Source organism: Enterobacter mori, assembly GCF_025244905.1.
In the GTDB taxonomy this organism is placed as follows: domain Bacteria; phylum Pseudomonadota; class Gammaproteobacteria; order Enterobacterales; family Enterobacteriaceae; genus Enterobacter; species Enterobacter mori_A.
In genome coordinates, this window is record NZ_CP104285.1 from 4,078,346 (window position 1) to 4,134,785 (window position 56,440).

Annotated in this window: 57 protein-coding genes and 1 other RNA gene (2 of these 58 cut by a window edge); 33 read left to right on the plus strand and 25 right to left on the minus strand. The window is 55.4% G+C overall.

Going from position 1 to position 56,440, the window contains the following annotated elements; translation table 11 throughout:
• On the minus strand, nt 1-830 hold the 5' portion of the coding sequence (locus N2K86_RS19240) for a UxaA family hydrolase (RefSeq protein WP_260659653.1). The gene continues 658 nt to the left of window position 1, outside the view; the window shows 830 of its 1,488 coding nt (coding positions 1-830); the start codon lies at nt 828-830; the stop codon falls past the left edge of the window.
• Between the two features lie 17 nt (nt 831-847).
• Nucleotides 848-2,260, minus strand: coding sequence for a glucuronate isomerase (gene uxaC, locus N2K86_RS19245; protein ID WP_260659654.1), 1,413 nt, complete (start codon nt 2,258-2,260; stop codon nt 848-850).
• A 475-nt stretch (nt 2,261-2,735) separates the two neighbouring features.
• Here uxaC and N2K86_RS19250 point away from each other — a divergent pair, with 475 nt between their 5' ends.
• The 11 genes from N2K86_RS19250 (at nt 2,736) to N2K86_RS19300 (ending at nt 10,111) form a co-directional block, all read left to right on the plus strand.
• The gene (locus N2K86_RS19250) at nt 2,736-4,034 is read left to right on the plus strand and encodes an MFS transporter (protein ID WP_260659655.1); all 1,299 of its coding nucleotides are present in this window, start codon (nt 2,736-2,738) and stop codon (nt 4,032-4,034) included.
• A gap of 190 nt (nt 4,035-4,224) precedes the next feature.
• Nucleotides 4,225-5,001, plus strand: coding sequence for a transcriptional regulator ExuR (exuR, locus tag N2K86_RS19255; RefSeq protein WP_010435883.1), 777 nt, complete (start codon nt 4,225-4,227; stop codon nt 4,999-5,001).
• Nucleotides 5,002-5,345: 344 nt separating this feature from the next.
• On the plus strand, nt 5,346-6,008 hold the full coding sequence (yqjA, locus tag N2K86_RS19260) for a DedA family general envelope maintenance protein YqjA (RefSeq protein WP_010435886.1): 663 nt from the start codon (nt 5,346-5,348) through the stop codon (nt 6,006-6,008).
• Nucleotides 6,009-6,010: 2 nt separating this feature from the next.
• A complete protein-coding gene (gene mzrA / locus N2K86_RS19265) occupies nt 6,011-6,394 on the plus strand; it encodes an EnvZ/OmpR regulon moderator MzrA (protein ID WP_238458546.1) in 384 nt (127 codons plus the stop codon).
• A 143-nt stretch (nt 6,395-6,537) separates the two neighbouring features.
• Complete coding sequence (locus tag N2K86_RS19270) at nt 6,538-6,906, plus strand: DUF1090 domain-containing protein (protein WP_260659656.1); 369 nt, start codon at nt 6,538-6,540, stop codon at nt 6,904-6,906.
• Nucleotides 6,907-6,935: 29 nt separating this feature from the next.
• Complete coding sequence (locus N2K86_RS19275; RefSeq protein ID WP_010435890.1) at nt 6,936-7,241, plus strand: DUF883 family protein; 306 nt, start codon at nt 6,936-6,938, stop codon at nt 7,239-7,241.
• Nucleotides 7,242-7,243: 2 nt separating this feature from the next.
• Nucleotides 7,244-7,642 carry a phage holin family protein gene (locus N2K86_RS19280; RefSeq protein ID WP_221552841.1) on the plus strand — a complete coding sequence of 133 codons (399 nt, stop codon included), beginning with the start codon at nt 7,244-7,246 and terminating at the stop codon, nt 7,640-7,642.
• A complete protein-coding gene (locus N2K86_RS19285) occupies nt 7,639-7,935 on the plus strand; it encodes a YqjK-like family protein (RefSeq protein ID WP_260659657.1) in 297 nt (98 codons plus the stop codon). Before N2K86_RS19280 ends, N2K86_RS19285 begins: the two co-directional genes overlap by 4 nt.
• Nucleotides 7,936-8,187: 252 nt before the next feature.
• Nucleotides 8,188-8,580, plus strand: a complete 393-nt coding sequence (locus N2K86_RS19290) for a DoxX family protein (RefSeq protein ID WP_010435893.1) — start codon at nt 8,188-8,190, stop codon at nt 8,578-8,580.
• Between the two features lie 72 nt (nt 8,581-8,652).
• Nucleotides 8,653-9,639, plus strand: coding sequence for a glutathione S-transferase family protein (locus N2K86_RS19295; protein ID WP_260659658.1), 987 nt, complete (start codon nt 8,653-8,655; stop codon nt 9,637-9,639).
• A gap of 106 nt (nt 9,640-9,745) precedes the next feature.
• A complete protein-coding gene (locus N2K86_RS19300; protein ID WP_260659659.1) occupies nt 9,746-10,111 on the plus strand; it encodes a DUF805 domain-containing protein in 366 nt (121 codons plus the stop codon).
• A 41-nt stretch (nt 10,112-10,152) separates the two neighbouring features.
• On the opposite strand, the gene yhaJ is transcribed toward N2K86_RS19300, so the two are convergent.
• Nucleotides 10,153-11,055: a DNA-binding transcriptional regulator YhaJ gene (gene yhaJ / locus N2K86_RS19305; protein WP_003862655.1), complete on the minus strand. Its 903-nt coding sequence runs from the start codon at nt 11,053-11,055 to the stop codon at nt 10,153-10,155.
• Nucleotides 11,056-11,159: 104 nt separating this feature from the next.
• Between yhaJ and N2K86_RS19310 the strand changes: the two genes are divergently transcribed.
• Entirely contained in the window at nt 11,160-11,861 is a 702-nt protein-coding gene (locus tag N2K86_RS19310; protein ID WP_260659660.1) for a pirin family protein, read from the plus strand.
• A gap of 103 nt (nt 11,862-11,964) precedes the next feature.
• Here N2K86_RS19310 and N2K86_RS19315 read toward each other — a convergent pair whose 3' ends face one another.
• Nucleotides 11,965-13,266 carry an L-cysteine desulfidase family protein gene (locus N2K86_RS19315; protein ID WP_260659661.1) on the minus strand — a complete coding sequence of 434 codons (1,302 nt, stop codon included), beginning with the start codon at nt 13,264-13,266 and terminating at the stop codon, nt 11,965-11,967.
• 20 nt (nt 13,267-13,286) lie between these two features.
• Complete coding sequence (locus tag N2K86_RS19320) at nt 13,287-14,618, minus strand: amino acid permease (protein ID WP_260659662.1); 1,332 nt, start codon at nt 14,616-14,618, stop codon at nt 13,287-13,289.
• Between the two features lie 699 nt (nt 14,619-15,317).
• Between N2K86_RS19320 and N2K86_RS19325 the strand changes: the two genes are divergently transcribed.
• Nucleotides 15,318-15,785 carry a cupin domain-containing protein gene (locus tag N2K86_RS19325; RefSeq protein WP_260659663.1) on the plus strand — a complete coding sequence of 156 codons (468 nt, stop codon included), beginning with the start codon at nt 15,318-15,320 and terminating at the stop codon, nt 15,783-15,785.
• A gap of 735 nt (nt 15,786-16,520) precedes the next feature.
• Here N2K86_RS19325 and N2K86_RS19330 read toward each other — a convergent pair.
• The 12 genes from N2K86_RS19330 to N2K86_RS19385 form a co-directional block, all read right to left on the minus strand.
• A complete protein-coding gene (locus N2K86_RS19330; protein WP_260659664.1) occupies nt 16,521-16,889 on the minus strand; it encodes a FlxA-like family protein in 369 nt (122 codons plus the stop codon).
• Nucleotides 16,886-17,092, minus strand: a complete 207-nt coding sequence (locus tag N2K86_RS19335; RefSeq protein ID WP_260659665.1) for a hypothetical protein — start codon at nt 17,090-17,092, stop codon at nt 16,886-16,888. The genes N2K86_RS19330 and N2K86_RS19335 overlap by 4 nt, the downstream gene beginning before the upstream one ends.
• 178 nt (nt 17,093-17,270) lie before the next feature.
• Nucleotides 17,271-19,565 carry a formate C-acetyltransferase gene (gene pflB / locus N2K86_RS19340; RefSeq protein WP_260659666.1) on the minus strand — a complete coding sequence of 765 codons (2,295 nt, stop codon included), beginning with the start codon at nt 19,563-19,565 and terminating at the stop codon, nt 17,271-17,273.
• Between the two features lie 15 nt (nt 19,566-19,580).
• Complete coding sequence (gene tdcD / locus N2K86_RS19345; protein ID WP_260661732.1) at nt 19,581-20,789, minus strand: propionate kinase; 1,209 nt, start codon at nt 20,787-20,789, stop codon at nt 19,581-19,583.
• A 30-nt stretch (nt 20,790-20,819) separates the two neighbouring features.
• The gene (tdcC, locus tag N2K86_RS19350; RefSeq protein WP_260659667.1) at nt 20,820-22,151 is read right to left on the minus strand and encodes a threonine/serine transporter TdcC; all 1,332 of its coding nucleotides are present in this window, start codon (nt 22,149-22,151) and stop codon (nt 20,820-20,822) included.
• Nucleotides 22,152-22,160: 9 nt separating this feature from the next.
• Nucleotides 22,161-23,150 (minus strand): bifunctional threonine ammonia-lyase/L-serine ammonia-lyase TdcB, encoded by a 990-nt coding sequence (tdcB, locus tag N2K86_RS19355; protein ID WP_260659668.1) that lies wholly within the window; start codon nt 23,148-23,150, stop codon nt 22,161-22,163.
• 100 nt (nt 23,151-23,250) lie between these two features.
• Nucleotides 23,251-24,171, minus strand: a complete 921-nt coding sequence (tdcA, locus tag N2K86_RS19360; RefSeq protein ID WP_260659669.1) for a transcriptional regulator TdcA — start codon at nt 24,169-24,171, stop codon at nt 23,251-23,253.
• Nucleotides 24,172-24,834: 663 nt separating this feature from the next.
• Nucleotides 24,835-25,211, minus strand: an RNA gene (rnpB, locus tag N2K86_RS19365) — RNase P RNA component class A.
• Between the two features lie 32 nt (nt 25,212-25,243).
• Nucleotides 25,244-26,389: a glycerate 2-kinase gene (gene garK, locus N2K86_RS19370; RefSeq protein WP_260659670.1), complete on the minus strand. Its 1,146-nt coding sequence runs from the start codon at nt 26,387-26,389 to the stop codon at nt 25,244-25,246.
• Nucleotides 26,390-26,465: 76 nt separating this feature from the next.
• On the minus strand, nt 26,466-27,356 hold the full coding sequence (gene garR, locus N2K86_RS19375; RefSeq protein ID WP_260659671.1) for a 2-hydroxy-3-oxopropionate reductase: 891 nt from the start codon (nt 27,354-27,356) through the stop codon (nt 26,466-26,468).
• Between the two features lie 20 nt (nt 27,357-27,376).
• The gene (gene garL, locus N2K86_RS19380) at nt 27,377-28,147 is read right to left on the minus strand and encodes a 2-dehydro-3-deoxyglucarate aldolase (RefSeq protein ID WP_260659672.1); all 771 of its coding nucleotides are present in this window, start codon (nt 28,145-28,147) and stop codon (nt 27,377-27,379) included.
• A gap of 15 nt (nt 28,148-28,162) precedes the next feature.
• The gene (locus N2K86_RS19385) at nt 28,163-29,497 is read right to left on the minus strand and encodes an MFS transporter (RefSeq protein WP_260659673.1); all 1,335 of its coding nucleotides are present in this window, start codon (nt 29,495-29,497) and stop codon (nt 28,163-28,165) included.
• A 413-nt stretch (nt 29,498-29,910) separates the two neighbouring features.
• Here N2K86_RS19385 and garD point away from each other — a divergent pair, with 413 nt between their 5' ends.
• Nucleotides 29,911-31,482, plus strand: a complete 1,572-nt coding sequence (gene garD / locus N2K86_RS19390; RefSeq protein WP_126545292.1) for a galactarate dehydratase — start codon at nt 29,911-29,913, stop codon at nt 31,480-31,482.
• Between the two features lie 47 nt (nt 31,483-31,529).
• Here garD and N2K86_RS19395 read toward each other — a convergent pair whose 3' ends face one another.
• Complete coding sequence (locus N2K86_RS19395; protein ID WP_260659674.1) at nt 31,530-32,333, minus strand: DeoR family transcriptional regulator; 804 nt, start codon at nt 32,331-32,333, stop codon at nt 31,530-31,532.
• A gap of 239 nt (nt 32,334-32,572) precedes the next feature.
• On the opposite strand from N2K86_RS19395, the gene kbaZ reads away from it, so the two are divergent.
• The 11 genes from kbaZ to N2K86_RS19450 all read left to right on the plus strand — a co-directional run bounded on the left by kbaZ (nt 32,573) and on the right by N2K86_RS19450 (nt 44,671).
• Nucleotides 32,573-33,880, plus strand: coding sequence for a tagatose-bisphosphate aldolase subunit KbaZ (kbaZ, locus tag N2K86_RS19400; protein WP_260659675.1), 1,308 nt, complete (start codon nt 32,573-32,575; stop codon nt 33,878-33,880).
• A gap of 20 nt (nt 33,881-33,900) precedes the next feature.
• Nucleotides 33,901-34,374, plus strand: coding sequence for a PTS N-acetylgalactosamine transporter subunit IIB (gene agaV / locus N2K86_RS19405; protein ID WP_045630711.1), 474 nt, complete (start codon nt 33,901-33,903; stop codon nt 34,372-34,374).
• A gap of 10 nt (nt 34,375-34,384) precedes the next feature.
• A complete protein-coding gene (gene agaW / locus N2K86_RS19410; protein ID WP_045630712.1) occupies nt 34,385-35,164 on the plus strand; it encodes a PTS N-acetylgalactosamine transporter subunit IIC in 780 nt (259 codons plus the stop codon).
• Complete coding sequence (gene agaE / locus N2K86_RS19415; protein ID WP_024906386.1) at nt 35,154-36,032, plus strand: PTS N-acetylgalactosamine transporter subunit IID; 879 nt, start codon at nt 35,154-35,156, stop codon at nt 36,030-36,032. Before agaW ends, agaE begins: the two co-directional genes overlap by 11 nt.
• A gap of 16 nt (nt 36,033-36,048) precedes the next feature.
• A complete protein-coding gene (agaF, locus tag N2K86_RS19420; RefSeq protein WP_260659676.1) occupies nt 36,049-36,483 on the plus strand; it encodes a PTS galactosamine/N-acetylgalactosamine transporter subunit IIA in 435 nt (144 codons plus the stop codon).
• On the plus strand, nt 36,480-37,613 hold the full coding sequence (gene nagA, locus N2K86_RS19425) for an N-acetylglucosamine-6-phosphate deacetylase (RefSeq protein ID WP_260659677.1): 1,134 nt from the start codon (nt 36,480-36,482) through the stop codon (nt 37,611-37,613). Before agaF ends, nagA begins: the two co-directional genes overlap by 4 nt.
• Before the next feature lie 246 nt (nt 37,614-37,859).
• Entirely contained in the window at nt 37,860-39,008 is a 1,149-nt protein-coding gene (locus tag N2K86_RS19430) for an SIS domain-containing protein (RefSeq protein ID WP_260659678.1), read from the plus strand.
• Nucleotides 39,009-39,020: 12 nt separating this feature from the next.
• Nucleotides 39,021-39,893, plus strand: a complete 873-nt coding sequence (kbaY, locus tag N2K86_RS19435) for a tagatose-bisphosphate aldolase subunit KbaY (protein ID WP_119936870.1) — start codon at nt 39,021-39,023, stop codon at nt 39,891-39,893.
• Between the two features lie 116 nt (nt 39,894-40,009).
• On the plus strand, nt 40,010-41,581 hold the full coding sequence (gene malX / locus N2K86_RS19440; RefSeq protein WP_041907915.1) for a maltose/glucose-specific PTS transporter subunit IIBC: 1,572 nt from the start codon (nt 40,010-40,012) through the stop codon (nt 41,579-41,581).
• Nucleotides 41,582-41,593: 12 nt separating this feature from the next.
• Nucleotides 41,594-42,766: a MalY/PatB family protein gene (locus N2K86_RS19445; RefSeq protein ID WP_260659679.1), complete on the plus strand. Its 1,173-nt coding sequence runs from the start codon at nt 41,594-41,596 to the stop codon at nt 42,764-42,766.
• Nucleotides 42,767-42,781: 15 nt separating this feature from the next.
• A complete protein-coding gene (locus N2K86_RS19450; RefSeq protein ID WP_260659680.1) occupies nt 42,782-44,671 on the plus strand; it encodes an enterotoxin in 1,890 nt (629 codons plus the stop codon).
• A gap of 19 nt (nt 44,672-44,690) precedes the next feature.
• Here N2K86_RS19450 and N2K86_RS19455 read toward each other — a convergent pair whose 3' ends face one another.
• Nucleotides 44,691-45,671: a Fic family protein gene (locus N2K86_RS19455; protein ID WP_047364703.1), complete on the minus strand. Its 981-nt coding sequence runs from the start codon at nt 45,669-45,671 to the stop codon at nt 44,691-44,693.
• Between the two features lie 5 nt (nt 45,672-45,676).
• On the minus strand, nt 45,677-46,540 hold the full coding sequence (gene rsmI / locus N2K86_RS19460; RefSeq protein WP_063146524.1) for a 16S rRNA (cytidine(1402)-2'-O)-methyltransferase: 864 nt from the start codon (nt 46,538-46,540) through the stop codon (nt 45,677-45,679).
• A 62-nt stretch (nt 46,541-46,602) separates the two neighbouring features.
• Here rsmI and N2K86_RS19465 point away from each other — a divergent pair, with 62 nt between their 5' ends.
• The 4 genes from N2K86_RS19465 to dolP are packed head-to-tail and all read left to right on the plus strand — an operon-like array spanning nt 46,603 to nt 50,296.
• Nucleotides 46,603-48,747: a penicillin-binding protein activator gene (locus N2K86_RS19465; protein ID WP_260659681.1), complete on the plus strand. Its 2,145-nt coding sequence runs from the start codon at nt 46,603-46,605 to the stop codon at nt 48,745-48,747.
• A complete protein-coding gene (locus N2K86_RS19470) occupies nt 48,705-49,100 on the plus strand; it encodes a YraN family protein (protein WP_111964949.1) in 396 nt (131 codons plus the stop codon). Before N2K86_RS19465 ends, N2K86_RS19470 begins: the two co-directional genes overlap by 43 nt.
• A 20-nt stretch (nt 49,101-49,120) precedes the next feature.
• Nucleotides 49,121-49,711, plus strand: a complete 591-nt coding sequence (diaA, locus tag N2K86_RS19475) for a DnaA initiator-associating protein DiaA (protein ID WP_003861754.1) — start codon at nt 49,121-49,123, stop codon at nt 49,709-49,711.
• Nucleotides 49,712-49,720: 9 nt separating this feature from the next.
• Nucleotides 49,721-50,296: a division/outer membrane stress-associated lipid-binding lipoprotein gene (gene dolP / locus N2K86_RS19480; RefSeq protein ID WP_089599837.1), complete on the plus strand. Its 576-nt coding sequence runs from the start codon at nt 49,721-49,723 to the stop codon at nt 50,294-50,296.
• Nucleotides 50,297-50,346: 50 nt separating this feature from the next.
• Here the strand turns inward: dolP and N2K86_RS19485 are convergent, their stop codons facing one another.
• The gene (locus N2K86_RS19485) at nt 50,347-51,384 is read right to left on the minus strand and encodes a permease (protein WP_260659682.1); all 1,038 of its coding nucleotides are present in this window, start codon (nt 51,382-51,384) and stop codon (nt 50,347-50,349) included.
• Between the two features lie 40 nt (nt 51,385-51,424).
• The gene (locus tag N2K86_RS19490) at nt 51,425-52,069 is read right to left on the minus strand and encodes an NAD(P)H-binding protein (protein WP_148401084.1); all 645 of its coding nucleotides are present in this window, start codon (nt 52,067-52,069) and stop codon (nt 51,425-51,427) included.
• A 128-nt stretch (nt 52,070-52,197) separates the two neighbouring features.
• On the opposite strand from N2K86_RS19490, the gene N2K86_RS19495 reads away from it, so the two are divergent.
• Nucleotides 52,198-52,716, plus strand: a complete 519-nt coding sequence (locus N2K86_RS19495) for a type 1 glutamine amidotransferase domain-containing protein (protein WP_218308262.1) — start codon at nt 52,198-52,200, stop codon at nt 52,714-52,716.
• Here N2K86_RS19495 and N2K86_RS19500 read toward each other — a convergent pair.
• Nucleotides 52,696-53,130 (minus strand): YhbP family protein, encoded by a 435-nt coding sequence (locus tag N2K86_RS19500; protein WP_223561660.1) that lies wholly within the window; start codon nt 53,128-53,130, stop codon nt 52,696-52,698. The genes N2K86_RS19495 and N2K86_RS19500 overlap by 21 nt on opposite strands.
• A 14-nt stretch (nt 53,131-53,144) precedes the next feature.
• Between N2K86_RS19500 and N2K86_RS19505 the strand changes: the two genes are divergently transcribed.
• Entirely contained in the window at nt 53,145-53,474 is a 330-nt protein-coding gene (locus tag N2K86_RS19505; RefSeq protein ID WP_260659683.1) for a GIY-YIG nuclease family protein, read from the plus strand.
• Here N2K86_RS19505 and N2K86_RS19510 read toward each other — a convergent pair.
• The gene (locus N2K86_RS19510) at nt 53,461-53,964 is read right to left on the minus strand and encodes a GNAT family N-acetyltransferase (RefSeq protein WP_260659684.1); all 504 of its coding nucleotides are present in this window, start codon (nt 53,962-53,964) and stop codon (nt 53,461-53,463) included. The genes N2K86_RS19505 and N2K86_RS19510 overlap by 14 nt on opposite strands.
• Nucleotides 53,958-54,482 carry a ubiquinone anaerobic biosynthesis accessory factor UbiT gene (gene ubiT, locus N2K86_RS19515; RefSeq protein WP_131635327.1) on the minus strand — a complete coding sequence of 175 codons (525 nt, stop codon included), beginning with the start codon at nt 54,480-54,482 and terminating at the stop codon, nt 53,958-53,960. The genes N2K86_RS19510 and ubiT overlap by 7 nt, the downstream gene beginning before the upstream one ends.
• Nucleotides 54,483-54,702: 220 nt before the next feature.
• Here ubiT and ubiU point away from each other — a divergent pair, with 220 nt between their 5' ends.
• Complete coding sequence (gene ubiU, locus N2K86_RS19520) at nt 54,703-55,698, plus strand: ubiquinone anaerobic biosynthesis protein UbiU (protein WP_042715087.1); 996 nt, start codon at nt 54,703-54,705, stop codon at nt 55,696-55,698.
• Nucleotides 55,699-55,705: 7 nt separating this feature from the next.
• On the plus strand, nt 55,706-56,440 hold the 5' portion of the coding sequence (locus N2K86_RS19525; protein WP_042715089.1) for a U32 family peptidase. Its footprint extends 144 nt past the window's final position; the window shows 735 of its 879 coding nt (coding positions 1-735); it begins with the start codon at nt 55,706-55,708; the stop codon falls past the right edge of the window.

A 56,440-nucleotide genomic window follows, 5' to 3' on the forward strand; every position in this document is an offset into this window, starting at 1 on the left:
GGGTTAGCGGTAATGCCGGAAAGACCATCAGATCCGCCGCACTCGAGACCAAACTTCAGCTCGCTCAGCTTGCCCGGCTCGCGCTTGTCATGGCGCATGACGTCATACAACTGATGAAGCTGCTCAACGCCCGCTTCCACTTCGTCGTCCTGATGCTGACACACCATAAAATGCACACGCTCAGGGTCGAATTCCCCCAGCGTGTCGCGGAAAGCGTCAACCTGATTGTTCTCACAGCCCAGGCCAATCACCAGCACCGCGCCTGCGTTCGGGTGGCGCACCATGTTTTGCAGCATGGTGCGGGTATTGATGTGGTCGTCGCCGAGCTGGGAGCAACCGTAGGTATGGCTGAACAAATGCACGCCGTCAGTGCCTTCGGCATCGTGGGTCTCTTTCAGGAAACGCGTCTGAATTTGACGCGCAATCCCGTTCACGCAGCCGACGGTCGGGAGGATCCACAGTTCATTGCGGATCCCCACCTCGCCGCTGGCGCGACGGTAGATCTGCACTTCACGATCTGCCGCCTGCCCGGCTTCCGCCTGGAGATCAGGTTGATAGCTGTACTCGTCCAGATCGCTCAGATTGGTACGGGTATTGTGGGAGTGAATATATTCACCCGGCGCAATATCCGCCAGCGCATGGCCGATGGGCAAACCGTACTTCACCACGTTCTCCCCTTTCGCAATGGGGATCAGGGCAAACTTGTGTCCACGCCCAATGGCCTGGCGCAACGTGACCGACTGACCGTCGAACGTGACGTTCGTTCCTTCGGTCAAATCAGCCAGCGCGACGGCAACGTTATCCAGCGAATGGATTTTGATGTATTGCATATCAACCTCAGACGGCCTTAGTTCAGTTCAATGGCGAAGTAGTCACGCGCATTGTTAAAGCAGATATTTTTCACCATTTCGCCCAGCAGCTGGATATCCGCCGGCGCTTCGCCCGCGTGCACCCAGCGGCCAATCATCTGGCACAAAATGCGGCGGAAATATTCATGACGGGTATAGGACAGGAAGCTGCGGCTATCTGTCAGCATGCCGACAAAGCGGCTCAGCAGCCCAAGCTGCGCCAGCTGCGTCATTTGACGCTCCATGCCGTCTTTCTGATCGTTAAACCACCAGCCGGAGCCGAACTGCATCTTGCCCGGCATCCCTTCGCCCTGGAAGTTGCCGACCATGGTGCCCAGCACTTCGTTATCGCGCGGGTTCAGGCAGTAGAGGATGGTTTTCGGCAGCAGATTTTGCTCGTTCTGTTTGCTCAGTAGTTTGGACAGCTCTTCCGCAAGCGGACGGTCGTTGATGGAGTCGAAGCCCACGTCCGCGCCCAGCAGTTTGAACTGGCGCTGGTTGTTATTGCGCAGCGCGCCGATATGGTACTGCTGTACCCAGCCGCGACGGGCGTATTCCGCGCCGAGGAACACCAGCACCGCCGTTTTGAACTGGGCAACTTCGTGCTCGCTCAGCGTTTCGCCGGAGAGACGACGCGCCAGGATGCTGTCCAGCTCGGCTTCGTTTGATTCGGCAAACAGCACCACGTCCAGCGCGTGGTCAGAGACTTTACAGCCGTGCGCCGCGAAGTGATCCAGGCGTTTGGTCAGCGCGGTTTGCAGGTCAGCAAAACGACGAATATCGGTATCGGACACTTCCGCCAGCTTCGCCATGTAGTCAGTGAAGGTGGTCTGCTCAATGTTAAAAGCTTTATCCGGGCGCCAGCTTGGCAGCACTTTAATGTCGAAAGAGGTGTCTTTAGCAACGACGGCGTGGTGCTCGAGCGAATCGACAGGATCGTCAGTGGTGCCGACCATCTTCACGTTCATCTGCTTCATGATGCCGCGTGCGGAGAACTGTTCCTGCGCCAGCAGATCGTTGCATTGATCCCAGATTTCATCCGCAGTAGCGGGAGAAAGCAGTTTACCGGTGATGCCAAACGGACGACGCAGTTCAAGGTGCGTCCAGTGGTAAAGCGGATTACCGATGGTATGTGGAACGGTGGCGGCCCAGGCGTCAAACTTCTCGCGATCGGTCGCGTCGCCGGTACACAGACGCTCAGCGACGCCGTTGGTGCGCATGGCGCGCCATTTATAGTGGTCACCCTTCAGCCAGATATCATACAGGTTTTTGAATCGGTAATTTTCGGCAACCTGCTGCGGCGGTAAATGGCAGTGGTAGTCGAAAATCGGCTGGTCCTTTGCGTAGTCGTGGTACAGGCGGCGAGCAAATTCAGTATCTAACAGAAAATCGTCGGTCATAAACGGCGTCATTATCGTCTTCCTCATTACGGGAGCGTCAGAAAGCGTATGTTCATATGCTGCAAAGTTATCACACCAATTTCCACCAACCGAAGTTTTTTTCGTGAGTCAGATCAATAAACGTCGACAAATAAATTACCCCAAATGGAGTAAACCCTCTTACAGGCCGCGTCAATACTGGCTTTGCTCGCACCGCGGAATATCCCTACAAAGATTCACACATTTGTGATGTCACTCACCTTTTAAAGTTGTATGACAAGTTATCGTTTCGCCGTCGCAAACACTACGCCGACGGAATGCATTGCTGGTGTCAAGAACATCAGATTTAACGGTACGGAAACCGACTTATGCACGATGACTTTTGGCAAGGTTCGGGCCGTTCCGGGACATCTCCCGGTTATGCCCCTCCCGTTACTGAACAACTCCCGGCAACGGTTGAGTAGTTACCGTGTTCTGGCACGGAAATAACATAACGATGAGGTTTTACATGCGTAAAATTAAAGGGTTACGTTGGTATATGATCGCACTGGTGACGCTCGGCACCGTGCTGGGCTACCTTACGCGTAACACAGTGGCAGCAGCGGCTCCAACGTTGATGGAAGAGTTGCACATCACCACGCAGCAATACTCCTACATCATTGCGGCTTATTCCGCGGCTTATACCATCATGCAGCCTGTTGCAGGCTATGTTCTGGATATTCTGGGTACCAAAATCGGCTATGCCTTCTTCGCCGTCGCCTGGGCGATTTTCTGCGGTGCAACCGCACTGGCAGGCAGCTGGGGCGGCCTGGCGCTGGCGCGTGGTGCAGTCGGTGCGGCTGAAGCCGCCATGATCCCGGCGGGCCTGAAGGCAAGCTCCGAATGGTTCCCGGCTAAAGAGCGTTCCATCGCTGTAGGCTACTTCAACGTGGGCTCGTCGATTGGTGCAATGATTGCGCCGCCGCTGGTGGTCTGGGCCATCGTGATGCACAGCTGGCAGATGGCATTCATTATCTCTGGCGTACTGAGCTTTGCATGGGCAATGGCGTGGCTGGTGTTTTATAAACACCCGCGCGACCAGAAAAAACTCTCTGAAGAAGAGCGTGACTACATCATTGGCGGTCAGGAATCTCAACACCAGACCAACAACGGCAAAAAAATGTCCGTCTGGCAGATCCTGGGCACCCGTCAGTTCTGGGGGATCGCCCTGCCGCGCTTCCTGGCAGAACCGGCCTGGGGTACCTTCAACGCCTGGATCCCGCTGTTCATGTTTAAAGTGTACGGCTTTAACCTGAAAGAGATCGCGATGTTCGCCTGGATGCCAATGCTGTTCGCAGATCTGGGCTGTATCGTGGGCGGCTACCTGCCACCGCTGTTCCAGCGCTGGTTTGGGGTGAACCTGATTGTCTCCCGTAAAATGGTCGTCACCATGGGCGCCCTGCTGATGATCGGCCCTGGCATGATCGGCCTGTTCACCAGCCCATATGTGGCTATCGCCCTGCTGTGTATTGGCGGCTTTGCGCACCAGTCTCTGTCCGGCGCGCTGATTACGCTCTCGTCAGACGTCTTCGGTCGTAACGAAGTGGCAACGGCCAACGGCCTGACCGGTATGGCGGCATGGACAGCAAGTACCCTGTTTGCGCTGGTGGTCGGTGCGCTGGCAGATACCATTGGCTTTAGCCCGCTGTTCGCGGTGCTGGCTATCTTTGACCTGATGGGTGCGGTGGTTATCTGGACGGTGCTGAAAAGTAAATCCGCAGACGAACTGGCGAAAGAGTCCCTCGGGGGACCGGCAACGCAGAGTTAGCATCGCTGTGCCGGGTGGCGGCTTCGCCTGACCCGGCCTACAACATCCAACGAAACCGTAGGCCGGGTAAGCGCAGCGCCACCCGGCATGTAAAGGCCGCTCAGTAGCGGCTTTTTTCATGGCAAAATCTGGAGAGTGGCTCGCAAAAGTGGTATAACAAATCATCCGCCGTACCCTGCCTGGAGCGCATATGGAAATCACCGAACCACGTCGTTTATATCAACAACTTGCTGCCGAGCTGAAAGATCGCATCGAGCAAGGTGTCTATCTTGTCGGTGATAAACTTCCCGCTGAGCGCTTTATTGCGGATGAAAAGAGCGTGAGCCGCACGGTCGTGCGTGAAGCCATCATCATGCTGGAAGTGGAAGGCTACGTAGAGGTACGCAAAGGTTCCGGTATTCATGTGATCTCCAACCAGGCAAAACACTCCCCGGCACCGGACGAAAATCTGGAATTTGCCAGCTACGGTCCGTTTGAGCTGCTCCAGGCTCGCCAGCTGATCGAGAGTAATATTGCCGAATTCGCCGCTACTCAGGTCACCAAACAGGACATCATGAAGCTGATGGAGATCCAGGAAAACGCGCGTAAAGAAAAATGTTTCCGCGATTCAGAATGGGATCTTCAGTTCCACGTCCAGGTGGCGCTGGCCACGCAGAATACGGCGCTGGCCGCAATCGTGGAAAAAATGTGGACTCAGCGCGTTCATAACCCGTACTGGAAAAAACTGCACGATCATATCGATTCCCGCACCGTGGATAACTGGTGCGACGATCACGACCAAATTCTTAAGGCACTGATTCGCAAAGATCCACATGCGGCAAAACTGGCGATGTGGCAGCATCTGGAAAATACCAAACTGATGTTGTTTAACGAAACCAGCGACGACTTCGAATTTAACGCTGACCGCTATCTTTTTGCCGATAATCCCGTGGTTCATCTCGATACCGCATCCAGTCAGGCAAAATAGTCTACCTTTATGCTGGCAGGCGCTTCGCTGCGCCTGATGGCGAACAGGGGTAAGCAAAACATATATAGTGTCAGCCTTTGTAAAATCCCTCGCTCCCTTCCAGGGCTTACGCCAAAATCACTCCACCCCTGCAAATTCTGTGACGCAGAACGTTGGGCTTTGTTACAATTGGATTCACTTCGTTATTTTGTAAGTTAGTGCTTGCTAACCAGCCAATTAACAGGGAACAGTGTTGGCCACACACCAATGTGTCCGCGAGCGACCATAATGAAATCACAACAATGTCGCCGTGCTGTTTTTCCCGGATTACAGGCGTGACGTTAACCGATTTCCAGGAACACTGAATGGAACTTTTGACCCAACTACTGAATGCCCTGTGGGCTCAGGATTTCGAAACGCTGGCCAACCCTTCCATGATTGGCATGCTTTATTTTGTCCTATTTATGATTCTGTTCCTTGAGAACGGACTGCTTCCTGCTGCCTTTTTACCGGGCGACAGTCTGCTGGTCCTGGTAGGCGTACTCTGTGCGAAAGGGGCGATGGCCTTCCCGCAAACCGTATTGCTGTTAACTATTGCGGCCAGCCTGGGCTGCTGGGTGAGCTACATTCAGGGGCGGTGGCTGGGCAACACGCGGATCGTACAAAACTGGCTTTCGCACCTTCCGGCGCATTACCACCAGCGCGCACACCATCTTTTCCATAAGCACGGGCTTTCGGCGCTGCTGATGGGCCGTTTTATCGCGTTTGTCCGTACTCTGCTGCCCACCATCGCCGGGCTGTCCGGTCTGAGCAGTACCCGCTTCCAGTTCTTTAACTGGATGAGCGGCCTGTTATGGGTACTGATCCTCACCACGCTGGGCTACGCGCTGGGCAAAACCCCGGTCTTCATGAAGTATGAAGATCAGTTGATGTCCTGCCTGATGCTGTTACCGGTGGTCCTGCTGGTCTTTGGCCTGGTGGGTTCACTGGTTGTCCTGTGGAAAAAGAAATACGGCGCCAGGGGTTAACCATGGTTATCTCTCCGCTCGCTCTGCGTCGCGTCTCTTACGCCATGATCGCGCTGATGATGTTCAGCATCCTGATCCTGGCATGGGCTGCGCTGCAGCATCAGGAATCGACGCTGGCAATACGTCCGGTGAATCAGGGGGCCAGCGTGCCGGATGGTTTTTCCATCTGGCATCATCTGGACGCCAACGGGATCCGCTTTAAAAGCATCACGCCGCAAGACGACGTGCTGCTGATAAAATTTGACTCCAGCGCGCAAAGTGCAGCGGCAAAAGCCGTGCTCGACAGAACGCTGCCGCAGGGTTATATCATTGCTCAGCAGGAAGACGACAGCCATGTTGCCTCCTGGATGTCGCTGCTACGCGATACGTCGCATCGGTTTGGTTAATTACCAGGATTCCGAATCTTTTCACTCACTTTGGTGATTACGCCGTTTACTTACTATGCTTAAGTACGCGGAGCACCCCTCAGATGTTCTCCGCATCGTTCTGGATCACGGCTCACGCCGTAACACAATGGAAGGTTTCGATAATGAAATTCCGCATTACCCTGGCTCTGGCCCTTTTTTCTTTAAGCACAGCGTCATACGCCACCTCTCTCTGTCAGGAGAAAGAACAGGATATTCAGCGCGAGATCGGTTATGCCGAAAAGCATAACAATCAGCACCGCGTTGATGGCCTGAAGAAAGCGTTAAGCGAAGTGAAAGACAACTGTTCCGACAGCAAGCTGCGTGCCGATCACCAGAAAAAAATCGCTGAACAGAAGGACGAGATAGCCGAGCGCCGTCAAGACCTGCAGGAAGCGAAAGAGAAAGGGGATGCGGAAAAAATTGCCAAGCGCGAGAAGAAGTTGAAAGAAGCGCAGGATGACCTGAAAGCGCTGGAAGCTCGCGATTATTGAGTTAACGGAAATCTCAACAGGAGAGAATCATGTCAAAAGATACTACGTCAGAAAATCTGCGCGCTGAACTGAAGTCACTGGCGGACACTCTGGAAGAGGTACTTAGCTCTTCTGCCGATAAGTCGAAAGAAGAGGTCAGTAAACTTCGCAGCAAAGCGGAGCAGGCGCTGAAAGAGAGCCGTTATCGCCTCGGTGAAACCGGCGATGCATTAGCCAAACAGACCCGTGAAGCTGCCGCGCGCGCTGACGAATATGTTCGCGACAATCCGTGGACGGGTGTGGGTATTGGCGCTGCCGTTGGTGTAGTGCTGGGTGTCCTGCTGACGCGTCGTTGATTATGGAAGATCCTCGTCACGCACAAGGGCCTGCTAATAACGTCCTCGGTATCGGCCAGCGTATATTAACCACGCTGGTCGGCATTGCCGAAACGCGCGTCCGGCTGGCAGTGGTTGAACTGGAAGAGGAGAAAGCCAATCTCTTCCAGATGCTGCTCATGCTCGGGCTGACCATGCTCTTCGCCGCGTTCGGTCTGATGAGCCTGATGGTATTAATCATCTGGGCTATCGACCCGCAGTATCGTCTTAACGCGATGATCGCCACCACGGTGGTGTTGCTGGTTGCGGCATTGATTGGCGGCATCTGGACAATGCGTAAAGCACGCAAGTCCACCTTCCTGCGCCACACGCGCCAGGAGCTGGCCAACGATCGTTCGCTGCTGGAGGATGACAAGCCGTGAGCGATAAAGCCGAACGTCAAAAGCGAAAAGCGTTTCTGCTAAGCCAGATCCAACAGCAACGGCTGGATCTGTCCGCCGGTCGTCGCGACTGGATCGAGGCAACACGCCCGTTCGACCGGGGCTGGAACACCTTCCTGAGCCTGCGTTCCTGGGCACTGGTGGGCAGCAGCGTGATGGCTATCTGGACGGTTCGTCATCCTAATATGCTGATCCGCTGGGCACGACGCGGCTTTGGTGCCTGGAGCGCCTGGCGTCTGGTGAAAGCCACGCTGCGGCAGCAGCAGCTGCGGTGATAAAAGCAAAACGGTAACCCAGGTTACCGTTTTTTGTTTTTGCACCCTCTCCCCGTGGGAGAGGGTTGGGGTGAGGGCACCAGCGCGCACCTCTCTTACTCAATATCTTTGAAGAAGATTGACAGTTTTCCTTGCTAACAATTGTCCCCCGCCCCGTTTATTATCCTCTCCATCGACAGCAGAGCCGCGGTATCTACCCGGAATTGCAGACAAATAAAGTTCAGCCGCTCATGTGGTTTTCTGGAGAGTAAAATGAAAAAATTAGAAGATGTTGGTGTACTGGTAGCACGTATTCTGATGCCAATTCTGTTCATCGTGGCAGGTTGGGGAAAAATCACCGGTTACGCGGGTACCCAGCAATATATGGAAGCCATGGGCGTGCCGGGGTTCCTGCTGCCTCTGACCATCCTGCTTGAGTTCGGCGGCGGCCTGGCAGTGCTGTTCGGCTTCCTGACCCGTACCACCGCGCTGTTCACCGCAGGCTTCACCCTGCTGACGGCTTTCCTGTTCCACAGCAACTTTGCGGAAGGCGTGAACTCTCTGATGTTCATGAAAAACCTGACCATCGCGGGTGGCTTCCTGCTGCTGGCCATCACTGGCCCTGGCGCATACAGCATCGACCGCCTTCTGAATAAGAAGTGGTAAGCACGCTATACTGATTGAACCCAAAGCGAGGAGATATCTCCTCGCTTTTGCTATCTGACGGAGGAGAAAAAAATGGGACAACTCGTAGACGGCGTCTGGCAGGATGTCTGGTATGACACCAAATCCACCGGGGGTCGCTTCAAGCGCTCTGTTTCGGCCTTCCGTAACTGGCTGACCGCCGATGGCGCACCAGGCCCGAGCGGCGAAGGCGGCTTCGCGGCAGAAAAAGACCGTTATCATCTTTATGTTTCTCTCGCCTGCCCGTGGGCACACCGCACGCTGATCGTGCGCAAGCTTAAGGGGCTCGAATCCTTCATTCCGGTTTCGGTGGTCAACCCGCTGATGCTGGAAAACGGCTGGACGTTCGACAGTGATTTCCCTGCCGCCACCGGTGACGACCTTTATCACCACGATTTTCTCTACCAGCTTTATCTGCGCGCCGATCCGCACTACACCGGACGCGTCACCGTACCGGTGCTGTGGGACAAGAAAAACCAAACGATCGTCAGCAATGAGTCTGCGGAGATTATCCGCATGTTCAACACCGCGTTTGATGCCCACGGTGCCCGCGCCGGGGATTACTATCCGGTCGAGCTGCGCGATAAAATTGACGAGCTGAACAGCTGGATCTACGACAACGTGAACAACGGTGTCTACAAGGCCGGTTTTGCCACCAGCCAGGAAGCGTATGACGAAGCGGTTGGAAAGGTATTTGAATCGCTTGAGCGTCTGGAGCAGATCCTCGGCCAGCATCGCTACCTGACGGGCGACCAACTGACGGAAGCTGATATCCGCCTGTGGACAACGCTGGTGCGTTTTGATCCGGTGTACGTCACCCACTTTAAGTGTGATAAACACCGCATCAGCGATTATCTGAACCTGTATGGTTTCCTGCGCGACATCTACCAGATGCCGGGTATCGCCGAAACGGTCGACTTCGACCATATTCGCACCCACTATTTCCGCAGCCATAAGACGATTAACCCAACGGGCATAATCTCCATTGGGCCATGGCAGGATCTGGATGAACCGCACGGGCGCGACGTGCGTTTCGGATAAATATTCAGGGAATCAATTGATTCCCTTTTTTAATTTATAACATGCATCTATCCTTACCTCGATCGCTTAGAAAACAAGTGATTGACTGACTAATGAGGCAAGGAAAATGGACTGGTATTTAAACGTACTGCGCAACTACATTGGATTTGGTGGCCGCGCCCGCCGCAAAGAGTACTGGATGTTCGTTCTGGTGAACTTCATCCTCGCCCTGGTATTGAGTATTGTGGACAAAATTCTGGGCTGGGAGCGTGCCGGGGGAGAAGGCATTCTCACCACGATTTATGGCGTGTTTATTCTGCTGCCTTCCTGGGCGGTTCAGTTCCGACGCCTGCACGACACCGATCGTTCAGCCTGGTGGCTGTTGCTGCTGTTGATCCCGATCGTGGGCTGGATTGTGATCCTGGTCTTCAACTGTCAGAACGGCACGCCGGGTGAAAACCGCTTTGGTCCGGATCCGAAAGCTGGCATGTAAATCAGAGCCCGGTGGCGCTTACGCTTACCGGGCCTACGATTTTATTTATTGTGGTGGGCAAAAAGCTTTGGTATTTCGCGCAGGCACCAGGATTTGGCTTCGCCCATGCTGTCGCGTCGCCACGCCATAATGATATCCACCTCGCTGGTGTATTCCGGGCTGACAACGCGCAGCCGTCCTTCCGCAATATCCTTTTCAACAAACGGATAGGGCATCGTCGCCACACCCAGCCCGGCCAACAATGCCTGACGCTTATCTTCCAGCGACGTGACGGTTAAACGCGGCTGTTTATCCAGCAGCTGTACCGTTAACACCGGACGTTCACGAGCGGTATCCGCTACCGCAACGCCACGATACTTCACGCGCGTAACCTCCGAAAGCGGCTCAGGCTCCTGATGGATCGGGTGATCCGGCGCGGCGACATAAACGTTCATCACGCTATAGAGCTTGCGGGAGTTAATTTCTGAAGAAGAACGGAAGTGCATGTCCGGCGCAATGACAATATCCGCCCTGCCCGTTTCCAGACGTTCCCACGCCCCTGCCAGCACCTCGGTAATGATCGACAGCTGCGTATTGGCTTTAGCAGCAAGACGATCCACCAGCGGGAACAGCGCTTCAGTTGGCACCAGCGCTTCGGTCACTAACGTCAGATGGGTTTCCCAGCCGCGCGCCAGCGCTTCTGCATCCGTCGTGAGTTTATCCGCCGCTTCCAGCAGCACACGACCGCGCTCCAGCAGCATGCGGCCAACGTTCGTGAATTTTGTTCGATGCCCGGAGCGGTCAAAAAGGACCACGTCCAGCTCTTCCTCCAGCTTCTGCATGGTGTAGCTCAGCGCAGACGGAACGCGCCCCAGTTCATCTGCCGCCGCAGCAAAACTGCCGCGTCGGTCAATCGCGTCCATGACGCGCAGCGCCTCAAGCGTCAATGCTCTCTCTTTAGCCATCTCGTTCTCATTCAGGAAATTTGAACATACCGGGCAGAATATCTGGCTAACAATGCAGCGTCCATACCTTTACCATTGTTTTAGTGTAAAGAGAGGTCAAGTTTATGATTACGACAAGAACAGCTAAACAGTGCGGACAAGCCGATTTCGGTTGGCTGCAGGCCCGCTACACCTTTTCCTTTGGACACTACTTTGACCCTAAACTCCTCGGTTACGCTTCACTGCGCGTGTTGAATCAGGAAGTACTCGCCCCGGGCGCCTCCTTCCAGCCGCGTACGTACCCGAAAGTCGATATCCTGAACCTGATCCTGGAAGGCGAGGCAGAATACCGTGATAGCGAGGGCAATCATGTCCAGGCAAAGGCTGGCGAAGCGTTGTTAATTTCCACGCAGCCGGGCATCAGCTACAGCGAGCATAACCTCAGCAAAGACAAAACGCTGACCCGCATGCAGCTGTGGCTGGACGCCTGCCCTGAGCGGGAAAACCCGCTGGTGCAGAAGATAGATATAACGGACGATGAACAGCAGCTGATTGCGTCACCGGATGGCAGTAAAGGCAGTTTGCAACTGCGACAGCAGGTGTGGCTGCACCACATCGAACTGAAGAAAGGTGAACAGGCGAGCTTCCAGCTTCACGGTCCGCGCGCCTATCTGCAATCGATTCACGGTACGGTGCATGCAGTGACGCACACGGAAGAGAAAGAAGCGCTCACCTGCGGTGACGGCGCGTTTATTCGTGATGAAGCGAATATCACCCTGGTGGCGGATTCGCCGCTGCGCGCGCTGCTGATTGATTTGCCGGTGTAAAAATCCCCCTCACCCCAACCCCTCTCCCCAAAGGGGCGAGGGGCTCGATCGTTCCCTCTCCCCTTTGGGGAGAGGGCCAGGGTGAGGGGTGAGGTGCAATTCACTACACCTTACTCGCCATAATCTCAATAATCTGCCGGTCCGTTGCCTGCATTGAACGGCACGCCAGTGCGCACAGGTTGACAATCGACTGCTCCACGTCGTGCGCCACAATTCCCTCGTTTCCCGTTACGGCAGAATCATCCAGTGCCATCATCACCGCTTTCCAGGCGCTACTGACGCTGGTTGAGACCTTCATGGCGCAGCTGTTAGACGCCCCGTCGCAGATCATCCCGCTGACGTCGCCAATCATGCTGCTGATGGCCATCGCAATCGTCTGGTAACTGCCACCCATCAGCCACGCCATTCCCGCCGCAGCGCCCATCGCAGCCGTTGTCGCCGCACACAGTGCTGACAGGCGCGGAAGCTGATAATGGATATAGATCGCCGACAGATGCGACAGCATCAGCGCCCGCGCCAGCCGTTCGTCACCGGCCTGAAGATGCTCAGCCACAACAACGACGGGCATGGTGGCGGTGATCCCCTGATTCCCGGAGCCTGAGTTACTCATCGCTGGCAGCGTCGCGCCGCCCATCCTGGCATCCGAGGCGGCGCTGGTACGGATAACAATGTCTGAGCCCAAATCCTGCGCCATCCATCCGCGCGAGCGCTGTTTATCAAGCGTTGCGCCAATGTGCAGCCCCCACTTCCCGCTGAGCCCTTCACGGGAGAGCGCATCGTTCAGTTGCCCTGCTTGCAGGATAAAGCGGATCGCCTCGAACGGCACCTGCTCAACAAACTCCAGGATCTGCGACAGCGTGCTGGTTGATAGCACCGCCAGAGGATCGGTATTTTCTTCAGTCAATTGTTCACCCAGCGAAAAGCGCGTTTCGCCCTGGCAAACCACCTCCACCACCCGCGTATGTCCACCGGCGATGGTCACCGTTGCCGAGGAACCCCCGGCATGAACACGGGCGCGGGAGTAGAGGATCTCATCGCACGGTGCCTGCAGTTTGACCTGCACCCGTCCCGCCTCAAGCAGGGCTTTGGCCCGTATTAGCGCCTCGGCGGTGGCATCTTTCAACACTTCCAGTCCGGCGTTCGCGTTACCGCCAGTCGCGCCCAACGCTGCTGCAATGGGCAGACCGACCATACCGGTGCCTGGCACCGTCACGCCTAGCCCGTTTTTCATCAGGTTCGGCGATACCCACGCTTCAATCTGCGTGACCTCCCCCGGCAGATTTTCTGCGGCAATCGCACAGGCCAGCGCCAGAGAAATAGGTTCGGTACACCCAAGTGCAGGTTTCACTTCTTCCTGCACCGCGCGAATAAATTGGTTCCATAAAGTTTGAGTTTGCTCAGACATCGTTACGACCTTATTTGCCCTCAGGAGAACGCGAGGAAAGGAGAAACACAAAGCAGCAGTCCGGTGATGACGATAATCACCAGCGATACGCCTTTATATTTATGCAGTGCCGGGACTTTGTAGACCAGCCATGCAGGGATCAGGCAGCCCACCATGCCGAAGATGGGGCTACAGATTGAGGTGAAGCTCAGCACCGGCGCGTTTAACACAATCGCGCTCCAGGCCAGCAGAATGGCAAACAACATTATGCCGCGCTGGACGGTTCGCTCATTGATACTTTCAACGGGCATTTTGCGACGCAGGATATTCATCACGATACCCTGCGTAGCCTCGCGAAAGCCGAGGTAGACGCCGAAGAACGCGGTCATCACGGCGAAAATATTGAGGATCACGCTGACGATTTTGACCCAGCCCGCACCGTCACCGCTGATAAACTGCGCCGCGATTGCCAGGGCAGAAATATTCTGCTCGTAGGCTTTAACCGCCTCATCGTGTCCCATTGCCAGGGTGAAAGAGACGGCGTAGAAGAAGACCGTCACAAACAGCACGCCAAAGGCAATGTTCATCGCCCGCAGCGCCTTGTGTCTCGCTACCTCGACGGATTTTTCCCGTGAACGGTATGAGATCACCATCGGACTCAGGGTCTGAATAAACAGAATGGAGGTTAAGGTGAAAGGCAGGGTAATAATGGCGTTTTTAATCAGCAGTCCCATCGGCGGCAGCATGCCCACGTTGGCTAAATGCCAGAGGCCAATCATCGACAGCCCCAGTGCCGCAACAACAAACAATTTGGTGAGCACCATCAGGCTGGAAACTTTAAACAGCAGCTTTTCACCGCGCGACGAAATGGCCACCAGAATGCATATCAGGAATAAACCGTAGAACGGATTTTCAGACAGCAGCCCCTCCGTCACGCCGAAGGTGTGCAAATACGAGGCGCTGTCGTTGGTAATGGCCGTGGAATAGACAAACATCCAGATCACCAGCATCACGAAATAGAGCGCACCTAATAAGATGCCCCAGTTTTTGCCTAAATATCCGCTAATGACGCTCGGGTAGTCTTTGCACTCCGGCGATTCCGCCAGCGTATTAATAAACAGGCGCTGGAACAGGTACATGGCCGGATAACCAATAATTGACGAGAGCAAAAAGACCCACAGGCCCATTAATCCTACCTGCACCGGGAGAAAAACAATCCCCGCGCCAATAGCCATCCCGATACTCATGATGACCCAGCCCGTGTCGGTGCTGTCGAACTTAATTGCCTCTCGCCATTCGCTTTCACTCATTCCCGCCCGCCTTGCCGCAGGGGAATCATTCACAATCACACTGCTGTTTGTTGCCGTATTCATTGGGCACTCGCTTATTTTGTAGGGTAAACAATTGTTTTTATAGGATTCCGATCGCCAGCGATTGCGATTCAGAGAGTGCAGGTGTGTGTTATTGGTGTGGGAAGATCATATCCGGAGAGAGGGAGAAAAAAGTCACATAATTAATGTGGTTTTTCTGCATTTAGAGAAAAGTCTTCTCCTTATTTTGACAATATTAAAAATAAACTCCAAATGTGATTCAGATCAAAGAATTAAGTCATCCTGGGAAAGCGCTTTTTCAGAATTTATAAAGGTGTACGTAACATCTCCATATCAGAGTTATTTTTGAATTTCCCGGATATAACCGATGAACAACTCGGTGGATTAAAGTGAATCGCCATGGCGTGTCGGCGGTGTCACTCCAGTCAGATTGAGCTACGTGAGCTGCGCCGATTTTATATCCTCGGCATTAGTGCTTTGAGGATAAAAAATATGCCAACCATATGATACCTTATAAATTAAATATCATTAAAAAACATTAAATATCATCAATGCGGCACCATTTTTTATTCCTTCACAATTCAAAATAATATAACCATTAAAATACCAACATTAAGTTTATTAAATCATGTTAATACTCTTGCTGTTTATTTTTGCATAACTACAATGCTTCCGTCTGCATTTCAAATATATTGTTGATGTTAGATGAATAAATTTTGATATTTACGCACAACCTTAAACATGATAATTGTAAAGGAAATTCCTATTAAAAGATCTTACGTTCACGCATCTATTCTTTGTGTATTATCTTTTATTATTTCACCAGTGGCATCTTATGCTCACAGCAGTCATAATTCTGATGGGATCAGCATCGAAACGTTACTGGAGACCGAGAAGTCCTGGGATGGAGTGGAATACGCGCCTTATCCAGCAGGTACACCGCAGCTTTCTGTGCTGAAAATCACTATTTCGCCGAATACAAGTCTTGACTGGCATGAACATCCCATGCCGAACGCCGCCTATGTAGAAAAAGGCGCTTTAACCGTTGAAAAAAAGGCAACGGGTAAAACCCGTACTCTGCAGGCGGGAGAGGTGCTACCAGAGATGGTTGATAGTGCACACAGGGGCTACACAGGTCCGGAAGGAGCTACGCTGGTGGTATTCTATGCCGGGAAAAAAGGGCTTCCACTGTCAAAGCCCGTTAAATAAATTCTGTCTTTTATATCGCCCATTTCTTCCGACATGACGAGAAGAAAACAGTCCCTCACTTGCACTTACTTGTACTGGAAGTGACGTGGGGGCTGTTGATTCGGACTTGACGCCATGCAATGGCCATATAAAATTACTATCAATTAATGAGATTTATCTGGCTGTATTGTTAATTCGCAGCCACAAATTATGCTCACGCCAAAAAGCGTAACTACAAACAAGAATGACCAGAGCAGAATCCAGGACATTCGCATTCCAGAACATTCTGACGATCTGAGTGCTCACAATATCCATGAATCCTTCAGAATAGAGGGGGGGCCTGCTTATTTTGAACGTAATAAGCCAAAGAACGCAAATCAGAACAAAACGAAAAGCAATCCACGCGATGAGGGGCATCATGAAAGCATGACCTTTAGTGAATTTACCCCGATGAGTCAGGAATAAAAAATATAATAGTGGAGTCAACGCGGGAAGAATCCCCATGGAATAGTGTACTATTTGCTCCCAGACAGGGATTTGCCATTGCTGCAATACTTTTAATGACAAAAAGATCTCTGAGGGAAATGCACGATAAAGTAATGAAAAACAAACCAGTCCCCATATCAGAGCAATCTTGTAACGATGAGTCATCGATACATTACCTCCCGGATAAAGCTGGCGACTCAATAGTGCCAGCGTGTATAAAAATGATATCTAACCTTAAGTATGACGAAAAGCGGCCCAAAGAACCAATTTTTAGATATATACATCAATATAGCTGGTTATCTTCTTGATGTGATCTATCTGTTCTTCTCCGTTTTGTTTTGGTGTAGATTCTGCTTTTTTCTGCTGTGCTTCTTCAACTTGTTGTCTCTGGAGCTGGCCAAGCTGTTCATAAAGATGTGCTAGCTGCTGACTAAGCTCTGCTATTCTGCGTTCTTTTTCTTCAGTAGTCTCATCTATCTCACCACTGGCAATACCTTCAACATAATTATGGATTTCTTTTGTTAAGGCCTCGATCTGCGCCTCTACCTGCTTGATTTTTGATGCTGAATTGTTCCTGCCCGGGCTGGCTTCAGCGTGTATGGCCTGCCTAAGTTGTTGTCCATTTGAGATCGCCGTCATAAGTTCTCCTTTATCTTAGAAAAGACTGGTGGTCGTTTCTGAATTACATCGGCAACAACTACAACATCATAAATATTTCTATTGCTCCTTGTACCGAAGCGATTTTGAATGTTTTGTGGATTTATTTGATTTTTTATATTCAGCCAGAGGCAGCTTGTCGCTCGAACCATACCGACGCTTGCTGGTAAACGCTCACTGCTCATGGGTATGGGTTCCCCTGTTTAAGTCTTCTTAGATGACGCTGAGGTGCCTGTTAAATCCGTGGCGCTCCCGTTTTTCAAGACTGGATGAATATGTGTGAGTAATTACATAAACAATTTTGTATGGTTAGCGGGCAAAAAAATGCCCCCTGCGTTGAGGGGGCATGAGACCTGAATGTCGTCAGATTGCCTGCGTAAACGTCCTCGAAATCACATCCTGCTGCTGCTCGCGCGTTAGGGCGTTAAACCGCACCGCATAGCCTGAAACGCGGATCGTCAGGTTCGGGTAATTCTCGGGATGCGCAATGGCATCCAGCAGCATCTCACGGTTCATCACGTTGACGTTCAGATGCTGGCCGCCCTCAATAGCCGCTTCGTGATGGAAGTACCCGTCCAGCAGCCCCACCAGATTGGTTTTACGCACCAGCTCATCTTTGCCCAGCGCCTGCGGCACGATGGAGAAGGTGTAGGAGATCCCGTCTTTCGCATAGGTGAACGGCAGCTTGGCAACCGACGTTAGCGAGGCCACCGCCCCTTTTCTGTCGCGTCCGTGCATCGGGTTCGCGCCTGGGGCAAACGGCGTGCCGCCGCGGCGTCCGTCCGGCGTGTTCCCGGTCTTCTGACCGTAAACCACGTTGGAGGTGATGGTCAGGATCGACTGGGTTGGCACCGCGTTGCGGTAGGTTGGCAGCGCCTGAATTTTCTTCATAAAGCGCTCCACCAGATCGCAGGCGATGCTGTCCACACGGTCATCGTTGTTGCCGTACTGCGGATAGTCCCCTTCGATGACAAAATCGACCGCCAGACCGGTATGGTCGCGCACAGGTTTCACCGTGGCATATTTGATGGCCGACAGGGAATCCGCCGCCACCGACAGCCCGGCAATGCCGCAGGCCATGGTGCGATAGACGTCCCGGTCGTGCAGAGCCATCAGCGAGGCTTCGTAGCTGTACTTATCATGCATGTAGTGAATGAGATTCAGGGCGCTGATGTACTGCACCGCCAGCCAGTCCATAAAGTGATCGAGGCTCGCCATCACGGTGTCGTAATCCAGCACGTCGTCCAGCAGCGGCTCGGTTTTAGGGCCGACCTGGATCTTTAGCTTCTCATCCACCCCGCCGTTGATCGCGTACAGCAGCGTTTTGGCGAGGTTGGCGCGTGCGCCGAAGAACTGCATCTGCTTGCCGATCACCATCGGGCTGACGCAGCAGGCAATGGCGTAGTCGTCGCTGTTGAAGTCCGCACGCATCAGATCGTCGTTCTCATACTGCAGCGAAGAGGTGACGATCGACACCTGCGCGGCGTATTTCTTGAACGCGATCGGCAGCTGCTCAGACCAGAGGATCGTCAGGTTTGGCTCCGGTGCAGGCCCCATGGTGTGCAGCGTGTGCAGATAGCGGAAGCTGTTTTTGGTCACCAGCGTGCGACCATCCAGCCCCATGCCGCCGATCACTTCCGTGGCCCAGATCGGATCGCCGGAGAAGAGCGTGTCGAACTCCGGCGTGCGCAGGAAGCGCACCATGCGGATCTTCATGATGAAGTGGTCGATCAGCTCCTGCGCCTGCACCTCGTTCAGCCGCCCGGCCTGCATGTCGCGCTCAATGTAAATATCAAGGAACGACGCCGTGCGCCCCAGTGACATCGCCCCGCCGTTCTGGGATTTCACCGCGGCGAGATAAGCAAAGTAGACCCACTGAACCGCTTCCTGGGCGTTCATCGCCGGACGTGAAATATCGAAGCCGTAGTTCGCCGCCATCTGCTGGATCTGCAGCAGCGCGCGCCTGTGCTCCGCCAGCTCTTCACGCAGGCGGATCGTGGCTTCCAGATCTTCTCCGCGCTCCAGCCTGCCCTGCAGATCGGTAAACTGCAGTTCACGCTCGCGCACCAGATAAGCGATCCCGTACAGCGCCACGCGGCGATAGTCGCCGATGATGCGCCCGCGCCCGTAGCCGTCCGGCAGACCGGTCAATACGCCGGATTTACGGCAGCGCATCATCTCCGGCGAGTAGACGTCAAATACGCCCTGGTTGTGGGTTTTGCGCAGTTCGGTAAACAGGTATTCAAACTGCGGATCCATCTCGCGACCATAGGCTTCGAACGAGCTGCGGATCATGTTGATCCCGCCGTACGGATGCAGGGCCCGCTTGAGCGGCTTGTCGGTTTGCAGGCCGACGATCGTCTCCAGCTCCTGGTCAATATAGCCCGGCCCGTGAGCCGTAATGGTGGTGGCAATGTTGGTGTCAAAATCCACCGGGGCGTGGGTGGCATTCTCCTGGCGAATGCCGACCATCACCTTCTGCCACAGCGCCGTCGTTGCTGGCGTCGCCTGCGCGAGGAAAGCTTCATCGCCTTCATAAGGGGTGTAGTTATGCTGAATAAAATCGCGCACGTTGACGGCGTTTTTCCATTCTTCACCGCGAAACCCGGCCCATGCGTCGCTGTAGGGCGCGACGCCCGTATCGATTGTAACTTTCATGTGATTCTCGCTTTATCAGGCGTAAGCCGCAGCCGGGGTAACCTTTCCAAGACGGAGGGCGTCCAGCGCGATCATTTTTTCTTCGTTGGTAGGGATAACCGCGCAGGCCGCGCGGGACGACTCGGTGGAGATCACGCGCTCACCCACGCTGCCCGGCAGGGCATTTTTGGACTCGTCGAGGATGATGCCGAATACCTTCAGGTGGTCCACCACCAGCGCGCGGATAAGCACGGAGTTCTCACCGATCCCGCCGGTAAACACCACGCCATCCAGGCGGTGCAGCGACGCCGCGTGTCCCGCAATGTGCCGCGCAATGCGGTGGACGAAGGTATGGATAGCCAGCTGCGCCCGCTCGTGGCCGTCGTGCCAGGCTTTCTCTAATGCCCGCAGATCTGAGGAGAGGCCGGAGATCCCCAGCAACCCGGATTCTTTATTGACCACGCGCTCCAGATCCTCAAACGACTGCCCGGTCTGCCGGGCAATCCACGCCATCGCGCCGAAGTCCACGTCGCCGCAGCGCGTCCCCATCACCAGCCCTTCCAGCGGCGTCATCCCCATGGAGGTATCGACGCTTTCGCCGTTGCGCACCGCGCAGATGGACGCCCCGTTGCCGAGATGGGCAATCACCAGGCCGCTATCATCGGGGGACAGCCCGAGAAGCGAATGTGCCTGCGCGGCCACATAGCGGTGAGAGGTGCCGTGGAAGCCGTAGCGGCGTACGCCCAGCGCTTCAAAGTAGCGGTACGGCAGACCGTACAGATACGCCTGCGGCGGCAGCGTCTGGTGGAAGCTGGTATCAAATACCGCCACCTGCTGTACGCCCGGGAAGAGGCGCTCTGCCGCTTCCACGCCGCTCAGGTTGGCGTAGTTATGCAGCGGCGCCAGCGGGGAGACCTGGCGGATCTGCTCCATCACCTCTTCCGTGATCAGGGTCGACTCGCTGAAGAGGTCGCCGCCGTGCGCAATGCGGTGGCCAATTAAGGCCACGCTGCTCATCAGATCGCGCTTCTCCAGCTCCAGGGCGATGGCAGCCAGCGCCCCTTCGTAGTCCTGGTGAGCCAGTCTGACCGGCTCACCCCCGTTCACGGAAATAAAGGCCTTCTCGGTGTTAATCCCGTCTGCAATCCCCGTCATCAGGGCATCACAGCCTGCAGCGTCCAGCACAGAAAACTTAACAGAGGACGATCCGCAATTAATAACCAGTACTACCGGAAACTCAATCATCATGTGACTCCGCTCTTCCTGAGCTTTGGGTTAGAACAGTTTGTAAACGATATTCAGAATGGTCAGCAGGCCAACCACGGTAACGAAGATGTTCTCGGTACGGCCTTTGTATTTCGCCAGCGCCGGTGCTTTGCGGATGGCGTACATCGGCAGCAGGCACAGCAGAGAGGCGATGATTGGCGCGCCCATGGCTTCAATAAGGTCCAGAATGTTCGGGTTGGCGTAGGCCACAACCCAGGTGGAGCCCATGATGAAGACCATGCTGATGGTATTCAGTTTGCCAACGGAGACTTTCTTCTTATCGCCCTTATAGCCGAACTTCAGGATCAGGCCGTTCAGCCCTTCCAGCGTGCCGAGGTAGTGACCAAAGAAGGATTTGAAGATAGCGACCAGCGCAATGATGGACGCGCCGTATTCCAGCACCGTGGCGAACGTGGATTTACTGCCCGACATCGAGGCGAAATGGTTCGCCAGATAAGAGAGCACCGGAATGTTCTGCGCCTTGGCGTCCGCCATGTTCTGCGGAGAGAGGGTGAACAGGCAGCTGAAGGCGAAGAACATCACCACGGCCACCATCAGCAGGCTGGCGCGACCGATGATTTTGGAACATTTCTGCTCGGTAAACTCTTTCCCGAACTCCGGCTCGTACTCTTCGCGCTTGGAGACAACGAATGAAGAAACAATCGGTGAGAAGTTAAAGGAGAAGACCATGATGGAGATCCCCAGCCACACCGTGACCAGAATGCCGTCATGACCGGTGAAGGCGATATCGCTCAGATTGACCTGGTCGATCACCGCAGAGTTCCAGTAAGGGATCAGCGACAGGGAAATCAGCACCAGGCTGGCGATAAACGGGAACACCAGGAAGCTCATTACCTTCACCATCAGGTCTTTGCCAAACCAGATAACAAAGGCCATCAGCAGCAGCAGGAACAGCGCCACAAATCCACGGTTCAGCGCGGGCAGCTGGAGCTGGTTTTCCCAGAAGGTCATGAAAGTGTTGGTAATGGTGACGCCGTAAATCCACAGCAGCGGACAAATCGCAAAGAAATAGAGGAAAGTGATCACCACCCCGCCGGTCTTACCGAAGTGCTCTTCTACCGTTTCGGTGATGTTGCCGGACACATTGCTCCCGGACAGACACAGGCGCGCCAGCGCCCGGTGGCAGTAAAACGCAATCGGGAAGGCGAGAACCAGCATCAGCAGAATGGGGATCAAGCCACCAAAGCCTGCGCGAATGGGGAAGAACAGCACGCCCGCGCCAATGGCGGTACCAAACAGGCCAAGCGTCCAGGTGGTATCAGACTTACGCCAGGAGGACGTTTTTGTCTGGCCAACGATAATGCTTTCTGTGTTGCTCATAGATCATCCTTATGCGTCAACGAAGCCGGTAATTTGGGAAACACGGGAGAGATCGATATTACCGCCGGAAATAATGCAGACGGTTTTACGGCCCTGAATATAGTGGTCTAGCTTGCCGCTTAATAACGCTGCGCAGGCCAGCGCGCCAGCACCTTCCGTCACCACTTTATTTCGCTGAATGAGTGCGATCATGCTGTTGCGAATATCGTCCTCGCTGACCAGCACAATATCGTCAACTAATTCACGAACAATTTCGAAGGTTAATTTACCGGGACGAGAAACATCGCAGCCGTCCGCTAATGTTCCGGTAACGCGATGGTTGACGATTTCCCCGGCCTGATAAGACGCTGCCATACCGTGAACGTTCTCAGACTGCACACCAATAATATTAATGGTCGGGTTGATGGATTTAATCGCCGTAGCAATCCCGGCAATTAATCCGCCGCCGCCGACAGGCACAATGACGTTATCCACGTCGTATAAATCTTCGAGGATTTCCAGGCCGATGGTGCCCTGACCGGCAATCACTTTTGGGTCATCGTAAGGCGGAATAAAAATGCGCCCTTCCATCTCGACGATTTCGCTGACCTTAGCGATGGTGTCGTTGAAGTTCTCGCCGTGCAGCACCACTTCGGCGGAGTAGTCACGCGTGGCGGCAACCTTGGATTTCGGCGCGCCCATCGGCATCACCACTTTGCCGTCGATGCCCAGCATGGCGCAGGAGAGGGACACACCCTGCGCGTGGTTTCCCGCCGAGCAGGCGACAACGCCTTTGCGTTTTTCAGCATCGGTGAGTGAGCTTAACTTATTAAACGCGCCGCGAATTTTGAAAGAACCAGTACGCTGCATGTTTTCAAATTTCAGGAATATCTCACCCTTACACCGTTCGCTCAGATAATTCGAGCGCGGCATACCGGTTTTATAGATTTTTCCTGCCAGTCGTTTTCTGGCATCCTGAATATCTTCAATCGTTACCGGGAGATCGTAAGTAATGTGCATAATATCCTCGTTATAATAATTCATTGTTTTCAGGCAAAGTCAGGGTATCAGAGCGTTACAGAGTTAAGCTCTGGGTGTTTTTAAAATGGATACTAATTATTCATCGTCGTTTTTCGATATTCATCGACGAATATTGTTTTGCCAGTTCAACTAATACTGACGCTGATTTTTTAATACTGTAATTTTTAGACCACACGGCGGCATAACGCGCCACCGGTAATTCATCTTCCACCGGCAGGACAATAAACTGGTCCGAGCCGAAGGGCGCAATCATGTCACGGGGGATCACCGTCAGGTAATCGGCATTGAGGACAAGGTTATAGATGGTGACGACGGAATCGGTCTGGACGATGTTTTCAATGCTGATGTGGTTGTCTTGCAGGGTGGTCAGGAGTTCGTTGTAGTAGCCCATATCGGTTTGCGGCATCACCCACTGCTCGTGCGTGAGCGATGCCAGTCTGGTCGGGCCGGTGCACGTTCGTAATTTACTCGCCACCAGCACAAACTCGGATTCAAACAGTGGCTCAACGTGAAGATCCTGAAGCTGCATCCCGTCGCTCAGCGTACCGATGGCAAAATCCAGTCGGCCGTCGCGGATAGCGGGCAGGAACGAAGAGAGCTGTGCTTCGTACATCGAGACGCGTGCTTTCGGGAACACTTCCTTGAATTTTTTGATCATCTCAGACAGGAAAGTGAAGCCTATAAGCGACGGATAGCCAAAGGAGACGTCCATAACGGTACTAAAACTGAGGCTGTTAATCTCGCTCACCATGTTTTTCATTTCACGAGTGATCGACTCTGAATACGAGAGCAGAACCTGGCCTGCTGCGGTCAACTTAACGCCCGTGTTTTTACGAATCATCACTTCCACGCCGAAGTAGGACTCGATATCGCTGATGATTTTGCTGACGGCCGGTTGCGTCAGGCCCAGCTGTCTTGCCGCAGAACCTATGGAGCCACTTTTAATGACTTCCTGAAATACCACGAGGTGCTGTGTTTTCGGTAGAATAATAGTGTTCATAATATTCTGCGCTTATTTCCCTATGACGGAGCGAATTCTACCTAATAGTGTTTAAGGGGGTATGTGCTGTTACTCACAATTTGCCTTTTCACATCATTACCCACCTCGGCAAAACACCATTAAAACACCTATATATCAATGAGTTAATAATATAAAAACACGTCAATACGCTGATATTGATCAACAAAAATGGCGGTAATAACTTTATTTTATGGTGATAACCCCAATGGATTTTTTGTATTTAAAAATATCAATAAAGACTATCTTTCAGGCAATTAACGGCTAATAAACAACCGTTTTCTATTTAAAACATTTTTGTGTTTTATCAAATAGAACAATAATGACGTTGCCAGCACATACAAAAGGGTCGAATACATCACACATTCACAGAGAGAATGTTTTTGAATTCAATATTCACATATCAAATGTGAAAACTATGAACACCATTACCGCAACATCAGCAACAAATTAACAACACTGAGAAAGCGTTCTTTTCTAGCGGGAAATTTTGTGATTAGGATCGTATATGGCAAATGAACGGATTCATTAACCACATAAATAGTGAAATGTGCTTAGTGTCGCAATTTTGATAATTGGTATCATTTGCCCACATGACAGGATGACCAGAAAGCAAAAACCCCGCCGAAGCGGGGTTTTCTAAGAAGTTGAAGCTGACCGATAAGCCGGGTTCTGTCGTGGACAGTCATTCATCTAGGCCAGCAATCGCTCACTGGCTCAAGCAGCCTACCCGGGTTCAGTACGGGCCGTACCATGTGAACCCCTATTTGGCCTTGCTCCGGGTGGAGTTTACCGTGCCGCGGACTGTTACCAGCCGCGCGGTGCGCTCTTACCGCACCCTTTCACCCTTACCTGATCCCGCTTGCGCGGGCCATCGGCGGTTTGCTCTCTGTTGCACTGGTCGTGGGTTTCCCCCCCAGGCGTTACCTGGCACCCTGCCCTATGGAGCCCGGACTTTCCTCCCCTCCGCCCGTCTCCCCCGAAAGGGACGACGACGAAGCGGCGACTGTCTGGTCAGCTTCGGCGCGCAGTATAGAGGGTTTGCGCGCCGCTGTCACCCTTGGGTATGCATCCCCACCTGCAAAGTCGCGGCGATATTGCGTGAGGCGCGGTAAATGTTGTCATAGGCGCCGCGAAACGCCTCTTCCAGTGAACCAATGCTGGTCAGCACGCTGAACACGGCGTCAATGCCGTACTGGTGCACTACGCCCACATCCGGGGTCAGGCTACCGGCAATGCCAATCACCGGCTTATGGTATTTTTTGGCGACGTTTGCCACGCCGACGGGCACTTTGCCGTGAATGCTCTGGCTGTCGATACGCCCTTCCCCCGTCAGCACCCATGTGCAGTCGTGGATATGCTCTTCAAGGTTGAGCGCCTGAGTGACAATCTCAATCCCGCTCTTAAGTTCCGCGCCGAGAAACGCCATCAGCGCTGCCCCCATCCCCCCCGCAGCACCGGCTCCGGGTACATGCTTCACGTCGATACGCAGGGATTTTTTAATCACGTCGGCAAAGTGGCTGAGATTGGCGTCCAGCTCGAGGATCATCCCCTCGGTCGCCCCTTTTTGCGGGCCGAAGACGCGCGACGCGCCTTTCTCTCCCACCAGGGGGTTGGTGACGTCGCAGGCGACGCGGATCGTACAATGCTGAAGACGCGCATCAAGACCCGAAAGATCAATACTGTTAAGCGCCATCAGGCTGCCGCCCCCGTAGCCGATCTCCGTGCCGTTGGCATCGCTGAGCTTCGCCCCGAGCGCCTGCATCATCCCCGCGCCACCGTCGTTGGTGGCGCTGCCGCCGATACCGATAATAATATTGCGCGCGCCTTTATCCAGCGCGCAGAGGATAAGCTCCCCGGTGCCGCGTGAAGTGGTGTTGAGCGGGTTGCGCTGTGCCGGAGGGACTAATGCCAGACCGCTGGCTGCCGCCATCTCGATAAACGCCGTACTGCCGTCACCGGACATTCCCCAGCAGGCATTCACCTTTTCACCCAGCGGGCCCGTGACGACGGCATAATGTTCGCTGCCGTGGGTGGCGGCGATCATCGCTTCTACCGTGCCTTCCCCGCCATCGGCTACGGGAACAGAAACATAAAGTGCGTCGGGGAAGATTTCCCGAAATCCTTTTTCTATCGCCTGAGCTACCTCGGTGGCAGAGAGGCTTCCTTTATAAGAGTCTGGCGCGATTACGATTTTCATAGTTGTAGCCTGTTACAGCACGGATCCGGCCTGGACCGTAGGCCCGGTGAGCAAAGCGCCACCGGGCAGGACGGCATTAGCGAGCAACTTCCACTTTCGCCAGTTTTTCGTAGTAGCACGCGATGGCGCTATGGTCGGCGGTGCCCAGACCGTCCGCGCGCAGCGCCTGCATCATCTCCATGACCGCAGCGGTCAGCGGCAGCTGTGCCCCCACGCCATGAGAGGTATCCAGCGCGTTAGCCAGATCTTTAATGTGCAGGTCGATACGGAAACCCGGCTTGAAGTTACGATCCATCACCATCGGTGCTTTCGCATCCAGCACGGTGCTGCCCGCCAGGCCGCCGCGGATTGCCTGGTACACCAGATCCGGGTTTACGCCTGCTTTGGTTGCCAGCGTCAGCGCTTCAGACATCGCCGCAATGTTCAGCGCCACAATCACCTGGTTCGCCAGCTTGGTGACGTTACCCGCCCCAATTTCACCGGTATGCACCACAGAACCCGCCATGGCTTTCATCAGGTCGTAATATCTGTCGAAAATCGCCTTGTCGCCACCCACCATCACCGACAGCGTGCCGTCGATGGCTTTTGGCTCGCCGCCGCTGACCGGCGCGTCCAGCATGTCCACGCCTTTTACCTTTAGCGCCTCGCTGATTTCACGGCTGGCCAGCGGGGCAATAGAGCTCATGTCGATAACCACCAGTCCCGGCTTCGCGCCGTCGATAATGCCGTTCTCGCCCAGCGCCACCTCTTTCACGTGCGGGGAGTTTGGCAGCATGGTGATGATCACATCACACTGCTCGGCAACCGCTTTGGCCGTCGAGGCCGCTTCTGCGCCAGCTGAAATCACTTCCGCCACAGCGTCTGAATTACGGTCTAAAACCACCAGTGAGTAACCCGCTTTGATGAGGTTCTTACTCATTGGTTTACCCATGATACCTAAGCCAATAAAGCCCACTTTCAGCGTCATAATCTTTTCCTCAGTGATGGTTATTTTTTAAAAGCGTCTGCTAATTTCTGCGTGGCGGAGCGGAACACGCCGAGATCGCTGCCAACGGCAACGAACGTCGCCCCCCACTCCAGATAGCGGCGGGCATCGGCTTCAACCGGGGCCAGAATGCCGCACGGTTTGCCGTGCGCTTTGGCACGCGCGAAAATGTGCTGAATGGCGCGCTGCACGTCAGGATGACCCGCATTGCCCAGATGCCCGAACGCAGCGGCCAGGTCGCTTGGACCGACAAAGATGCCGTCCACGCCGTCGGTTGCAGCAATGGCATCGACGTTATCCACGCCCTGCTGGCTCTCGATCTGCACCAGGATGGTGATGTTCTTGTTGGACTGGGCGAAGTAGTCCGGCACGGTGCCAAACATGTTGGCGCGGTGCGACACGGACACGCCGCGAATGCCCTCCGGCGGGTAGCGAGTAGAGGCCACGGCCAGCACCGCCTCTTCTTCCGTTTCCACGAACGGGATCAAGAAGTTGTAGAAACCGATATCCAGCAGGCGCTTGATGATGACCGGCTCGTTCGTCGGCACGCGTACCACCGGCGCGCTATGGCTGCCCTTCAGCGCCATCAGTTGCGGAATAAAGGTGCTGATGTCATTTGGCGCATGTTCGCCGTCCAGCACCAGCCAGTCGAACCCGGCCAGCCCCAGCACTTCAGTGCTGATCGGGTTTGCCAGGGCAGACCAGCAGCCAATCTGGATCTGGTTTGCCGCGAGGGCTGCCTTAAACTTGTTCGGGAAGATATCGTTACTCATCGCTTATACCTTTGCTTATTTCTGCAATTCCATACGTTTGATGTCGCCTACCACGAACAGGTAGCAGAACATCGCCATCAACGCTGAACAGCCAACGAATACCAGTGCCGCGTTGAACGAATGCAGTTCACTGACCAGATAACCAATGACCAGTGGAGTCGCAATCGACGCCACGTTGCCAAAGACGTTAAACACCCCGCCGCACAGGCCAACAATCTCTTTTGGCGCGGTGTCGGAAATCACCGGCCAGCCCAGCGCACCAAAGCCTTTACCGAAGAACGCCAGCGCCATCAGGGCAACCACCAGCGTGGTGTTGTTGGTGTAGTTACACAGAATGATGGACGACGCCAGCAGCATGCCGAGCACAATTGGCAGCTTACGCGCCAGGGTGATCGACTTGCCCTGCTTAATCAGATAATCCGAGAACACCCCGCCCAGCACGCCACCGGCAAAACCGCACAGCGCCGGAATGGAAGCCACCAGGCCCACCTTCAGAATCGACATCCCTTTTTCCTGCACCAGATAAATCGGGAACCAGGTAAGGAAGAACCAGGTGATGGTGTTGATAAAGTATTGACCAAAAAAGACGCCCAGCATCATGCGGTTGGTCAACAACTGTTTGATGTAATGGAGCTTAGGACCGCCTGCGACCTGCTCACCGGGCTTTTTGTGGTCCATATCCACCACCGCGCCGCCTTCGGAGATGAACTTCAGCTCCTGCTCTGACATGCGAGGATGGTCGGTCGGGTTATGGATGTACTTCACCCATACGCCGGTCAGCACAAAGCCAATCACGCCCATCACGGTAAATACGTGTTCCCAGCCCCAGGCGAAGGTCAGCCAGCCCAGCAGCGGAGAGAAGATCGCCAGCGAGAAATACTGCGCAGCGTTAAACAACGCAGAAGCCGTACCGCGCTCTTTGGTCGGGAACCAGGCCGCGACGATACGGGCGTTCGCCGGAAACGACGGCGCTTCCGAGAAGCCGAGCATAAAGCGCATGATGAACATCGACACGCCCGCCCAGGCCAGCGGGAAGACATCCACAAAGCCCTGCAGGAAGGTGAACAGCGACCAGAAGAACAGGCTGTAGGTATAGACCTTTTTGGAGCCGAACTTATCCAGCAGCCAGCCGCCGGGAATTTGCATCAGCAGGTAGGCCCAGCCGAAGGCGGAGAAGATATACCCCATTGAGACGGCACTGAGCTGCAGCTCTTTTGCCACTTCCGTACCGGCAATCGACAGCGTCGCACGGTCAGCGTAGTTAATGGCCGTGACGATAAAAATAATCAGTAATATTAAATAGCGAGTGGGCACACCCTTTTTCGATTCTACAGCGGTATCCAGAATCATGTTTATTTCCTCAGGCACAGCGATAAATTTATATTTATAATTTTAGAAAGTACATTTCCTGATTATTTATCGATAGCAGGTAATATCAGGTAATTAACCAGACGCAATATCAACGTGATTCAGTATAATCATCACTTTTTGGCATCACACTGGATTAACGCTCAATTTTCACACTTTAAATGAATAATTTTTTGAGCATATGCACAAAGCACTGGGCGCTGCTGCACAAAATCACGTATTCACAGCCACCGCGCGCTATCTCTCGCTTTAGGGGGTGATCTGGATCACACTCTTATATCTCAAGTCCTGACATTCTTTATTTAAGAAAGCAGCATCTTTATTTCGAAAATAAGTAAATAACTATCTGCATGGCTGCATTAATGATCAGACACTTTGCTGGAGAATAGTGAACAATGGCCGACATTGAAATTCGACAGGCATCGCCGACGGCGTTTTATATAAAAGTACATGACACCGATAACGTGGCGATTATTGTCAACGACAACGGCTTAAAAGCGGGAACCCGTTTCCCGGACGGGCTGGAACTGATTGAGCATATTCCACAGGGGCATAAGGTGGCGCTGGTGGATATTCCGGCGCACGGTGAAATCGTGCGCTACGGTGAAATTATTGGCTATGCCGTCCGCGCGATCCCGCAGGGAAGCTGGATTGAAGAGTCGCTGGTTGAACTGCCAAAAGCGCCGCCGCTGAACACCCTGCCGCTGGCGACGCGGGTGCCTGAACCGCTGCCGCCGCTTGAGGGCTATACCTTCGAAGGCTACCGCAACGCGGACGGCAGCGTCGGCACCAAGAACCTGCTCGGCATTACCACCAGCGTGCACTGCGTGGCGGGCGTGGTGGATTACGTGGTGAAAATCATCGAGCGCGACCTGCTGCCGAAATACCCGAACGTGGATGGCGTAGTGGGTCTGAACCACCTCTACGGCTGCGGCGTGGCGATCAACGCGCCCGCGGCGGTAGTACCTATCCGCACCATTCACAATATTGCCCTCAACCCGAACTTTGGCGGCGAGGTGATGGTCATCGGCCTGGGGTGTGAAAAACTTCAGCCTGAGCGCCTGCTGCAGGGCACCGAGGATGTGAAAGCGATTCCGGTAGACGATGCCAGCATCGTACGTCTGCAGGACGAGCATCACGTCGGCTTTAGATCGATGGTCGACGATATTTTGCAGGTGGCTGAACGCCATCTGGATAAGCTCAATAAACGCCAGCGTGAAACCTGCCCGGCCTCTGAGCTAGTGGTAGGCACCCAGTGCGGCGGCAGCGATGCGTTTTCCGGCGTGACCGCCAACCCGGCGGTGGGCTATGCGTCCGATCTGTTCGTGCGCTGCGGTGCCACGGTGATGTTCTCCGAAGTGACCGAAGTGCGTGACGCCATCCACCTTCTGACGCCGCGCGCCGTCAACGAAGAGGTGGGCAAACGCCTGCTGGAAGAGATGGCCTGGTACGATAACTATCTCGATATGGGGCAAACCGACCGCAGCGCTAACCCGTCGCCGGGCAACAAAAAAGGCGGCCTGGCCAACGTGGTGGAAAAAGCCCTTGGTTCGATTGCCAAATCCGGCCAGAGCGCGATTGTCGAAGTGCTCTCTCCGGGCCAGCGCCCGACCAAACGCGGCCTGATTTATGCGGCAACGCCTGCCAGCGATTTCGTCTGCGGCACGCAGCAGGTCGCATCCGGCATTACGGTGCAGGTCTTTACCACCGGGCGCGGCACGCCGTACGGTCTGATGGCGGTGCCGGTGATTAAAATGGCGACCCGCACCGAGCTGGCAAACCGCTGGTATGACTTAATGGACATCAACGCGGGCACCATCGCCACCGGGGAAGAGAGCATTGAGGATGTGGGCTGGAAGCTGTTCCACTTCATTCTGGACGTGGCGAGCGGGCGGAAGAAAACCTTCTCTGACCAATGGGGATTGCATAATCAGCTGGCGGTGTTTAACCCGGCACCGGTGACGTGAGTTCCCCTCACCCTGCCCTCTCCCCATAGGGGAGAGGGTAAAAAACCTTAAACCAGCACCACTTCAATCCCGCTTTTCCGTAATCCTTCCAAACTCTCCGCCGGAATGCCTTCATCGACGATAATCATATCAATCCGTTGTGTATCAATGATTTTATGCAGGCTTGAGCGGTTAAATTTGCTGGAGTCTGTGACCACAATAATGCGCTCTGCCACCTCGCACATTTTGCGGTTCAGACGGGCTTCGTCCTCGTTGTGCGTACTCACGCCGCGATCGAGATCGATGGCGTCAACGCCCAGGAACAGCAGGTCGAAATGGTAATTCTGTAGCGACTGTTCTGCCTGGTCACCGTAGAAAGATTGCGACTGACGGCGCAGATGCCCGCCGGTCATCAGCAATTCCACCCCTTCCGCTTCCAGCAACGCATTCGCGACATTCATACCGTTGGTCATCGCAATCACATCCGTGTGCTGGCGCAGCATGCGGGCGATTTCAAACGTCGTGGTGCCGGAGTCCAGAATAATTCGGTGCCCGGGTTTGACCAGCGCGGCTGCGGCCTGCGCGATGCTGCGCTTCACCGCCGTATTCAGCGAGCTTTTATCCTCCACGGAAGGCTCAGCGCCCGGCGCATTGCCTTCACAAATCAGCGCCCCGCCGTAAGCGCGAACGGCAATCCCCTGCTTCTCCAGGAAGGCCAGATCGTTACGTATCGTCACCGTCGATACGCCGTACAGATGAGACAGATCGTTAACCTGCACGCTTCCCTGCGCCCGCAACCGCTGAATTATCTGCTCTCGCCTTTCACTGGTGCCGGTGATGCGTTTTTCTGCGGATGAATCAGTGCTGCTCATGCGAGATCCTTAATAAATAAACTTTCGTTTCATTTCGTTTTGCCTATTAAGGCCTTTCTTTTACGGGAATGCAAGCCCTGTCTTGCCATCAGACGTAAGGATGCTGGCGGCTGAAACCTTTCATTATGTTTCTTTTGTGAATCAGATCGGAAAACTATTATCTTTCGTTTTATTTTTATACCACCATGATGCAGGATTAAATGAAACAAAACGAAAGATGAATACCATCACCATCCGAAATGGAGAGGAAAGTGAAACATCTGACAGATATGGTGGAACAACATAAACGGGGGAATGCAAACGGGATTTATGCCGTCTGTTCCGCACATCCATTGGTACTTGAAGCTGCCATTCGTTACGCGCATTCGCATCAGACGCCGCTCTTAATTGAAGCCACCTCCAACCAGGTGGATCAGTTTGGCGGCTATACCGGCATGACGCCTGCGGATTTTCACGGGTTTGTCTGCCAACTGGCCACGTCACTTGGTTTGCCGACATCACAGCTGATCCTCGGTGGCGATCATCTAGGGCCTAACCGGTGGCAAAATTTGCCTGCGCATCAGGCGATGGCAAATGCCGACGATCTGATCAAAAGCTATGTTGCTGCCGGATTCAAAAAGATCCATCTCGACTGCAGCATGTCCTGTGAAGACGATCCGGTGCCGTTAACCGATGCAATCGTCGCGCAACGTGCGGCTCGTCTGGCAAAAATCGCCGAAAATACCTGCCGCGAACAGTTTGGCACATCGGATCTGGTTTACGTTATCGGTACCGAAGTCCCCGTTCCCGGCGGCGCACACGAGACGCTGACGGAACTCGACGTCACCACGCCAGACGCCGCCCGCGCCACGCTGGAAGCACATCGCCACGCATTCGAAAAAGAGGGCTTGAGCGACATCTGGCCACGCATTATTGGCCTGGTGGTCCAGCCTGGCGTGGAGTTCGACCACGCGCACGTCTGCGACTACCAGCCGCAGAAAGCCGTCGCGCTGAGCAAAATGGTGGAAGCCTATGACACGCTGGTGTTTGAAGCGCACTCCACCGACTACCAGACGCCGCAGGCGCTGCGCCAGCTGGTCAAGGATCACTTTGCCATCCTGAAAGTTGGCCCCGCCCTGACCTTCGCCCTGCGCGAAGCGCTGTTCTCACTGGCCGCCATTGAAGAAGAATTGCTGCCCGCAAAAGCCAGCTCTGACCTGCGACATGTGCTGGAAAACGTGATGCTTGATCGCCCCGAATACTGGCAAAGCCATTACCACGGTGACGGGAATGCGCGTCGCCTGGCGCGCGGCTACAGCTACTCTGACCGCGTGCGCTATTACTGGCCCGATAGCCAGATTGACGACGCCTTTGAACGACTGGTACGCAACCTGGCGGATGAACCGATCCCGCTGCCGCTGATCAGCCAGTACCTGCCGCTGCAGTACAGCAAAGTTCGCGAGGGCGCTCTCAAGTCAACACCACGGGAACTCATCATCGACCACATTCAGGACATACTTCAGCAGTACCATGCCGCCTGCGAAGGCGTAACGACTCAAAACGCATAATTAAAAAAGAGGAAAACGCTATGCCAAACATTGTCTTATGCCGCATCGACGAACGCCTGATCCACGGTCAGGTGGGCGTGCAGTGGGTGGGGTTTGCGGGGGCAAACCTGGTACTCGTCGCTAACGATGAGGTGGCTGAGGATCCGGTTCAACAGAACCTGATGGAAATGGTGCTCGCGGAAGGGATCGCCGTGCGCTTCTGGTCACTGCAAAAAGTGATCGACAACATTCACCGCGCCGCCGACCGTCAGAAAATCCTGCTGGTCTGCAAATCACCCGCCGATTTTTTAACGCTGGTTGAGGGGGGCGTGCCCATTACCCGTATCAACGTAGGAAACATGCACTACGCCAATGGCAAACAACAAATTGCCAAAACGGTATCTGTCGACGCGAACGATATCGCCGCGTTCAACGGCCTGAAATCTGCCGGAGTGGAATGCTTCGTTCAGGGCGTTCCAACAGAAACTGCTTTGGATCTCTTTAAACTGCTTTGAGGGATTCACAATGGAAATCAGTCTGTTGCAGGCACTGGCGCTGGGCTTACTCGCCTTTATCGCCGGTCTGGATATGTTTAACGGCTTAACACACATGCACCGTCCAGTGGTACTCGGGCCGCTGGTCGGCCTGATTCTGGGCGATCTGCATACCGGCATTTTGACCGGCGGTACGTTAGAGCTGGTCTGGATGGGGCTGGCACCGCTGGCAGGGGCGCAACCACCTAACGTCATTATCGGGACTATCGTGGGCACCGCGTTTGCCATTAGCACGGGTGTGAAGCCAGAAGTTGCGGTTGGCGTCGCCGTCCCGTTTGCCGTTGCGGTACAGATGGGGATCACCTTCCTTTTCTCGGTGATGTCCGGCGTGATGTCCCGCTGCGATCGTATGGCGGCGAACGCCGACGCTAACGGTATCGAACGGGTCAACTATCTGGCGCTTCTGGCACTCGGTATTTTCTATTTTTTGTGTGCGTTCCTGCCAATTTACTTCGGTGCGGAACACGCGAAAACCGCCATTGATGTCCTGCCGGCACGGTTAATAGACGGTCTCGGCGTCGCGGGCGGCATCATGCCAGCGATCGGCTTCGCCGTGCTGCTGAAGATCATGATGAAAAACGTCTACATCCCTTACTTCATTATCGGTTTTGTCGCCGCGGCCTGGCTCAAGCTTCCTGTACTGGCGATTGCGGCGGCGGCGCTGGCAATGGCGCTGATCGACCTGATGCGTAAATCACCTGAACCGACGGCTCCCGCAGCTCAGAAAGAGGAATTCGAAGATGGCATCTAATCAAACAACGTTGCCGGGCGTGTCTGAAAGCGAAGAGACGTTGCTCACCGGCGTAAATGAAAACGTCTACGAAGACCAGAGTATTGGTGCCGAGCTGACGAAAAAGGATATTAACCGCGTGGCCTGGCGTTCCATGCTGCTGCAGGCCTCGTTCAACTACGAACGTATGCAGGCCTCTGGCTGGCTGTATGGGTTACTGCCTGCACTGAAAAAGATCCACACCAACAAGCGGGATCTGGCGCGGGCGATGAAAGGCCATATGGGCTTCTTTAACACCCACCCGTTCCTGGTGACCTTTGTTATCGGCATTATCCTGGCGATGGAACGCTCCAAGCAGGATGTGAACAGCATCCAGAGCACCAAGATTGCCGTGGGTGCGCCGCTTGGCGGTATTGGCGACGCCATGTTCTGGCTGACGCTGCTGCCCATCTGCGGCGGTATTGGTGCCAGCCTCGCGCTGCAAGGCTCCATTCTGGGGGCAGTGGTCTTTATCGTGCTGTTTAACGTGGTCCATCTTGGCCTGCGTTTTGGGCTGGCGCACTACGCATACCGGATGGGCGTTGCGGCCATCCCGCTGATTAAAGCCAACACCAAAAAGGTCGGTCATGCGGCTTCCATCGTTGGGATGACGGTGATTGGCGCACTGGTCGCAACCTATGTCCGCCTTAATACGACGCTCGAAATCAAAGCGGGTGATGCGGTTGTTAAACTGCAGGCCGACGTGATCGATAAGCTAATGCCTGCGTTCCTGCCCCTGGTCTATACCCTGACGATGTTCTGGCTGGTACGCCGCGGCTGGAGCCCGCTGCGGCTGATCGGTATCACCGTGCTGCTGGGCGTTGTCGGTAAATTCTGTCACTTCCTGTAAAAGCAAAGAGGTTGCGATGTTAGGCATAATTTTGACGGGTCACGGCGGTTTTGCCAGCGGGCTTGAGCAGGCGATGAAGCAGATCCTCGGCGAGCAGCCGCAGTTTATCGCCATCGATTTTCCGGAAACCTCCACTACTGCGCGGCTGACCGCTCAGCTTGAGCAGGCAGTGAGCGAACTCAATGCAGAGCACGATGTTGTGTTTCTTACCGACCTGCTCGGCGGCACGCCGTTTCGCGTGGCGTCAACGCTCGCGATGCAAAGACCGGGCAGCGAAGTCATCACCGGCACTAACCTGCAGCTATTGCTGGAGATGGTGCTGGAGCGCGACGGGTTAAGCAGCGAAGCGTTTCGTCTGCAGGCGCTGGAGTGCGGACACCGCGGCCTGACGAGCCTCGTAGACGAACTTTCGCGCTGTCGCGAGGAAGCTCCGGCTGAGGAAGGGATATGAGCCAGCTGCTGCGCGCGCATCGTCTGCTCACCGAACAGGGATGGCTGGACGACCACCAGCTCCGTATTGAAGATGGGGTCATCACAGCGATTGAACCCATCCCTGCTGGCATGACGGCGCGCGATGCTGAACTGCTTTGCCCGGCCTATATCGATACGCACGTCCACGGCGGCGCGGGCGTGGACGTCATGGATGATGCTCCCGACGCGCTGGATACCCTGGCGATGCATAAAGCACGTGAAGGTGTGGGCGCATTTCTGCCCACCACCGTCACCGCGCCGCTGGAAGCTATCCAGGGCACGTTAAGGCGAATAGCCCGACGCTGTCAGTCCGGTGGCCCCGGTGCGCAGGTGATGGGCAGTTATCTGGAAGGACCGTACTTTACGCCGCAGAACAAAGGGGCGCATCCGCCGGAGCTGTTCCGGGAGCTGGATATCGCCGAGCTGGATGCACTGATCGCGGTTTCTGATAACACGCTACGGGTAGTGGCGCTCGCGCCAGAAAAGCCCGGCGCGCTGCAGGCGATTCGGCATCTTAAACGGCGCGGTATACGCGTGATGCTGGGCCACAGCGCTGCCTCGTACCGGCAAACTCTCGCCGCGTTTGATGCGGGTGCCGACGGGCTGGTGCACTGCTATAACGGCATGACGGGGCTGCACCACAGAGAGCCCGGCATGGTCGGCGCAGGGCTTACGGACAAACGGGCGTGGCTGGAGCTGATTGCCGACGGCCACCACGTCCATCCGGGGGCGATGCGTTTATGCTGCTGCTGCGCGCAGGATCGCGTGGTGCTGATTACCGATGCCATGCAGGCGGCAGGTATGCCGGACGGACGGTACACGCTCTGTGGTGAAGAGGTCTCGATGCAAAACGGCGTGGTTAGAACCGGCTCCGGCGGGTTGGCGGGTAGCACGCTGTCGCTGGATGCCGCGGTCAGAAATATGGTGGAGCATGCGGGCGTAACCGCCGAAGACGCTATCCATATGGCCTCGCTGCACCCTGCCCGTCTGCTGGGCGTTGATGGTCAGCTCGGATCCTTAGCCCCGGGTAAACGTGCCAATATCATTGCGCTGGAGGGTGGTTTACATCTCCGGCAGATCTGGATTCAGGGCCAGGCTCTCCCCCTTTAGCCCTTTCATTGTGTCTCGTGTTGGCTTTACGGCCGCAAACCGTAAGGCCTTTCTTTTCCTTTCCTTAAACTTTCCCTTTCCTTTCACGATCACACTTTTCGTTTTATTTCTTTTCTGCCATTGAAGTTTCGATTTCTTTTCTATAGATTTTATTTAACTGCTTAAGTGAACAAGTGAAACGAAACGAAAGATAGCGACACAATTGCCAGCGTCTGATGTGGAATTCACACGACTAAGGACTGAGTTATGCCACAAACCACTACCGCCGCGACAACCGGCACCTGGACCGAGGAAGAGATCCGCCAGCAGCCTGCCAGCTGGATCCGCTCACTCAACAACATCGATAGCCTGCGCGCTTCGATCGACAGTTTCCTGACGCCGCTGCTGCGCAAGCACGATCTGCGGATCGTCCTGACCGGCGCGGGTACGTCCGCGTTTATCGGCGATATCATTGCGCCATGGCTTTCCAGCCACACCGGGAAAAACCTTACTGCCGTTCCAACGACCGATCTGGTCACTAATCCAATGGATTACTTCAGCCCGACACATCCACTGCTGCTGATCTCCTTCGCCCGCTCCGGCAATAGCCCGGAAAGCGTCGCGGCCGTTGAGCTGGCAAACCAGTTCGTGCCGGAGTGCTACCACCTGTCGATTACCTGCAACGAGGCGGGGAGCCTGTACCAGAACGCCGTCGACAGCGATAACGCCTTTGCCCTGCTGATGCCTGCCGAAACGCACGATCGCGGGTTCGCGATGACCAGCAGCATCACCACCATGATGGCGAGCTGTCTGGCCGTGTTCGCTCCGGATACGATCAATAGCCATACCTTCCGCGACGTTGCCGATCGCTGTCAGGCGATCCTCACTACACTCGGTGATTTCAGCCACGGCGTCTTTGGCAATGAAGCGTGGAAACGCGTTGTCTATCTGGGAAGCGGCGGCCTGCAGGGCGCGGCGCGCGAATCGGCGCTGAAGGTGCTGGAGCTGACGGCGGGCAAGCTGGCGGCGTTTTACGATTCCCCGACGGGCTTCCGTCACGGGCCTAAATCATTGGTCGATAACGAAACGCTGGTGGTGGTGTTTATTTCCAGCCATCCGTATACGCGTCAGTACGATCTGGATCTGCTGGCCGAACTGCGCCGCGATCGCCAGGCCCTGCGCGTCGTCGCCATCGCCGCTGAAAACGATCCGGTCATTGAAGCGGGTCCGCACATTCTGCTGCCGCCTTCACGTCCGTTTATCGATATGGAACAGGCGTTCTGCTTCCTGATGTATGCCCAGGTCTTTGCACTCACCCAGTCGATCAGCGTAGGCAATACGCCCGATACGCCATCCGCCAGCGGAACGGTCAACCGTGTGGTACAGGGCGTTGTTATTCACCCGTGGCAGGCTTAAGAGGATCTGATTATGAGTATTATCTCGACCAAATATCTTCTGCAGGACGCGCAGGCAAAAGGCTACGCCGTTCCGGCGTTCAACATCCACAACGCGGAGACGATCCAGGCGATCCTCGAAGTCTGTAGCGAAATGCGATCGCCGGTGATCCTCGCGGGCACGCCGGGCACCTTTAAACACATTGCGCTGGAAGAGATCTACGCCCTGTGCAGCGCGTATTCCCTCACTTATGACATGCCGCTGGCGCTGCATCTCGACCACCACGAATCACTGGACGATATTCGCCGCAAGGTCAACGCGGGCGTGCGGAGCGCGATGATCGACGGCAGCCATTATCCGTTTGAACAAAACGTGAAGCTGGTGAAGTCGGTGGTCGATTTCTGCCACCTCAACGACTGCAGCGTCGAAGCCGAGCTGGGCCGCCTGGGCGGTGTGGAAGATGACATGAGCGTGGACGCCGAAAGCGCGTTCCTCACCGATCCGCAGGAGGCGAAACGCTTCGTCGAACTCACCGGCGTCGATAGCCTTGCCGTCGCCATCGGCACCGCGCACGGCCTGTATACCAAACGCCCGAAAATCGACTTCCAGCGGCTGGCGGAAATCCGCGAAGTGGTCACCGTGCCGCTGGTGCTGCACGGCGCGAGCGATGTGCCGGATGAGTTTGTGCGCCGCACCATCGAGCTGGGCGTGTGCAAAGTCAACGTGGCCACCGAACTGAAAATTGCCTTCTCTGACGCGGTTAAAGCCTGGTTTGCTGAAAACCCGCAGGGTAACGATCCGCGCTTCTACATGCGGGTCGGCATGGACGCCATGAAAGAGGTGGTCAGAAGCAAGATCGCCGTTTGCGGCTCGGCAAACCGGCTCCTGCTTCCGGCCGAAGCCTGATCCCATCGCGCATTACGTCAATACCTAAAAAATAACTATAAGCCTCGCAAATATGAAGGCGCGTCCTTAAGCCGGACAGCGCCTTCCATTATCCTAAAAATCCGAGGAGTCCCTACATGACACAGGAAAAGTCGTTTAAATCGAAAGCGTGGGAATTTTTCCAAAGCCTGGGAAAGACGTTTATGTTCCCGGTCTCTCTGCTGGCCTTCATGGGGTTGCTGCTGGGTATCGGTAGCTCCGTCACCAGCCCTTCCACTATTAAAAGTTTTCCCTTTCTGGGCGGTGAGTTAACGCAGCTGACCTTTGGCTTTATCGCCATGGTGGGCGGCTTCGCCTTTACCTATCTGCCGCTGATGTTTGCCATGGCGATCCCGATGGGCCTCGCTAAACGGAACAAGGCCGTGGGCGCCTTTGCCGGGTTTGTTGGCTATATGCTGATGAACATGAGCATCAACTACTACCTGACTGCCACCCACCAGCTTGCCGACGCCGCCACCATGAGACAGGTAGGTCAATCTATCGTGCTGGGGATCCAGACCCTGGAGATGGGTGTGCTGGGCGGCATTGTGGTTGGGGTGATTACCTATTTCCTGCACGAGCGTTTTCAGGACACGGTGCTGCATGACGCCTTTGCCTTCTTTAGCGGCATTCGTTTTGTGCCCATCATTACTGCCCTCACGCTGTCGCTGGTCGGACTGTTTATCCCGCTGCTGTGGGAATACGTGGCGCTGGGGATTGCCGGAATTGGCCATATCATTCAGAGCACCAGCGTTTTCGGACCGTTCCTGTACGGTGTAGGGGTGCTGCTGCTTAAACCCTTTGGTCTGCACCATATCCTGCTGGCAATGGTGCGCTTCACGCCAGCAGGCGGCATTGAAATGGTCAACGGTCACGAAGTGGCCGGCGCGCTGAATATCTTCTACGCCGAGCTGAAAGCCGGACTGCCGTTTAGCCCGCACGTGACCGCGTTTCTGTCACAAGGGTTTATGCCGACCTTTATCTTTGGCTTACCTGCCGTGGCGTACGCCATCTACCGCACCGCGCGCCCGGAAAACCGCCCGGTGATTAAGGGGCTGCTGCTTTCCGGCGTGCTGGTTTCCGTCGTCACCGGTATTTCAGAGCCGATTGAGTTCCTGTTCCTGTTTATCGCCCCCGCGCTTTACGTCTTCCATATCGTGATGTCGGGCCTGGCGCTGATGGTGATGGCCCTGCTGGGGGTAACCATCGGCAACACCGACGGCGGGATTTTGGATCTGCTGATCTTCGGCGTCATGCAGGGGATGTCGACCAAATGGTATCTGCTGTTCCCGGTGGGCATTGCCTGGTTTGCTATCTACTTCTTCGTCTTTCGCTGGTACATCCTCAAACACGATATCAAGACGCCGGGACGTGAAGTGGACGCGCAGGGTGCGCAGCAGGCCGTCGAAGCCAACACCCGCGCGCGCGGAAAATCGAAATACGATCATGGGCTTATCCTGCGCGCGCTCGGTGGCAAAGAGAACATCGAGTCGCTCGACAACTGCATCACCCGCTTGCGCCTTGTGGTGAAAGAGATGGGCCTTATCGATCAGCAGGCGCTGAAAGCGGCTGGCGCCCTGTCAGTGGTGGTGCTGGATGCCCACAGCGTTCAGGTGATCATCGGCCCGCAGGTGCAGAGCGTCAAAACCGGCATTGAAGCCTTAATCTAACAGGGGGTTGTTGTGTTTGATTTCGACAAAATCATCGAGCGTAAAAGCGATAAGTGCCGTAAATGGGACCATGCGTTTGTCTGCTCACGCTTTGGTGATGTCCCGCAGGGTTTTATCCCGCTGTGGATCGCAGATATGGATTTCACCTCGCCACCGGCCGTGATTGAAGGCTTCCAGCGCATCGTGGAGCATGGCACCTTTGGCTATACCTGGTGCTTCGACGAATTTTACGATGCGGTGATGGCCTTCCAGCGCACGCGTCATCAGGTTGATGTGGAGAAGTCGTGGATCACCCTGACCTACGGCACCGTCTCCACGCTGCATTACACGGTCCAGGCGTTCTGTACGCCTGGCGATAGCGTGATGATGAACACACCGGTCTACGACCCGTTTGCGATGGCGGCACAGCGCCAGGGCGTGCGGGTGCTTGCTAACCCGCTGTGCGTGAAGGAAAACCGCTATCAGCTGGATTTTAATCTGATAGAAGATCAGCTCAAAACCCACCGTCCAAAACTGTGGTTCTTCTGCTCGCCGCATAACCCTTCGGGCAGGATCTGGCGCGCGGATGAGATACGCCAGGTGTCCGATCTCTGTAAACGCTACGGCACGATTCTGGTGGTCGATGAGGTTCACGCCGAGCACATTCTGGACGGCACATTCGTCAGCTGTCTGACGTCCGGCTGTGCAGCACAGGACAACCTGATTGTGCTGACTTCTCCGAACAAAGCCTTCAACCTGGGCGGACTAAAAACGTCCTACTCCATGATCCCGGACGCCTCACTGCGCCAGCGCTTCCGCCAGCAGCTTGAGAAGAACTCGATTACCTCACCCAATATGTTCGGCGTGTGGGGAATTATCCTGGCCTATCAGCACGGCCTGCCGTGGCTCGACGCGCTGAACGAGTATCTACAAAACAATGCGCGCTACCTTGCGGACGCTATTCAGGCCCACTTCCCGGCCTGGAAGATGATGAACCCGGAATCGTCGTATCTGGCCTGGATAGACGTAAGCGCCGACGAGCGCAGCGCCACAGAGTTGACCCAACATTTCGCCCAACAGGCCGGTGTCGTGATTGAAGACGGCAGCCACTATGTACAAAACGGCGAAAACTACCTGCGGATTAACTTCGGCACCCAGCGCTACTGGCTGGAGCAATCCATCAACCGAATGCTGAAGCATTACTGATTAGGATCTTAACCGATGAAAAAAGTGCTCACTCTCTCGCTGCTGGCTTTCTCTGTTTCTCACGGCGCTCTGGCCGCGAACTACGCGCTCAGTAACGACAACATTGCCTTGTCATTTGACGATGCAAACGCAACGGTCGTGGTTAAGGACAGCAAAGCTAACCATCCGCTCACGCCGCAGGAGCTGTTCTTTCTGACGCTACCGGATGAAACAAAAATCCACGCCGCTGATTTTAAAATCAAGCACGTCGAAAAGCAGGACAACGCGATAGTCATCGACTTTACGCATCCGGATTTTAACGTGACGGTGAAACTGAACCTGGTGAAGGGAAAATACGCCAGCATCGACTACACCGTTGCCGCCGTCGGGCAGCCGCGAGACGTGGCGAAAATTACCTTCTTCCCGACCAAAAAACAGTCTCAGGCACCCTATGTCGACGGGGCGATCAACAGCTCACCGATCGTTGCTGATTCGTTCTTTATTTTGCCGGACAAGCCCATCGTTAACACTTACGCCTATGAAGCGACCACCAATCTCAACGTAGAACTGAAAACGCCGATCCAGCCGGAAACGCCGGTCAACTTTACCACCTGGTTCGGCACCTTCCCGGAAACCAGCCAGCTACGACGCAGCGTGAACCAGTTTATTGATGCCGTGCGTCCTCGACCGTACAAGCCTTATCTGCACTATAACAGCTGGATGGATATCGGCTTTTTCAATCCGTACACCGAGCAGGATGTGCTGGGGCGGATGGACGAGTGGAATAAGGAGTTTATTACCGGACGCGGCGTGGCGCTGGACGCCTTCCTGCTGGACGACGGCTGGGACGACCTTACCGGTCGCTGGCTGTTTGGCCCGGCATTCAGCAACGGTTTTGGCAAGGTTCGGGAAAAAGCCGACAGCCTGCACAGCTCGGTCGGACTGTGGCTCTCACCGTGGGGAGGCTACAACAAGCCGCGCGACGTTCGCGTCTCGCATGCAAAAGAGTATGGGTTCGAAACCGTCGACGGGAAGCTGGCGCTGTCAGGACCGAACTATTTTAAGAACTTCAATGAGCAGATCGTTAATCTTATCAAAAATGAACACATTACCTCATTCAAGCTGGACGGGATGGGGAATGCCAACGCGCATATCCAGGGCAGCCCGTATGCCTCGGATTTTGACGCCTCTATCGCCCTGCTGCATAACATGCGCAGCGCCAACCCGAATCTGTTTATCAACCTGACGACAGGTACCAACGCCAGCCCGTCCTGGCTGTTCTACGCCGATTCTATCTGGCGCCAGGGCGATGACATCAACCTGTACGGCCCCGGCACGCCGGTTCAGCAGTGGATGACCTACCGCGATGCGGAAACGTACCGCTCCATTGTGCGCAAAGGCCCGCTGTTCCCGCTGAACTCGCTGATGTACCACGGGATTGTCAGCGCAGAAAATGCCTATTACGGGCTGGAAAAAGTACAAACGGACAGCGATTTTGCCGATCAGGTCTGGAGCTACTTCGCGACCGGCACGCAGCTGCAGGAGCTGTATATCACCCCTTCAATGCTGAACAAGGCGAAGTGGGATACCCTGGCGCAGGCGGCGAAGTGGTCGCGGGATAACGCCAGCGTGCTGGTGGATACGCACTGGATTGGTGGTGATCCAACAGCACTGCAGATTTACGGCTGGGCATCCTGGAGCAAGGACAAAGCGATTCTCGGCTTGCGTAACCCGTCGGATAAGCCGCAAAGCTACTTCCTGGATTTGGCGAAAGATTTCGAAATCCCCACAGGAAACGCGGCGCAATTTCGTCTGAGAGCGGTGTACGGCAGTAATTCAACCGTACCGGAGGAGTACAAAAACGCGGTGGTGATTACGCTGCAGCCGCTGGAAACGCTGGTGTTTGAGGCGATGCCTGGTAAATAAAACCTTTTCAGCTGGCAGGTTAAGTCATGACCTGCCAGCTTCCCCCTTTCCTTGCCCCCAGGCGTTTTAATTTACCTTTTGTTTGCAAAGAATGGAGATAACGTTCCGCAGTGCGGGAAGCCACGCCCAGTGCAGAGGCCAACATTACCGCAGTCATTTGCGGCTGAACGGTAAGAAGCTCAAGGATGGACTTTTCCTTTTCCGACAGTTCTTCCGACATTTTTTCCGACATGATGGACGACATACCTATGCCTTCCCGCAAAGCTTCGGTCATATTTTGCAGCATAAATTCCACGAATGCCGTGCAATCACTGGCCCGATCGCATTGCCCTAAAATCTGGTAATAGCGCGCTTGCTGGAAGTGAATGAGCGTCTCAACGGGCAGCCATGCAAGTTCGGCGCGCCACTGGCTTAAGATCAACGTTTGCCACAGCCGCCCCATGCGGCCATTTCCATCCGAAAAGGGATGAATAAACTCAAACTCGTAATGAAATACCGAGCTGACAATCAGCGGGTGAAGATCGGTTTGCTTAAGCCAGGCAAGAAGATCGTCGATAAGGCGGTTCATCTGTGAGGCTGGCGGAGCCATGTGGACTAACTGGTTTCCACGGTACACCCCTACGTCCCCATTTCTGAGCGTTCCGGGATGATCGACCAGACCCTTCATCAATAATCGGTGTGCACTGAGTAAGTCGTTGAGCTTCCAGGGCTTCCATTCGGGCAATTTCTCATATGCCAGGATAGCGTTGCGTACTTCCTGAATATCTTTTTCAGGTGCAAGCACGCGTTTGCCATCCATGATTGCCGTCACCTGCCCTGTCGTCAGCGAGTTGTGTTCAATGGCTAGCGAGGCCTGAATGGTTCGAATACGGTTCTCTTTACGGAGTAGCGGAGAAGTTCGACCTGAATGTGCCGCCCAATGACCTAATAGCTCACCAATCTCAACCACCTGATTGAGGATAAAGGGTGTGATGGTGAAAGGAGGCTGATAGCGGCTCATCTGGCTTACTCCCCCTGCTGCTCCAGCGCATACTTGTACAGCGCATTTTTCTTCACGCCGTGGATCTCTGCCGCTAATGCCGCCGCTTTCTTCAGCGGCAGTTCCGCCTGCAGCAGTGCCAGCGTGCGCAGCGCGTCGGCAGGCAGCGCGTCTTCCTGCGCTTTATGTCCTTCAACAATCAGCACCATTTCGCCCTTGCGGCGGTTTTCGTCTTCCTTCACCCACGCCAGCAGTTCGCCCACCGGTGCACCGTGGATCGTTTCCCAGGTTTTGGTCAGCTCGCGCGCCAGCACCACGTAGCGGGATTCCCCCCAGACGGTCACCATATCTTCCAGGCTTTCCAGCAGGCGGTGCGTGGATTCGTAAAAAATCAGGGTGCGCGGCTCGGCTTCCAGGTCTTTTAACACGTCGCGACGGCCTTTGGATTTTGCTGGCAGGAAGCCTTCATAGCAGAAACGGTCAGACGGCAGACCCGCCGCGCTCAGCGCAGCAATGGCAGCGCACGGCCCCGGCAGCGGTACAACGCGAATACCGGCTTCACGGCAGGTCCGCACCAGGTGATAGCCCGGGTCGTTAATCAGCGGCGTACCGGCGTCGGAGACCAGCGCAATGTTCTGCCCCTCTTTCAGCTTCGCCACCAGCGTTTCGGCTTTTTGTTGCTCATTGTGATCGTGCAGAGCAAACAAACGGGCGTTAATTGCGAAATGTTGCAGCAGTAAGCCGGTGTGGCGGGTATCTTCAGCGGCAATTAAATCAACAGCTTGCAACACGGTGAGCGCACGTTGGGTAATATCAGACAAATTCCCGATAGGAGTAGGTACAATATAAAGCTGGCCTTGAGAATTATCTGCCGTTTCGTGTTGTTTCATTGTTTCGTCCGTATTGCCGATTTAATATTGAGCATTGCGTAAAAAAAATCACTGGATACAGTATGGTACCCTTAACGTTTCTTCGAAAAAAAGCCACGCGCAGCGTGCCGCTTCTGCTCGCAGCCCTGATCTTTGCAGGCTGTGGCACCCAGGCACCCGATCAGACCGCTGCCCATATGCAGGGATCCGCTCAGGCTGATTCTGGCTTTTATCTGCAACAAATGTCGCAGAGCTCAAATGATACCAAGACCAACTGGCAATTACTCGCCATTCGTGCACTGCTGAAAGAGGGTAAAACCCAGCAGGCCGCCGAACTGTTCAACCAGCTACCGCAGGATCTTAACGACGATCAGCTCCGCGAGCAGGGTCTGCTCTCAGCTGAACTGAAGGTGGCGCAGAAAGATTATGCGGCTGCGAAGAAAATCCTCGGAGACATCAACGTCGGTGCGCTGGACAAAAACCAGCAGGCGCGCTTCTGGCAGGCGGGCATTACCGCCGAGCAGGGCCGCCCTTCCCTGACGCTGCTGCGCGCGCTTATCGCCCAGGAGCCGCTGCTCGCCGGTGCGGATAAACAGAAAAATATCGATGCGACCTGGCAGGCGCTCGCCTCCATGACCCAGGAACAGGCGCAAACGCTGGTCATTAACGCCGACGAAAATGTCTTGCAGGGCTGGCTGGATCTGCAGCAGATGTGGTTTAACAACCGCAGCGACCCAACGATGCTGAAAGCAGGTATTACCGACTGGCAAACCCGCTACCCGCAAAATCCGGGCGCGAAAATGTTGCCGACCCAGCTGGTGAATGTGCAGAACTTTAAGCCAGCCTCGACCAGCAAAATCGCGCTGCTTCTGCCGTTGAACGGCCAGGCGGCGGTCTTTGGTCGCACCATTCAGCAGGGCTTTGAAGCGGCGAAAAACGGGACGACTGCCGTAAGCGGTAGTGCTGTACCGGCTCAGTCCGCGCAGGCAGCCAACGTGAACGACGTTGTCAGCCCTTCCGCTGCTGAAACCAGCGACCTGACTGCAGCACAGGCGCCAGCGCAGGGAACGATGCAGAACCCGGTCACCGCACCGACATCGCCACCAGCCGCAACAACGCCTGCACCTGTAGCAGCTCAGGCCCCAGCGGAAACTCAGGCTCCCGTGACGGCTGAACAGCCACAACAGCAAGCCGCGCCAGCAGAACAGCAACCTGCCGCGCAGCCTCAGGCCGTGGCAACCGCCAGCGCCAACCCGAGTGCTGAGCTGAAAATCTACGACACCAGCGCTCAGCCGCTCGATCAAGTGCTGGCGCAGGTGCAAAAAGATGGCGCGAGCATCGTTGTCGGTCCCCTGCTGAAAAACGACGTGGAAACACTAATAAAGAGCAACACCCCCCTGAACGTGCTGGCGCTTAACCAGCCAGAGAACGTGCAGAACCGCGCCAACATCTGCTACTTTGCCCTCTCACCAGAAGATGAAGCCCGCGACGCGGCGCGTCATATTCACGAACAGGGTAAACAGGCGCCACTGCTGCTGATCCCGCGCAGCGCGTTGGGCGATCGCGTCGCCAATGCCTTTGCCGATGAATGGCAGAAGATCGGCGGTGGCGTGGTGCTGCAACAGAAATTTGGCTCCGCCTCAGAACTGAGAGCAGGCGTCAACGGCGGCGCAGGTATCGCCCTGAACGGCAGCCCGGTCAGCGCCAGCCTGCCGCAGCAGCAGAGCGTGACCATCGGCGGCCTGACCATTCCGGCCCCCCCTACCGACGCGCAAATCAGCGGTGGCGGCAAAGTGGATGCGGCCTACATTGTCGCAACACCGGAAGAGATTGCTTTCATCAAGCCGATGATTGCGATGCGCAACGGCAGCCAGAGCGGCGCAACCCTCTACGCCAGCTCGCGCAGCGCGCAGGGCACCGCAGGCCCGGATTTCCGCCTGGAAATGGACGGCCTGCAGTACAGCGAAATCCCGATGCTCGCGGGCAGCAACCCGCCGCTGATGCAGCAGGCGCTGAGCTCGGTACGTAACGACTACTCGCTGGCGCGTCTGTACGCCATGGGCGTAGATGCATGGGCGCTGGCGAACCACTTTACCCAGATGCGTCAGGTGCCGGGCTTTGAGCTCAACGGCAACACGGGCGATCTGACCGCCACTCAGGATTGTGTGATTAACAGGAAGTTATCATGGCTCAAATACCAGCAGGGGCAGATCGTCCCGGCCAGTTAAGCCGCAAGGAGACTGGCGATGCGTGGGAGTTAAAAGCGCGTCGCTGGCTTGAAGGCAAAGGACTGCGTTTTATCGCCGCCAACGTCCGTGGGCGCGGTGGCGAAATCGACCTGATCATGAAAGACGGTCAGGTCACCGTGTTTGTAGAAGTGCGTTTTCGACAGTCCTCCCGTTTTGGCGGTGCTGCCGCCAGCGTGACGCTCGCCAAACAACATAAATTATTACAGACTGCCCACTTGTGGCTTGCCCGCCATAATGGGAGTTTTGATACTGTGGATTGCCGGTTCGATGTGATAGCCTTCACCGGAAATGAGATCGAATGGCTTAAAAACGCTTTTGGCGAAGACGCATAATTAAGATTTAAAGGGATAACGTGCTCGAAAGAATTAAAGTGTGCTTCACAGAAAGCATCCAGACTCAGATTGCCGCGGCGGAAGCCCTCCCGGATGCGATCTCCCGCGCAGCAATGACGCTGGTACAATCTCTTCTGAACGGCAACAAAATCCTCTGTTGTGGCAATGGCACCTCAGCCGCCAACGCACAGCATTTTGCTGCCAGCATGATCAATCGTTTTGAAACTGAACGCCCGAGTTTACCTGCCATTGCACTTAATACCGATAATGTGGTCTTAACAGCGATTGCTAACGATCGTCTGCATGACGAGATTTACGCTAAGCAGGTGCGCGCCTTAGGCCATGCCGGGGACGTGCTGCTGGCCATCTCCACGCGCGGTAACAGCAGGGATATTGTTAAAGCCGTTGAAGCGGCGGTCACCCGTGATATGACTATCGTTGCGCTGACCGGCTATGACGGCGGTGAGCTGGCAGGTTTACTGGGGCCGCAGGATGTGGAGATCCGCATTCCGTCTCACCGTAGCGCGCGTATTCAGGAGATGCACATGCTCACGGTGAACTGCTTATGCGATCTGATCGATAACACGCTTTTCCCTCACCAGGATGATTAAGGAGTTCTAATGAAGGCTTTATCGACCCTTGCAGTCCTTATGTCTGCACTTCTACTTCAGGGATGTATTGCCGCTGCTGTTGTAGGTACCGCAGCTGTCGGCACCAAAGCGGCGACCGATCCGCGTTCTGTCGGGACCCAGGTTGATGACGGCACGCTGGAGTTGCGTGTCAACAGTGCGCTGTCGAAAGACGAACAAATCAAGAAAGAAGCGCGTATTAACGTAACGGCTTATCAGGGCAAAGTGCTGCTGGCAGGCCAGGCACCCAATACTGAATTAGCGTCTCGCGCTAAACAGATCGCGATGGGTGTAGAAGGTACAACAGAGGTGTTCAATGAAGTGCGCCAGGGCCAGCCAATTGGTTTGGGCGACGCGTCTTCCGATACCTGGATCACCACGAAAGTGCGTTCTCAGCTGCTGGGATCGGACCAGGTGAAATCGTCAAACGTGAAAGTGACCACCGAGAACGGCGAAGTGTTCCTGCTGGGTCTGGTGACTGAGCGTGAAGGGAAAGCGGCGGCGGATATCGCCAGCCGGGTGAGCGGCGTGAAGCACGTCACCACCGCGTTTACTTACATCAAGTAGTCCACACCTGACTGTAGGCCCGGTAAGCGCTAGCGCCACCGGGCTTTTTTTTACAGAAGCGCAATACCGCCCACAATCACCCCACTTAACGCTACCAGCCCTGCGGTCAGCCACAGCGCTTTCGCCGGGAATGACTTACGCAGCATGATAAGCGACGGCAGGCTGATCGCCGGCAGCGTAATCAGCAGCGCCAGCGCCGGTGCGGTACCCATGCCAGCCAGCATCATGGTCTGAACAATCGGAATTTCCGCCGCCGTTGGGATCACGAAGAGGCAGCCCGCGACCGCCATTGCGATTACCCACATCAGCGTGTTGTCGATAGCGCCATCCGCATGCGGGAACAGCCAGACGCGCGCCGCCCCCAATACCAGCACCGCCAGGATATAAACCGGGATGGTGCTCCAGAAAAGCTGCCACAGCGCGTTACCCCAGCGCGCAAAAAAACCACCCTGCGGCTCGCTGACGTCCAGCTCAACGGCAGCGGACTCAGGCGCGTTGTCCTTCACCAGTTTTTGCACCAGCGTCGCCACCACCAGCACCGTCGCCAGCCCGGCAACCAGGCGGATAGCCGCAAAATGCCACCCAAGCACAAAGCCCATAAATACCAGCGTTGCCGGGTTGAGCAGCGGGTTACCCATCCAGAACGCCAGCGCGCCGCCCATCGACACGCGCTGACGACGCATACCCGCCGCAACCGGTGCGGCGCAGCAGGAGCACATCATGCCCGGCAGGGCGAAAATCGTCCCCAGCAGCGTACCCTGAAAACGCGGCTGGCCGAGGGTTTTCACCAGCCAGTTGCGCGGGATCAGTACCTGAATCAACGAGCCCAGGATCACGCCTAAAACAGCGGCTTTCCAGACGGCAAGGAAGTAGACCATGGCGTAATCCCACGCCGCCTGAAGCGGGCTGGAATCAGCCTGAGCGAGAATAGATTTACCGATGCTGTGCGTTTCGGCGGCGGTGAAGGCTTTGCCGTAGTACGGCTGCCATTTTACATACCAGAGGCCAACAATGACCACGAGAAAGAAAAGTGCGGGCTTCCACCATTGGACAGGTGTTGCCGCCTGAGATGAAGACTGACCAGTCATAGCATTCCCCGGAGAGTGTTATTTAATTAGCCGGGGGAGTTTACGCCTCGTCCTGCGCGATTTCACGCAGTTTTGCCGAAGGGATAATGTTGACGCCCGCTTTCAACGGTGCCAGCCCTTCTTTTAGCATCGCAAGGGCGACATCCCGCGCCTCGATAGATTTCCAGTTGCCGGGAAGGATCTTAAACAGCGGGGCCAATATCGACTCGTTAAATCGGCGTTCGTCCCTGTGGCCGCTCAGCATCGAGGGGCGCACAATCGTCAGCTGCTCCCATTTCTGCGCAATCAGCGCATCCTCCATCTTGCCCTTTACCTTGTTGTAGAAGAAAGGCGACCCGGCATTGGCGCCCAGCGCGCTGACCACCAGAAAATGTTTTGCGCCCAGTTTTTTCGCCGTGAGCGCGGTGTCCACCACCAGCGTGTAATCGGCATGGATAAATGCCTCTTTGCTGCCCGCCTCACGCCGCGTGGTGCCCAGACAACAAAAGGCGATATCAATGGGGTCCTGGACCTGTGCCAGCGCGTCCGTCAGCTGCGGATCGTGCGGGTTAAATACGCCTGAGACGTCCGCCAGCGGCCGACGCGTCGGGGCGGCGATATAGTTCACGCGTCGATCCTGAATCAGCAACCGCAGCAGATGATCCCCCACCAGCCCGGTGGCGCCCGTAATCAGTACCTGACTCATCGTATCCCCTTTACAGAATTGTCCGTTTGCGAACTCAGCGTGGTCGACCACACTTAGAAGTCTGTTACAGGTAAGTATTTACCACAAGCGGAGAAAAATCAGTCTGAAGCCAAAACAACGGAGGAAGCATGGGCAAGAAAATCGCAGTCTTGATTACCGACGAGTTTGAAGATTCAGAATTCACCTCTCCAGCAGAGGCGTTCCGCAAGGCGGGACATGAGGTTATCACCATTGAGAAAGAGGCGGGCAAAACGGTGACAGGCCATAAGGGCGAAGCCAGCGTGACGATTGATGAGTCTATTGATAACGTCAGCCCGTCCGACTTCGACGCCCTGCTGCTGCCGGGCGGCCATTCACCGGATTCCCTGCGCGGAGACGAGCGCTTCGTGACCTTTACGCGAGATTTTGTTTCTACGGGCAAACCGGTCTTCGCCATCTGTCACGGCCCGCAGCTGCTGATCAGCGCCGAAGTCGTGCGCGGACGTAAGCTCACCGCCGTGAAGCCGATCGTTATCGATCTGAAAAACGCAGGGGCGGAGTTTTACGATCAAGAGGTGGTCAATGACAAAGACCAGCTGATCACCAGCCGAACCCCGGACGATCTCCCGGCGTTTAACCGCGAAGCGCTACGCCTGCTCGGCGCGTAACCAGTGCAGCTTCTTGCCAAAGCCCAGGGTGTTGTCGGTAAATTTCAGCTCATCGAGGCGGATTTCCCACACCGGGGCTTTTAGCGCAGCGGCAACGGGAAAGCGGCGCGTGTAGAGCTTACGGCGCGCGTCGCTCTCTTCGCCATCCAGACGACGGATCTCCCCTTTAAACTGCACGCCGCGGATCAGCGCGACTGTTTTCGGCTGCCCATTCACCGTACCCGCCACCTTTGCCTGCTGGCCGGTCATCTGCGCATGCCGCGTTTTGTCTTCACTCATGACGTAAAACGCGACGCGCTCAGGGTCGTAGTAGTAAAACGCGTTTGCGCACCACATCTCCCCCTCACTGTAGACGCACCAGGTGACGACGTGCTGCTTCGCCAGCCAGCGGTTAATGGCGGCCAGTGTTTCCATTTTCGTTCTCTCTCATGCTATGGTGCGTTCACCTTAACATACTGAATCTGTTTACCGTGTGCTGGTTTCTCTATCTTGTCCGAACCGCTGATAACGCACTCTACACCGGGATCACCACCGATGTGGCGCGGCGTTTTTTACAACATCAAACGGGGAAAGGGGCAAAAGCGCTGCGGGGGAAAGGGGAATTACAGCTTGCCTTTTCGGCGCCCGTCGGCGACCGATCGCTGGCGCTCAGGCTGGAATACCGCATCAAACAGCTGACGAAGCGCCAGAAAGAGCGCCTCGTGACCGGAGACGGCACCTTTGAGGCGCTACGCGAGAGCCTGATTAAAAGCGATTGAATTGATCGTGGTAGTCCACCAGGCCATTGACACCGTTGAGGGCGTCATCCGCCAGACGGTGCACCTGGAAGGCGGACTCGGTGCCCGGCCAACGGCAGCGCAGGTCGTAATGTGCGGCCTGCTCGAAGCCTAATCGGCCATAGAACGCCGGATCGCCCAGCGTGACTACGGCGGCATAGCCAAACTCATTCAGCGAGTCCAGCCCTTCATAGACTAACTGGCGCGCCAGACCTTGCCCGCGATAGTTTTCATCTACCGCCAGCGGTGCCATTCCTACCCACTGAAGATCGTCGCCCTGAACGATGACCGGGCTGAAGGCGACATAGCCGACAACCTGACCTTCATCATCGGTAGCAACCAGACCCAGCGTGATCAGGCCGTCTTCACGGAGATCGTGGACCAGTTGGGCTTCCGCATCGCTCGCAAACGAGCGGCGTAACAACGCATCGATACCCGGTGCATCAATCCCAATTTCGACTCGAATCAGCATGGCTCACCTACTGAAGTGTGTTTACCGTCCGGCGGGGTTTTCAGCCCGGCCTCAACAAAATCTGCCATTTGCATCAACATCACGCGCAGCGCTTTCGGCATCTGCTCCAGCTCAATGGCATCCATTAAATTCTTCACGTACAGGCCAAGCTCCGTGTCCCCTTCAATCACCAGACGGCGCTGGAAGAAGAGTGTGTCCGGATCCTGCTTCCGCGCGGCGATCATCAGCAGATCGCTGGCATCAGCGCTAAAGCTCACGTCCGCCTCGGCGGACTCGCGCACGATCAGCTGGCCGTTCTCTACGGAGGTAAACCAGCGCAGCCCGATGTCACGCACCTCAATGCTCAGCCAGCGGCCTTCCAGGAACTCCAGCTCACCGTCCTGCAACGCCTGTCGGAACTGCCAGCTCAGGACCTGCTCCAGCACCTGGCGCTTAAGTGCGAACGGTGCCAGCTTGACCGGCACGCTCAGCATAGATGGACCAAATTGTACGAGACGTGAACGCAGTTTCTCCAGCACGAGCTTTACTCCCTGATATCTGTAATCCCGCTATTTTGCCACATCCATTCCAGAACATAGCGGCGTAAATCAACAAACCGTCGTCCGGCTTACCTCATTATTGGTGTCATCAATACGCCATTAGCTGCCTTAAATCAAAAATTGTCGCCTGTGGGTTAATTAAAATCCCAGCTCGTTAACAATTTTGCGATCCCTGCGATCGAGAACATCAGGACAAATTATGGAGCTGCTCTGCCCTGCCGGAAACCTTCCGGCGCTTAAGGCGGCCATCGAAAATGGGGCCGATGCGGTCTATATCGGGCTAAAGGATGATACCAACGCCCGCCATTTTGCTGGCCTCAACTTTACGGAGAAAAAGCTTCAGGAAGCCGTTAACTTCGTTCATCAGCACCGCCGCAAACTGCACATTGCCATCAACACCTTTGCCCATCCTGATGGCTACGCCCGCTGGCAGCGCGCGGTGGACATGGCGGCGCAGCTGGGTGCCGATGCGCTGATCCTGGCCGACCTTGCCATGCTTGAGTATGCAGCAGAACGCTATCCGCATATTGAGCGCCACGTCTCTGTTCAGGCATCCGCCACCAACGAAGAAGCCGTGCGTTTTTATCATCAAAACTTCGACGTGGCCCGCGTGGTGCTGCCGCGCGTGCTCTCTATTCATCAGGTTAAGCAACTCGCGCGCGTCACGCCAGTACCGCTGGAAGTTTTTGCCTTTGGCAGCCTGTGCATCATGGCCGAAGGCCGCTGCTATCTTTCCTCTTATTTAACCGGTGAATCGCCGAATACCGTCGGAGCCTGCTCCCCTGCCCGCTTTGTTCGCTGGCAGCAAACTCCGCAGGGGCTGGAATCGCGCCTGAATGAGGTGCTAATTGACCGTTATCAGGACGGTGAAAACGCAGGCTATCCGACACTGTGTAAAGGTCGCTATCTGGTGGACGGCGAACGCTACCACGCGCTGGAAGAGCCCACCAGCCTCAATACGCTGGAGCTGCTGCCGGAACTGCTGGCGGCCAATATTGCCTCGGTGAAAATCGAAGGTCGCCAGCGTAGCCCGGCCTACGTGAGCCAGGTGGCGAAAGTATGGCGTCAGGCCATCGACCGCTGCATGGCGGACCCGCAGAACTACGCTCCGCAGGCGGCCTGGATGGAGACGCTCGGATCGATGTCCGAAGGCACGCAAACCACGCTGGGCGCGTATCACCGTAAATGGCAGTGAGATAACCATGAAATATTCATTAGGACCGGTGCTCTACTACTGGTCAAAAGAGACGCTGGAAGATTTTTACCAACAGGCCGCCGCCAGCAGCGCCGATGTGATTTATCTCGGCGAAGCGGTGTGCAGCAAGCGCCGCGCCACCAAAGTGGGCGACTGGCTGGATATGGCGAAAAGCCTGGCCGGAAGCGGCAAGCAGGTGGTGCTCTCGACGCTTGCGCTGGTTCAGGCCTCTTCCGAACTGGGCGAGCTGAAGCGCTATGTCGAAAACGGCGAGTTTCTGCTGGAAGCGAGCGATCTCGGCGTGGTGAACATGTGCGCTGAACGCAAGCTGCCGTTTGTCGCGGGCCATGCCCTGAACTGCTATAACGCCGTGACCCTGCGCCTGCTGCTCAAACAGGGAATGACGCGCTGGTGCATGCCGGTGGAACTCTCCCGCGACTGGCTGGCAAACCTGCTGAATCAGTGCGACGAGCTGGGCATTCGCAATCAGTTTGAAGTGGAAGTGCTGAGCTACGGGCATCTGCCGCTGGCCTACTCCGCCCGCTGCTTCACCGCGCGCTCGGAAGACCGCCCGAAAGACGAATGCGAGACCTGCTGCATCAAGTACCCGAACGGGCGCAGCATGCTCTCACAGGAGAATCAGCAGGTGTTTGTCCTGAACGGCATTCAAACCATGAGCGGCTATGTCTATAACCTCGGCAACGAGCTGGCGTCGATGGACGGGCTGGTGGACATGGTGCGT

What these genes read in the sequence shown, in the direction of transcription:
- uxaC (WP_260659654.1), bottom strand. Translation starts at nt 2,260, where the DNA reads ATGACGCCGTTTATGACCGACGATTTTCTGTTAGATACTGAATTTGCT.
- N2K86_RS19250 (WP_260659655.1), top strand. Translation starts at nt 2,736, where the DNA reads ATGCGTAAAATTAAAGGGTTACGTTGGTATATGATCGCACTGGTGACG.
- exuR (WP_010435883.1), top strand. Translation starts at nt 4,225, where the DNA reads ATGGAAATCACCGAACCACGTCGTTTATATCAACAACTTGCTGCCGAG.
- yqjA (WP_010435886.1), top strand. Translation starts at nt 5,346, where the DNA reads ATGGAACTTTTGACCCAACTACTGAATGCCCTGTGGGCTCAGGATTTC.
- mzrA (WP_238458546.1), top strand. Translation starts at nt 6,011, where the DNA reads ATGGTTATCTCTCCGCTCGCTCTGCGTCGCGTCTCTTACGCCATGATC.
- N2K86_RS19270 (WP_260659656.1), top strand. Translation starts at nt 6,538, where the DNA reads ATGAAATTCCGCATTACCCTGGCTCTGGCCCTTTTTTCTTTAAGCACA.
- N2K86_RS19275 (WP_010435890.1), top strand. Translation starts at nt 6,936, where the DNA reads ATGTCAAAAGATACTACGTCAGAAAATCTGCGCGCTGAACTGAAGTCA.
- N2K86_RS19280 (WP_221552841.1), top strand. Translation starts at nt 7,244, where the DNA reads ATGGAAGATCCTCGTCACGCACAAGGGCCTGCTAATAACGTCCTCGGT.
- N2K86_RS19290 (WP_010435893.1), top strand. Translation starts at nt 8,188, where the DNA reads ATGAAAAAATTAGAAGATGTTGGTGTACTGGTAGCACGTATTCTGATG.
- N2K86_RS19295 (WP_260659658.1), top strand. Translation starts at nt 8,653, where the DNA reads ATGGGACAACTCGTAGACGGCGTCTGGCAGGATGTCTGGTATGACACC.
- N2K86_RS19300 (WP_260659659.1), top strand. Translation starts at nt 9,746, where the DNA reads ATGGACTGGTATTTAAACGTACTGCGCAACTACATTGGATTTGGTGGC.
- yhaJ (WP_003862655.1), bottom strand. Translation starts at nt 11,055, where the DNA reads ATGGCTAAAGAGAGAGCATTGACGCTTGAGGCGCTGCGCGTCATGGAC.
- N2K86_RS19310 (WP_260659660.1), top strand. Translation starts at nt 11,160, where the DNA reads ATGATTACGACAAGAACAGCTAAACAGTGCGGACAAGCCGATTTCGGT.
- N2K86_RS19315 (WP_260659661.1), bottom strand. Translation starts at nt 13,266, where the DNA reads ATGTCTGAGCAAACTCAAACTTTATGGAACCAATTTATTCGCGCGGTG.
- N2K86_RS19320 (WP_260659662.1), bottom strand. Translation starts at nt 14,618, where the DNA reads ATGAATACGGCAACAAACAGCAGTGTGATTGTGAATGATTCCCCTGCG.
- N2K86_RS19325 (WP_260659663.1), top strand. Translation starts at nt 15,318, where the DNA reads ATGATAATTGTAAAGGAAATTCCTATTAAAAGATCTTACGTTCACGCA.
- N2K86_RS19330 (WP_260659664.1), bottom strand. Translation starts at nt 16,889, where the DNA reads ATGACGGCGATCTCAAATGGACAACAACTTAGGCAGGCCATACACGCT.
- N2K86_RS19335 (WP_260659665.1), bottom strand. Translation starts at nt 17,092, where the DNA reads ATGAGCAGTGAGCGTTTACCAGCAAGCGTCGGTATGGTTCGAGCGACA.
- pflB (WP_260659666.1), bottom strand. Translation starts at nt 19,565, where the DNA reads ATGAAAGTTACAATCGATACGGGCGTCGCGCCCTACAGCGACGCATGG.
- tdcD (WP_260661732.1), bottom strand. Translation starts at nt 20,789, where the DNA reads ATGATTGAGTTTCCGGTAGTACTGGTTATTAATTGCGGATCGTCCTCT.
- tdcC (WP_260659667.1), bottom strand. Translation starts at nt 22,151, where the DNA reads ATGAGCAACACAGAAAGCATTATCGTTGGCCAGACAAAAACGTCCTCC.
- tdcB (WP_260659668.1), bottom strand. Translation starts at nt 23,150, where the DNA reads ATGCACATTACTTACGATCTCCCGGTAACGATTGAAGATATTCAGGAT.
- tdcA (WP_260659669.1), bottom strand. Translation starts at nt 24,171, where the DNA reads ATGAACACTATTATTCTACCGAAAACACAGCACCTCGTGGTATTTCAG.
- garK (WP_260659670.1), bottom strand. Translation starts at nt 26,389, where the DNA reads ATGAAAATCGTAATCGCGCCAGACTCTTATAAAGGAAGCCTCTCTGCC.
- garR (WP_260659671.1), bottom strand. Translation starts at nt 27,356, where the DNA reads ATGACGCTGAAAGTGGGCTTTATTGGCTTAGGTATCATGGGTAAACCA.
- garL (WP_260659672.1), bottom strand. Translation starts at nt 28,147, where the DNA reads ATGAGTAACGATATCTTCCCGAACAAGTTTAAGGCAGCCCTCGCGGCA.
- N2K86_RS19385 (WP_260659673.1), bottom strand. Translation starts at nt 29,497, where the DNA reads ATGATTCTGGATACCGCTGTAGAATCGAAAAAGGGTGTGCCCACTCGC.
- garD (WP_126545292.1), top strand. Translation starts at nt 29,911, where the DNA reads ATGGCCGACATTGAAATTCGACAGGCATCGCCGACGGCGTTTTATATA.
- N2K86_RS19395 (WP_260659674.1), bottom strand. Translation starts at nt 32,333, where the DNA reads ATGAGCAGCACTGATTCATCCGCAGAAAAACGCATCACCGGCACCAGT.
- kbaZ (WP_260659675.1), top strand. Translation starts at nt 32,573, where the DNA reads ATGGAGAGGAAAGTGAAACATCTGACAGATATGGTGGAACAACATAAA.
- agaV (WP_045630711.1), top strand. Translation starts at nt 33,901, where the DNA reads ATGCCAAACATTGTCTTATGCCGCATCGACGAACGCCTGATCCACGGT.
- agaW (WP_045630712.1), top strand. Translation starts at nt 34,385, where the DNA reads ATGGAAATCAGTCTGTTGCAGGCACTGGCGCTGGGCTTACTCGCCTTT.
- agaE (WP_024906386.1), top strand. Translation starts at nt 35,154, where the DNA reads ATGGCATCTAATCAAACAACGTTGCCGGGCGTGTCTGAAAGCGAAGAG.
- agaF (WP_260659676.1), top strand. Translation starts at nt 36,049, where the DNA reads ATGTTAGGCATAATTTTGACGGGTCACGGCGGTTTTGCCAGCGGGCTT.
- nagA (WP_260659677.1), top strand. Translation starts at nt 36,480, where the DNA reads ATGAGCCAGCTGCTGCGCGCGCATCGTCTGCTCACCGAACAGGGATGG.
- N2K86_RS19430 (WP_260659678.1), top strand. Translation starts at nt 37,860, where the DNA reads ATGCCACAAACCACTACCGCCGCGACAACCGGCACCTGGACCGAGGAA.
- kbaY (WP_119936870.1), top strand. Translation starts at nt 39,021, where the DNA reads ATGAGTATTATCTCGACCAAATATCTTCTGCAGGACGCGCAGGCAAAA.
- malX (WP_041907915.1), top strand. Translation starts at nt 40,010, where the DNA reads ATGACACAGGAAAAGTCGTTTAAATCGAAAGCGTGGGAATTTTTCCAA.
- N2K86_RS19450 (WP_260659680.1), top strand. Translation starts at nt 42,782, where the DNA reads ATGAAAAAAGTGCTCACTCTCTCGCTGCTGGCTTTCTCTGTTTCTCAC.
- N2K86_RS19455 (WP_047364703.1), bottom strand. Translation starts at nt 45,671, where the DNA reads ATGAGCCGCTATCAGCCTCCTTTCACCATCACACCCTTTATCCTCAAT.
- rsmI (WP_063146524.1), bottom strand. Translation starts at nt 46,540, where the DNA reads ATGAAACAACACGAAACGGCAGATAATTCTCAAGGCCAGCTTTATATT.
- N2K86_RS19465 (WP_260659681.1), top strand. Translation starts at nt 46,603, where the DNA reads ATGGTACCCTTAACGTTTCTTCGAAAAAAAGCCACGCGCAGCGTGCCG.
- N2K86_RS19470 (WP_111964949.1), top strand. Translation starts at nt 48,705, where the DNA reads ATGGCTCAAATACCAGCAGGGGCAGATCGTCCCGGCCAGTTAAGCCGC.
- dolP (WP_089599837.1), top strand. Translation starts at nt 49,721, where the DNA reads ATGAAGGCTTTATCGACCCTTGCAGTCCTTATGTCTGCACTTCTACTT.
- N2K86_RS19485 (WP_260659682.1), bottom strand. Translation starts at nt 51,384, where the DNA reads ATGACTGGTCAGTCTTCATCTCAGGCGGCAACACCTGTCCAATGGTGG.
- N2K86_RS19490 (WP_148401084.1), bottom strand. Translation starts at nt 52,069, where the DNA reads ATGAGTCAGGTACTGATTACGGGCGCCACCGGGCTGGTGGGGGATCAT.
- N2K86_RS19495 (WP_218308262.1), top strand. Translation starts at nt 52,198, where the DNA reads ATGGGCAAGAAAATCGCAGTCTTGATTACCGACGAGTTTGAAGATTCA.
- N2K86_RS19500 (WP_223561660.1), bottom strand. Translation starts at nt 53,130, where the DNA reads ATGGAAACACTGGCCGCCATTAACCGCTGGCTGGCGAAGCAGCACGTC.
- N2K86_RS19505 (WP_260659683.1), top strand. Translation starts at nt 53,145, where the DNA reads ATGCTATGGTGCGTTCACCTTAACATACTGAATCTGTTTACCGTGTGC.
- N2K86_RS19510 (WP_260659684.1), bottom strand. Translation starts at nt 53,964, where the DNA reads ATGCTGATTCGAGTCGAAATTGGGATTGATGCACCGGGTATCGATGCG.
- ubiU (WP_042715087.1), top strand. Translation starts at nt 54,703, where the DNA reads ATGGAGCTGCTCTGCCCTGCCGGAAACCTTCCGGCGCTTAAGGCGGCC.